The sequence below is a fragment of the Cedecea sp. FDAARGOS_727 genome, assembly GCF_012273235.1.
Taxonomy (GTDB): domain Bacteria; phylum Pseudomonadota; class Gammaproteobacteria; order Enterobacterales; family Enterobacteriaceae; genus Cedecea; species Cedecea davisae.
Genome location: NZ_CP050966.1, coordinates 1,958,229 through 2,015,534, shown reverse-complemented (window position 1 = coordinate 2,015,534; position 57,306 = coordinate 1,958,229). Strand labels below are relative to the sequence as shown.

Annotated in this window: 51 protein-coding genes (2 of these 51 running past the window's edge); 24 read left to right on the top strand and 27 right to left on the bottom strand. The window is 55.9% G+C overall.

The genetic code is table 11. From position 1 onward, the window contains the following. On the top strand, window positions 1-72 hold the 3' portion of the coding sequence (locus tag FOC35_RS09605) for a hypothetical protein (RefSeq protein ID WP_254065382.1). The gene continues 207 nt to the left of window position 1, outside the view; 72 of the gene's 279 nt are visible here — the last part of the coding sequence; the start codon falls outside the window, past its left edge; it ends in the stop codon at window positions 70-72. Here FOC35_RS09605 and FOC35_RS09600 read toward each other — a convergent pair. Then, window positions 69-848, bottom strand: a complete 780-nt coding sequence (locus FOC35_RS09600) for an SDR family oxidoreductase (protein WP_172568782.1) — start codon at window positions 846-848, stop codon at window positions 69-71. The genes FOC35_RS09605 and FOC35_RS09600 overlap by 4 nt on opposite strands. A gap of 108 nt (window positions 849-956) precedes the next feature. On the opposite strand from FOC35_RS09600, the gene FOC35_RS09595 reads away from it, so the two are divergent. Continuing rightward, window positions 957-1,889, top strand: a complete 933-nt coding sequence (locus FOC35_RS09595; RefSeq protein WP_172568781.1) for a LysR family transcriptional regulator — start codon at window positions 957-959, stop codon at window positions 1,887-1,889. Here the strand turns inward: FOC35_RS09595 and fhuE are convergent. Then, window positions 1,886-4,069 (bottom strand): ferric-rhodotorulic acid/ferric-coprogen receptor FhuE, encoded by a 2,184-nt coding sequence (gene fhuE / locus FOC35_RS09590; RefSeq protein ID WP_172568780.1) that lies wholly within the window; start codon window positions 4,067-4,069, stop codon window positions 1,886-1,888. The genes FOC35_RS09595 and fhuE overlap by 4 nt on opposite strands. A gap of 370 nt (window positions 4,070-4,439) precedes the next feature. On the opposite strand from fhuE, the gene emrD reads away from it, so the two are divergent. Continuing rightward, window positions 4,440-5,624: a multidrug efflux MFS transporter EmrD gene (emrD, locus tag FOC35_RS09585; RefSeq protein WP_016538671.1), complete on the top strand. Its 1,185-nt coding sequence runs from the start codon at window positions 4,440-4,442 to the stop codon at window positions 5,622-5,624. Between the two features lies 1 nt (window position 5,625). On the opposite strand, the gene dsdC is transcribed toward emrD, so the two are convergent. Continuing rightward, window positions 5,626-6,561, bottom strand: coding sequence for a DNA-binding transcriptional regulator DsdC (gene dsdC / locus FOC35_RS09580; protein WP_016538672.1), 936 nt, complete (start codon window positions 6,559-6,561; stop codon window positions 5,626-5,628). A gap of 226 nt (window positions 6,562-6,787) precedes the next feature. On the opposite strand from dsdC, the gene dsdX reads away from it, so the two are divergent. The 5 genes from dsdX (at window position 6,788) to FOC35_RS09555 (ending at window position 13,196) form a co-directional block, all read left to right on the top strand. Next, window positions 6,788-8,125, top strand: a complete 1,338-nt coding sequence (dsdX, locus tag FOC35_RS09575; RefSeq protein WP_172568779.1) for a D-serine transporter DsdX — start codon at window positions 6,788-6,790, stop codon at window positions 8,123-8,125. Between the two features lie 17 nt (window positions 8,126-8,142). Beyond that, on the top strand, window positions 8,143-9,471 hold the full coding sequence (gene dsdA / locus FOC35_RS09570; protein WP_172568778.1) for a D-serine ammonia-lyase: 1,329 nt from the start codon (window positions 8,143-8,145) through the stop codon (window positions 9,469-9,471). Between the two features lie 221 nt (window positions 9,472-9,692). After that, window positions 9,693-11,087: an MFS transporter gene (locus FOC35_RS09565; RefSeq protein WP_016538676.1), complete on the top strand. Its 1,395-nt coding sequence runs from the start codon at window positions 9,693-9,695 to the stop codon at window positions 11,085-11,087. Window positions 11,088-11,175: 88 nt separating this feature from the next. Continuing rightward, window positions 11,176-12,207: a LacI family DNA-binding transcriptional regulator gene (locus FOC35_RS09560; protein ID WP_172568777.1), complete on the top strand. Its 1,032-nt coding sequence runs from the start codon at window positions 11,176-11,178 to the stop codon at window positions 12,205-12,207. Window positions 12,208-12,212: 5 nt separating this feature from the next. Further along, on the top strand, window positions 12,213-13,196 hold the full coding sequence (locus FOC35_RS09555; RefSeq protein WP_254065381.1) for a nucleoside hydrolase: 984 nt from the start codon (window positions 12,213-12,215) through the stop codon (window positions 13,194-13,196). 29 nt (window positions 13,197-13,225) lie between these two features. On the opposite strand, the gene FOC35_RS09550 is transcribed toward FOC35_RS09555, so the two are convergent. From FOC35_RS09550 to FOC35_RS09525, 6 genes are all read right to left on the bottom strand, one after another. Beyond that, window positions 13,226-13,948, bottom strand: a complete 723-nt coding sequence (locus FOC35_RS09550; protein ID WP_172570344.1) for an amino acid ABC transporter ATP-binding protein — start codon at window positions 13,946-13,948, stop codon at window positions 13,226-13,228. Continuing rightward, a complete protein-coding gene (locus FOC35_RS09545) occupies window positions 13,935-14,699 on the bottom strand; it encodes an amino acid ABC transporter permease (RefSeq protein WP_016538681.1) in 765 nt (254 codons plus the stop codon). Before FOC35_RS09545 ends, FOC35_RS09550 begins: the two co-directional genes overlap by 14 nt. Window positions 14,700-14,738: 39 nt before the next feature. Beyond that, on the bottom strand, window positions 14,739-15,503 hold the full coding sequence (locus FOC35_RS09540; RefSeq protein ID WP_172570343.1) for a basic amino acid ABC transporter substrate-binding protein: 765 nt from the start codon (window positions 15,501-15,503) through the stop codon (window positions 14,739-14,741). A 114-nt stretch (window positions 15,504-15,617) separates the two neighbouring features. After that, window positions 15,618-16,613 (bottom strand): glycoside hydrolase family 5 protein, encoded by a 996-nt coding sequence (locus FOC35_RS09535; protein ID WP_254065380.1) that lies wholly within the window; start codon window positions 16,611-16,613, stop codon window positions 15,618-15,620. A gap of 307 nt (window positions 16,614-16,920) precedes the next feature. Beyond that, window positions 16,921-18,243, bottom strand: a complete 1,323-nt coding sequence (locus FOC35_RS09530) for a 6-phospho-alpha-glucosidase (RefSeq protein ID WP_172568775.1) — start codon at window positions 18,241-18,243, stop codon at window positions 16,921-16,923. Next, a complete protein-coding gene (locus FOC35_RS09525; RefSeq protein ID WP_016538686.1) occupies window positions 18,240-19,862 on the bottom strand; it encodes an alpha-glucoside-specific PTS transporter subunit IIBC in 1,623 nt (540 codons plus the stop codon). The genes FOC35_RS09530 and FOC35_RS09525 overlap by 4 nt, the downstream gene beginning before the upstream one ends. A gap of 225 nt (window positions 19,863-20,087) precedes the next feature. On the opposite strand from FOC35_RS09525, the gene FOC35_RS09520 reads away from it, so the two are divergent. Beyond that, window positions 20,088-20,861 carry a GntR family transcriptional regulator gene (locus FOC35_RS09520; protein ID WP_039898936.1) on the top strand — a complete coding sequence of 258 codons (774 nt, stop codon included), beginning with the start codon at window positions 20,088-20,090 and terminating at the stop codon, window positions 20,859-20,861. On the opposite strand, the gene FOC35_RS09515 is transcribed toward FOC35_RS09520, so the two are convergent. The 3 genes from FOC35_RS09515 to ibpA form a co-directional block, all read right to left on the bottom strand. Then, window positions 20,828-22,486, bottom strand: coding sequence for a putative transporter (locus FOC35_RS09515; protein WP_039898937.1), 1,659 nt, complete (start codon window positions 22,484-22,486; stop codon window positions 20,828-20,830). The genes FOC35_RS09520 and FOC35_RS09515 overlap by 34 nt on opposite strands. A gap of 123 nt (window positions 22,487-22,609) precedes the next feature. Then, complete coding sequence (gene ibpB, locus FOC35_RS09510) at window positions 22,610-23,038, bottom strand: small heat shock chaperone IbpB (RefSeq protein ID WP_016538690.1); 429 nt, start codon at window positions 23,036-23,038, stop codon at window positions 22,610-22,612. 113 nt (window positions 23,039-23,151) lie between these two features. Next, window positions 23,152-23,565 (bottom strand): small heat shock chaperone IbpA, encoded by a 414-nt coding sequence (gene ibpA, locus FOC35_RS09505; protein ID WP_016538691.1) that lies wholly within the window; start codon window positions 23,563-23,565, stop codon window positions 23,152-23,154. Between the two features lie 314 nt (window positions 23,566-23,879). Between ibpA and FOC35_RS09500 the strand changes: the two genes are divergently transcribed. Then, a complete protein-coding gene (locus FOC35_RS09500; RefSeq protein ID WP_039898939.1) occupies window positions 23,880-24,212 on the top strand; it encodes a YceK/YidQ family lipoprotein in 333 nt (110 codons plus the stop codon). Between the two features lie 4 nt (window positions 24,213-24,216). On the opposite strand, the gene FOC35_RS09495 is transcribed toward FOC35_RS09500, so the two are convergent. Together FOC35_RS09495 and FOC35_RS09490 are read right to left on the bottom strand one after the other, a co-directional pair. Then, window positions 24,217-25,485, bottom strand: coding sequence for a DUF3748 domain-containing protein (locus FOC35_RS09495; RefSeq protein ID WP_172568774.1), 1,269 nt, complete (start codon window positions 25,483-25,485; stop codon window positions 24,217-24,219). Window positions 25,486-25,527: 42 nt separating this feature from the next. After that, a complete protein-coding gene (locus tag FOC35_RS09490) occupies window positions 25,528-26,403 on the bottom strand; it encodes a LysR substrate-binding domain-containing protein (protein ID WP_172568773.1) in 876 nt (291 codons plus the stop codon). A gap of 131 nt (window positions 26,404-26,534) precedes the next feature. Between FOC35_RS09490 and FOC35_RS09485 the strand changes: the two genes are divergently transcribed. Beyond that, window positions 26,535-27,659, top strand: a complete 1,125-nt coding sequence (locus tag FOC35_RS09485) for an agmatine/peptidylarginine deiminase (protein ID WP_172568772.1) — start codon at window positions 26,535-26,537, stop codon at window positions 27,657-27,659. Window positions 27,660-27,729: 70 nt separating this feature from the next. Here the strand turns inward: FOC35_RS09485 and yidA are convergent, their stop codons facing one another. The 6 genes from yidA to dnaA form a co-directional block, all read right to left on the bottom strand. Continuing rightward, window positions 27,730-28,542, bottom strand: coding sequence for a sugar-phosphatase (yidA, locus tag FOC35_RS09480; protein WP_016538697.1), 813 nt, complete (start codon window positions 28,540-28,542; stop codon window positions 27,730-27,732). A 169-nt stretch (window positions 28,543-28,711) separates the two neighbouring features. Then, window positions 28,712-29,110, bottom strand: coding sequence for a YidB family protein (locus tag FOC35_RS09475; RefSeq protein WP_016538699.1), 399 nt, complete (start codon window positions 29,108-29,110; stop codon window positions 28,712-28,714). 264 nt (window positions 29,111-29,374) lie between these two features. Next, complete coding sequence (gene gyrB / locus FOC35_RS09470) at window positions 29,375-31,789, bottom strand: DNA topoisomerase (ATP-hydrolyzing) subunit B (RefSeq protein WP_172568771.1); 2,415 nt, start codon at window positions 31,787-31,789, stop codon at window positions 29,375-29,377. A 28-nt stretch (window positions 31,790-31,817) separates the two neighbouring features. After that, a complete protein-coding gene (gene recF / locus FOC35_RS09465; RefSeq protein ID WP_172568770.1) occupies window positions 31,818-32,891 on the bottom strand; it encodes a DNA replication/repair protein RecF in 1,074 nt (357 codons plus the stop codon). Continuing rightward, entirely contained in the window at window positions 32,892-33,992 is a 1,101-nt protein-coding gene (gene dnaN / locus FOC35_RS09460; RefSeq protein ID WP_172568769.1) for a DNA polymerase III subunit beta, read from the bottom strand. 4 nt (window positions 33,993-33,996) lie between these two features. Next, window positions 33,997-35,379, bottom strand: coding sequence for a chromosomal replication initiator protein DnaA (dnaA, locus tag FOC35_RS09455; RefSeq protein WP_039898944.1), 1,383 nt, complete (start codon window positions 35,377-35,379; stop codon window positions 33,997-33,999). A 594-nt stretch (window positions 35,380-35,973) separates the two neighbouring features. Between dnaA and rpmH the strand changes: the two genes are divergently transcribed. The 7 genes from rpmH (at window position 35,974) to FOC35_RS09420 (ending at window position 41,462) form a co-directional block, all read left to right on the top strand. Then, a complete protein-coding gene (gene rpmH / locus FOC35_RS09450; protein ID WP_003849659.1) occupies window positions 35,974-36,114 on the top strand; it encodes a 50S ribosomal protein L34 in 141 nt (46 codons plus the stop codon). A gap of 17 nt (window positions 36,115-36,131) precedes the next feature. Further along, entirely contained in the window at window positions 36,132-36,491 is a 360-nt protein-coding gene (gene rnpA / locus FOC35_RS09445; RefSeq protein WP_039898946.1) for a ribonuclease P protein component, read from the top strand. Continuing rightward, window positions 36,455-36,712, top strand: coding sequence for a membrane protein insertion efficiency factor YidD (yidD, locus tag FOC35_RS09440; protein ID WP_071704120.1), 258 nt, complete (start codon window positions 36,455-36,457; stop codon window positions 36,710-36,712). Before rnpA ends, yidD begins: the two co-directional genes overlap by 37 nt. Before the next feature lie 2 nt (window positions 36,713-36,714). Next, a complete protein-coding gene (gene yidC / locus FOC35_RS09435; RefSeq protein WP_016538706.1) occupies window positions 36,715-38,355 on the top strand; it encodes a membrane protein insertase YidC in 1,641 nt (546 codons plus the stop codon). Window positions 38,356-38,433: 78 nt separating this feature from the next. Continuing rightward, entirely contained in the window at window positions 38,434-39,798 is a 1,365-nt protein-coding gene (gene mnmE / locus FOC35_RS09430; RefSeq protein ID WP_172568768.1) for a tRNA uridine-5-carboxymethylaminomethyl(34) synthesis GTPase MnmE, read from the top strand. Window positions 39,799-40,119: 321 nt separating this feature from the next. Then, window positions 40,120-40,878 carry a 4'-phosphopantetheinyl transferase superfamily protein gene (locus FOC35_RS09425; protein WP_172568767.1) on the top strand — a complete coding sequence of 253 codons (759 nt, stop codon included), beginning with the start codon at window positions 40,120-40,122 and terminating at the stop codon, window positions 40,876-40,878. Between the two features lie 17 nt (window positions 40,879-40,895). Next, complete coding sequence (locus FOC35_RS09420; protein WP_016538710.1) at window positions 40,896-41,462, top strand: NADPH-dependent FMN reductase; 567 nt, start codon at window positions 40,896-40,898, stop codon at window positions 41,460-41,462. Between the two features lie 60 nt (window positions 41,463-41,522). Here FOC35_RS09420 and FOC35_RS09415 read toward each other — a convergent pair whose 3' ends face one another. Then, the gene (locus tag FOC35_RS09415) at window positions 41,523-42,854 is read right to left on the bottom strand and encodes an NCS2 family permease (RefSeq protein ID WP_172568766.1); all 1,332 of its coding nucleotides are present in this window, start codon (window positions 42,852-42,854) and stop codon (window positions 41,523-41,525) included. A gap of 168 nt (window positions 42,855-43,022) precedes the next feature. Here FOC35_RS09415 and yieH point away from each other — a divergent pair, with 168 nt between their 5' ends. After that, window positions 43,023-43,688 (top strand): 6-phosphogluconate phosphatase, encoded by a 666-nt coding sequence (yieH, locus tag FOC35_RS09410; protein WP_172568765.1) that lies wholly within the window; start codon window positions 43,023-43,025, stop codon window positions 43,686-43,688. Window positions 43,689-43,786: 98 nt separating this feature from the next. On the opposite strand, the gene FOC35_RS09405 is transcribed toward yieH, so the two are convergent. Next, complete coding sequence (locus FOC35_RS09405; protein ID WP_172568764.1) at window positions 43,787-44,545, bottom strand: SDR family NAD(P)-dependent oxidoreductase; 759 nt, start codon at window positions 44,543-44,545, stop codon at window positions 43,787-43,789. A gap of 119 nt (window positions 44,546-44,664) precedes the next feature. Between FOC35_RS09405 and FOC35_RS09400 the strand changes: the two genes are divergently transcribed. From FOC35_RS09400 to FOC35_RS09385, 4 genes are all read left to right on the top strand, one after another. Further along, complete coding sequence (locus FOC35_RS09400) at window positions 44,665-45,564, top strand: LysR family transcriptional regulator (RefSeq protein ID WP_172568763.1); 900 nt, start codon at window positions 44,665-44,667, stop codon at window positions 45,562-45,564. A 55-nt stretch (window positions 45,565-45,619) separates the two neighbouring features. Further along, window positions 45,620-46,681, top strand: coding sequence for an inner membrane protein YhjD (gene yhjD, locus FOC35_RS09395; RefSeq protein WP_039898948.1), 1,062 nt, complete (start codon window positions 45,620-45,622; stop codon window positions 46,679-46,681). Between the two features lie 91 nt (window positions 46,682-46,772). After that, a complete protein-coding gene (locus tag FOC35_RS09390; protein ID WP_172568762.1) occupies window positions 46,773-47,429 on the top strand; it encodes a DapH/DapD/GlmU-related protein in 657 nt (218 codons plus the stop codon). A gap of 196 nt (window positions 47,430-47,625) precedes the next feature. Further along, window positions 47,626-48,951 (top strand): MFS transporter, encoded by a 1,326-nt coding sequence (locus FOC35_RS09385; protein ID WP_016538717.1) that lies wholly within the window; start codon window positions 47,626-47,628, stop codon window positions 48,949-48,951. Window positions 48,952-49,032: 81 nt separating this feature from the next. Here the strand turns inward: FOC35_RS09385 and FOC35_RS09380 are convergent, their stop codons facing one another. Further along, window positions 49,033-51,099, bottom strand: a complete 2,067-nt coding sequence (locus FOC35_RS09380) for an AsmA family protein (RefSeq protein ID WP_172568761.1) — start codon at window positions 51,097-51,099, stop codon at window positions 49,033-49,035. 65 nt (window positions 51,100-51,164) lie between these two features. Then, on the bottom strand, window positions 51,165-51,938 hold the full coding sequence (gene pdeH / locus FOC35_RS09375) for a cyclic-guanylate-specific phosphodiesterase (RefSeq protein ID WP_172568760.1): 774 nt from the start codon (window positions 51,936-51,938) through the stop codon (window positions 51,165-51,167). Window positions 51,939-52,180: 242 nt separating this feature from the next. On the opposite strand from pdeH, the gene FOC35_RS09370 reads away from it, so the two are divergent. Continuing rightward, window positions 52,181-53,113, top strand: coding sequence for a sugar kinase (locus FOC35_RS09370; RefSeq protein ID WP_172568759.1), 933 nt, complete (start codon window positions 52,181-52,183; stop codon window positions 53,111-53,113). A 51-nt stretch (window positions 53,114-53,164) separates the two neighbouring features. Here the strand turns inward: FOC35_RS09370 and FOC35_RS09365 are convergent, their stop codons facing one another. The 3 genes from FOC35_RS09365 to hmsP form a co-directional block, all read right to left on the bottom strand. Further along, window positions 53,165-54,652 (bottom strand): pitrilysin family protein, encoded by a 1,488-nt coding sequence (locus tag FOC35_RS09365; RefSeq protein WP_172568758.1) that lies wholly within the window; start codon window positions 54,650-54,652, stop codon window positions 53,165-53,167. 332 nt (window positions 54,653-54,984) lie between these two features. Then, entirely contained in the window at window positions 54,985-56,271 is a 1,287-nt protein-coding gene (locus tag FOC35_RS09360) for a dicarboxylate/amino acid:cation symporter (RefSeq protein ID WP_172568757.1), read from the bottom strand. Between the two features lie 182 nt (window positions 56,272-56,453). Next, window positions 56,454-57,306 carry the 3' end of a biofilm formation regulator HmsP gene (gene hmsP, locus FOC35_RS09355; protein ID WP_216845783.1) on the bottom strand. The gene runs 1,133 nt beyond the window's last position, so the window shows 853 of its 1,986 coding nt (coding positions 1,134-1,986); its start codon lies off the right edge, out of view; it ends in the stop codon at window positions 56,454-56,456.

The following is a 57,306-nucleotide window of genomic DNA, read 5'->3' as shown; positions in this document are numbered from 1 at the left end:
CTTGAAGCCCGGGGCCGCAGGGATAACAGCACCGACAGCGGCGACGGATTCGGCCAGCCGGTACATTTCTAAACGGTCGGCACCGTTCCACCGTCAATAATGTACTCAGTGCCGGTGATGGCCGCCGCGCGGTCTGAGGCCAGAAACGCGATTAGGTTCGCAACTTCCTCTGGCTTAGCCGGCCGCCCCAGCGGGATGCCGCCCAGCGAATCCATAATCATTTTTTTGCCGCCTTCATAATCGGTTCCCGCCTGCAAGGCCAGGCGCTCGGCCAGGTGAACAGAAGCTTCGGTTTCAATCCAGCCTGGCGCCACACGCAGAACCCGCACGCCCCGGGGCGAAACCTCTTTCGATAAGCTTTTGCTGTAGGCAGAAAGCGCCGCTTTGGCCGAAGCGTAGGCCGTGGTGGCCTCCGGCAGCGGCAAAATACGCTGGATTGAAGAAACGTGAATAATCACGCCGGAGCCACGCGCCGTCATGCCCGGCAGCAAGGCTCTGTCCAGCCGTACCGCCGGGAACAGGTTCAATGCCAGCTCACGCTGCCAGTGCTCTTCCTCCAGCGCGGCGTAACCCCCAGCTGGAGAAGATGAACCGCCCAGCATATGCACGATAATATCCACGTCGCCCAGCCGCTCCTGCACCGCCTTAACCAGCTGCCCGCAGCCTTGCGGGGTGGAAAGATCCGCCGCCACAAAGTCTTCTTCCGCCGTCGCTTCTGGCCGGTTGCGGGCAACGGTGATTACCCGCGCTCCAAGCTCGCGGAACAGCGCCACGGTGGCCGCGCCAGCGCCTTTGGTGCCGGATGTCACCAGCGCCCGCTTGCCCTTCAGCGTTAAAAACTCACTCATCTTTCATTCTCCAGTAATCGGCAAACGTGCCGTATCCACACTGTAAGAAAGCGGTATAATTTAAACAATCAGGACAAACCGGGATGAAATGATGAGGAAATCGGGACAATGTCGCGCATAACGCTCGCCGATATCGAAGCCGTACAGGCCATTGCCCGCCGGGGTTCGTTCCGCGCGGCGGCTATCGATCTCGGTATCTCCACCACGGCGCTCAGCCACGCGCTGGCGAAGTTCGAGGCCGAACTCGGGGTTCGCCTGTTCAACCGCACCACGCGCAGCGTTGCGCTGACGGAAGCGGGAAGACTGTTTATTGAAAGAGTCAGCCCCGCTTTGCAAGGCGTAAACGATGCGCTGGAAAGCGTGCGCTCGCACCGGGATACGCCCTCCGGCGTACTGCGCATCAACGCCCCGCCGTTTGCCGCCCGCCAGTTGCTCTCTTCTCTGGCGTTTGAATTTTTGCGGCGCTACCCCGAGATGCACATCGACCTGGTTACCGAAGGGAAACTTATCGACATTGTTGCCGAAGGTTTTGATCTGGGCGTACGTGTCGCAAACCTGGTGCCTGCCGATATGATTGCCCTGCCGCTGGGCCAGCCGCAGCGTTATGCGGTTGTTGCCTCTCCGGCCTATCTGGCTAAAAACGGAACGCCATTAACTCCGGGCGAGCTGATGGCTCACGCCTGTATTCGTGTGCGCCTGCCGGACGGCTCGCTTTATCGCTGGCACCTTGAAAAACAGGGAGAAGTCGCGCAAATCGACGTGCAGGGGCCGCTGACGCTGGATGAAGCCTCGCTGGCTCGCGATGCGGTGCTGGAGGGGCTTGGGGTTGGCTTCTTTATGGAGCAAAACGTGATGGCAGAAATACGCTCCGGCGCGCTGGTTCGCCTGCTGGAAGAGTGGACCCCGGCGTTTCCCGGCCTTTGCCTGTATTACCCCGGCAGGCGTCATCCTTCCGCCGGGCTGGCGGCCTTCCTGGCGCTGGCGAGAGAAATAGCAGAGGAAAGGAAAAGGGAGAGCAGTAGCCTCCCTCATCCGGGCTAGAAGTTGTAGCTTGCCGTCAGCGAGAAGCTGCGAGGCGCGCCGTAAACCACGTAGTCAGAAAGCCAGGTTTCATACTCTTTGTCGAACAGGTTGTTGATATTGCCCTGCACGGCAAAGTTTTTGCTCACCTGGTAGCGGGTGAAGAGATCCACCAGCGCGTAGCTGCCTTGCTCAATGCGGGTATTGCCGTTCGGGCCGTTCGCATCCTGCCAGGTCTTATTCTGCCAGTTCACGCCGCCGCCCACGGTCACTTCCGGCAGCATAGGTAGCTGGTAACGGGTAAACAGTTTCATCGTGGTGCGCGGCTGGTCCGGGTTCACCGCATCGCCGTTCTGGTCTTCCGCCACAAAGCGCGATGCGCCGAAGGTGAGCTGCCAGTTGTCCGTCAACGCGCCGTTCACCTCAAACTCGATACCCCGGCTTACCGTTCCGTCCACCGACTTGTAGGCGGTTTCGCCCGGATTACCGTTTACCGGCGTGCCGAGCGCCTGCGCCACTTTATCCTGCTCGATACGGAATATCGCCAGAGAAGTGGTCAGGCGGGTGTTAAACCAGTCTGCTTTCACGCCTGCTTCGTAGCTTTTACCCGTCGTCGGGTCGAGATAGTCGCCGTTAACGTCTCGCTTGTCGGTCGGCTGGAAGATGGAGGTATAGCTGGTGTAAGCCGACCACGTATCGTTGATGTCGTACACCAGGCCTGCGTAAGGCGTAACGTCGTGCTTTTTGCTGTTAAGGCTGGTTTGCGGCGCGGTAGACGGGTTGTAGTCTGCGTTCCATTCGGTGTAGCGAGCGCCAACGATTAAGTGCAGCGGGTCTGCCAGCGAGAAACGAGCGGCGGTATACGCGGACTGCTGGCGCACTACATCTTTGCTGTACAGCGAGAAGGCGGACCAGGCTGGATCGGCTACGTTTTCATAGAAGCTCGGCATTGCAATGCCGCCGTAGTCCAGGCCGGTATTCGGCATGGCGTTGTCATAGTGGTTGCGCTGGCGACTGTAGCTGCCGCCAAACATCAGTTCGTGCTGGCGGCCAAACAGGTCGAAGCCCCCGCGCACAAACGCATCCACCGAATCCTGCTTACGCTCGCCACGGTTCCAGCCACCATAAGCGCTTGTGCCAGCTCCGGTGGTCTTGTCCGGGAATCCGGTCACGTACATCAGCTTAGAGTCGAAGTTGGTTTCGGCGTGCAGCGTGTTAACGCGGGCTTCCCAGCCGTTATCAAAGCGCTGCACCAGGCTTGCAAACACTTTGGTGGCGTCTTTATTGGAATAAGCCCAGTCCGGCGCGGTGGTGGCGCTGCGGCTGAAGTGCGTGCGGCTGCCGTCGGCATACCAGGTTGGCAGGCCGCCCCAGGTCGGGCTGTCGTCGTTGCTTTCCTGGTAGTCATAGCCCACGGAGAGCGTGGTTGAGTCGGTCAGGTCTGCGTCCACCACGCCGTAGATAAATTTCTTGCGGTAATGGCTCTTATCCATCCAGGTGTCGTTGTCCTGGTAGCCTGTCACCACGCGCCCCCGCACGTTGCCGGACTCGCTCAGCGGCGCGGAGAGATCCGCGACATAGCGCTGCTTGTCCCAACTGCCGTAAGTCGCCGAGACGTTGCCTTTAAACTCGCGGCTGTCTGCATGCTTGCGCACCATGTTGATGTACGCCGAAGGATTGCCGCTGCCGCTCATCAGCCCCGCCGCGCCGCGAACCACTTCCACATTTTCATAAATCGCGGAATCAGAGCCGGTGTCGCCGAAGTCCCAGACGTCGCTGACCTGGGTCGGCAGGTCGTCATAGGCGTAGTTGCTGATGAAAAAACCACGTGAGAAGTAGGTGGCGCGGCTGCTGTCTACCAGACGAGAGGTAATGCCGGTCGTGTTGTCCAGCACTTCGCCGATGGTTTGCAGATCCTGGTCTTCCATGCGCTGCTTGCTGATTACGCTGACGGACTGCGGGATATCACGCGGTACCAGCAGCAGTTTAGTGCCGGTAGTGGTGGTTTTAACGCTGTAGTCCTGCGCCTGCCCGGCCAGCGGATTGTCGGCGCTGGTGTTCACCGTGATAGTGTCTTCCGCCGATTTTTTTTCTTCGGACTGCGCCGAAGGAATAAGCGCCAGGGCAATACATGCCGCCAGCCATGACGGGCCATTTGCCCGCAAAGTGAACCGTTCCCTGGAGAAGTTAACGAAAGACATGTTTAACCCTCATTTTTAGTGGATATCGTGCTGCGGCGCACTCCGGCGCTGGACACGTTTTTTTGATTTTTTATCAAGACGCGCATGATTAATGCGGATGAGAAATATACGCATTAGCATTCACTATGTAAATAAATGTGATCTGCCAGAAGTTGACCGCAGCTGCACCTTTTCAGGGCAAATTGATGCATTCGCTGGCAATAAAAATTGCCGCTTTCGCTTTACATTCGGACACGTAAATCTGTGCTTAAAACAGCCTCATCATCTGGCTTATTGGTGGGGTTATGATAGATTCCTCTCGCTTTTAAAACATACACAGCGAAATACGCTGCGAGCAATCTATCTCTTTTCGGGTAAACGGTCGGAAGCCATGAGAAAGTTAGCCAATATCCACCTGCTGATGATGTTAATTCTGCTGGTTGCCGTCGGGCAGATGACACAAACCATTTATATTCCTTCGATTCCCGATATGGCTCACGAGATGGGCGTGCGCAACGGCGCTATCCAGCGCGTGATGGCAGCGTATTTATTTACCTACGGTATTTCTCAGCTGTTTTACGGCCCACTCTCTGACCGCATTGGCCGCCGCCCGGTGATACTGGCCGGTATGGTTATCTTTATGCTGGCTACGCTCGGAGCTTTGTTTACCACTAATTTGCATGTTCTGGTGCTGGCTAGCGCGCTCCAGGGTATGGGCACCGGCGTGGCTGGCGTAATGGCAAGAACCATGCCGCGCGACCTGTATGAAGGCGGCGATTTACGCCTCGCCAACAGCCTGCTGAATATGGGTATTTTGGTTAGCCCGCTGCTGGCCCCGGTGATTGGCGGCCTGCTGGACAGCGTCTGGGGCTGGCGTGCCTGCTACGGCTTCCTGCTACTGCTGTGTGCGGTAGTCGCTTTTTCAATGTGGCGCTGGCTGCCGGAAACCCGCCCGGCAAACGCAACGCCTCCGCGGCTGCTGCGCAGCTATAAACTGCTGCTCGGCAACATCTCTTTTAATTGCTACCTGCTGATGCTGGTTGGCGGCCTGGCGGGCGTGGCGGTGTTTGAAGCCTGCTCGGGCGTGCTGATGGGCGGCGTGCTTGGTCTGAACGGCGTGGTGGTCAGTATCCTGTTTATTTTACCCATTCCGGCGGCATTTTTTGGCTCCTGGTACGCGAGCCGCCAGAACGCACGTTTCTCCAGCCTGATGTGGCAGGCGGTGCTGAGCTGCCTGCTGGCCGGTATTCTCATGTGGATACCGGGCTGGTTTGGCATCATGAATATCTGGACGCTGCTGGTGCCCGCCGCGCTGTTCTTCTTCGGAGCAGGCATGCTGTTCCCGCTGGCGACCAGCGGCGCGATGGAGCCGTTCCCGTTCCTCGCAGGCACCGCAGGCGCGCTGGTGGGCGGCCTGCAAAATATCGGCTCCGGCGTGATGGCCTGGCTCTCCGCGCTAATGCCGCAAACCGGGCAGTTCAGCATTGGCCTGCTGATGACCGCGATGGGCGTGCTGATCCTTTGCTGCTGGCTGCCGCTGGCTCAGCGATTCCAGCATCACGGGGAAACGATTTAATTTATTTAACCTCTTCGGCCAGCGCTTTAAGCCAGTGGATAAAAGCGTCAATCTTCGGCCATTGTCGGCCATCAAGGGTCGAAATGTAATAATGCTGATGGCAATTCAACGCCATCTCACCGAAAGGGGCGACAAGCTCGCCCCGCTCCAGCCGCTTTTGCACCAGCCTTTTTCGCCCCATCGCCACGCCAACGTGGTTCATCGCGGCTATCACCGCCAAATCTGAACGATCGAACCCGATGCCCGTAGAAGCAGGCAGCGCTATGCCAAAGTGCTGCGCCCAGCTGTACCACTCGTCCGTACCCGAGTCATTGCTCCACGCCTGCCGGTCGTGCAGTAAAGTGCAGTGGAGGAGATGCGAAGGCCTGCTTTGCAGCTCAAAACGCTGCGCGTATTGCGGACTACACACCGGCAGGATGGCCTCATCCATCAAAAAGTGATGGCTCAGTTGGGACGAAGGCGCATCGTCAAACGAGATAGCCAGGTCGATACCCGCCCGCTGTAAATTCAGGTTGTCGTTGCCGGTAAGAATGGTCAGGGAAATGGCGGGATAACGCTGCGAAAAGTCACCCAGAGAGGGCACCAGCCAGCACTGGGCAATCGACGGCCTGCAATAAACGGTTAAAGAGCCGGACAGCTCCTGGTTTTTGATATCCAGAATTTCCTGGTTAAGCGTATCCAGCGACGACTTCAGCGCCCAGAACACCCGCTTTCCCTCATGCGTCAGCTCCACCTTGCGATGGGAGCGAACAAAAAGCTGTATCCCCAGCTCTTCTTCAAGCTGGTTAATGCGGTGGCTGACGGCGCTGGGGCTGAGTGAAAGCTCGTTCGCCGCCAGGGCGAAAGATTGATGCCGCGCCGCAACCTCAAAGGTATACAGCTTCGACAACTGCAAGCCGTTTAATAAACGATTTCTAACTTCACGTCCCGCGTCCATAGCGCCTCTTGTCTGTTTACTTTCCGGCTAAGTGTAAAAAATCCACGCCAAATACGCAGCGTTAAGTTGAGGAAAAGTGAACCATTACGCATTTACACCGCTTATTTCGACTTAAATCACTCACTTGATCCAATCTGGCTCATGTGAACGGCCAATTTTATCGTTTGTCAGCCAGGGCCATTTTTTATCCAATTACCCTAAATTATTCACAGGGTCGGGGTGAGAGATGGGATCGCAAATCTGGGTGGTGGGTTCGTTACTCAGCAGCATCGTTTTAATTGTATTCACAATCGTCAAACTGAAGTTTCATCCTTTCCTCGCGCTGCTGTTAGCGAGCTTTTTTGTCGGCACCATGATGGGAATGGGGCCGCTCGACATGGTGAATGCCGTCGAAAGCGGCATTGGCGGCACGCTGGGCTTTCTGGCCGCGGTAATCGGCCTCGGCACTATCCTCGGTAAAATGATGGAGGTATCCGGCGCGGCCGAACGCATTGGCCTGGCGCTGGAGCGCTGCCGCTGGCTCTCTGTCGACGTGATTATGGTGCTGGTGGGGCTGATTTGCGGCATTACGCTGTTTGTTGAGGTCGGCGTCGTGCTGCTGATCCCGCTGGCCTTCTCGATTGCCAAAAAGACTCAAACCTCTTTGCTCAAGCTGGCCATTCCACTTTGTACCGCGCTGATGGCGGTTCACTGCGTGGTGCCTCCTCACCCGGCGGCGCTGTTTGTGACCAATAAACTCGGTGCCGACGTGGGGACAGTGATTGTGTATGGCCTGGCCGTGGGCCTGCTGGCATCGCTGGTTGGCGGGCCGCTCTTCTTAAAATGCATCGGCAGCCGCCTGCCGTTTAAACCGGTTCCCCCCGAGTTTTCAGACCTGCAAACGCGCGATGCCGCTTCTCTGCCGTCATTAGGCGCTACGCTGTTCACCGTCCTGCTTCCCATTTTTCTGATGCTGGTTAAGACCGTTGCCGAGCTGAATATGACGCCCGGCAGCACGCTCTACACGCTGCTGGAATTTATCGGCAACCCGATCACCGCGATGTTTATTGCCGTCTTCGTGGCTTATTACCTGCTCGGGCTACGCCAGCATATGAGCATGGGCACCTTGCTCAGCCATACTGAAAACGGCTTCGGCTCGATAGCCAATATCCTGATGATTATCGGTGCGGGAGGCGCGTTTAACGCCATTCTTAAGGCCAGCGGCATGGCGGATACCCTCGCCATTAGCCTGTCTAACCTGCATCTGCATCCAATACTGCTGGCCTGGCTGGTCGCGCTTATCCTGCACGCCGCCGTAGGGTCGGCAACCGTAGCCATGATGGGCGCAACGGCCATCGTTGCCCCAATGCTGCCGCTGTATCCTGACGTTAGCCCGGAGATCGTGACACTTGCGATAGGTTCGGGCGCAATTGGCTGCACGATTGTCACAGATTCTCTTTTCTGGCTGGTCAAGCAGTACTGCGGCGCTACGCTGCATGAAACCTTTAAGTACTACACCACGGCGACATTTATCGCTTCCTTGCTTGCACTAGCTGGCACCTTCCTGCTTTCTTTTATCATCTGAGCGCCACGGGACTTGTTATGAACAACGCTGAAATGACTACTTTGATTGAAAAATTTCCTCTGATTAACGACTTGATTGCGCTGAAAGAAGTGGCCTGGTTCAACCCGGCAACCACTTCCTTAGCCGAAGGCTTGCCCTACGTCGGTTTGACCGAAGAGGATGTCAAAGAGGCGCATGCTCGCCTCGCCCGATTTGCGCCTTATCTGGCAAAAGCCTTCCCGGAAACCGCGGCAACAAACGGGATTATCGAGTCTGAACTGGCGGCCATCCCGGCGATGCAAAAGCGGCTGCACGCGGCATTGGGCCAGGAGATCTACGGTAAATTGTGGCTAAAAAAAGACAGCCATCTTCCGATTTCTGGCTCAATAAAGGCGCGAGGCGGCATTTATGAAGTGCTGACCCACGCGGAAAAACTGGCTACCGAAGCCGGACTGCTTAGCCCGGAGGACGACTACAGCAAGCTTCTCTCCCCGGAGTTTCGCGAATTTTTCGGCCGCTACAGTATCGCCGTTGGCTCTACCGGCAATTTAGGCCTGTCGATTGGGATTATGAGCGCACGGATTGGCTTCCGGGTTACGGTGCACATGTCCGCCGACGCACGCGAATGGAAAAAGGCCAAACTGCGCAGCCACGGCGTTGAAGTGATTGAGTATGCAGAAGATTACGGCGTTGCCGTAGAACAAGGTCGCAAAGCCGCAGAATCTGACGCCAACTGCTTCTTTATCGACGATGAAAACTCCCGCACGCTGTTTCTTGGCTACGCCGTCGCCGGGCAAAGATTGAAGGATCAGTTCACTCAGCGCTCGATTACCGTTGATGAGCAGCACCCGCTATTTGTCTACCTTCCGTGCGGCGTGGGCGGCGGCCCCGGCGGAGTGGCATTTGGCCTGAAAATCGCTTTTGGCGACCACGTCCACTGCATTTTTGCCGAGCCAACCCACTCTCCCTGCATGCTGCTCGGGGTGCATACCGGGCTTCACGATGCCATTTCGGTACAGGAGATCGGTATTGATAACCTGACCGCAGCCGACGGCCTGGCCGTGGGGCGCGCTTCCGGCTTTGTCGGGCGGGCGATGCAGCGGCTGCTGGACGGCTTTTATACCGCAGAAGACCAAACGCTTTACAACATGCTGGGCTGGCTGGCCGCAGAAGAAGGTATTCGTCTCGAGCCTTCGGCCCTGGCCGGAATGCCCGGCCCGCAGCACGTTTGTGTCAACGAAGCTTACCAGAGCATGCATGGCCTGAGCGCCGAACAGTTGAATAATGCAACGCACCTGGTCTGGGCGACCGGCGGCGGCATGGTTCCGGAACCTGAGATGGAACAGTACTTAGCAAAGGCACTCTGATATTTCCCCTCTCCCCAAAGGGGCGAGGGAGAAAATCCCTCATATTTCACCCTCGCCCTTCCAGGGAGAGGGTAATTCCTTCCGTCATTTTTCTGTCATTTAGTTACCTTACTCTCATTTCCGGTTTAATAATTTGATCAATCTACGCGCGTAGATACACTGAGCGAATGATTAAAAAACGCCCCCTGGGCCGATAACGTCCGACTTTTGTGAGCACCTCAATGACAACAAAATCTGTTTCTCATCCTCCGGCAGGCTCGGAGCACGCCGCTGAAGAGCGCCTGGCGACCCCCGAAGGCAAACGCGACTTTATTCGCGCCACCTTTTCCTGCTGGCTCGGCACTACGATGGAATACGCCGACTTTGCGCTCTATGGCCTGGCGGCCGGGATTATTTTTGGCGACGTGTTCTTCCCGGATGCCACCCCGGTTATGGCGTTGCTCTCAAGCTTCGCCGCCTATTCGGTAGGCTTTATCGCCCGCCCAATTGGCGCATTGTTGTTTGGCCGGCTGGGCGATCGCTACGGCAGAAAAATGGTAATGGTGATTACCATCGCGCTGATGGGCTGCTCTACAACGCTGATTGGCCTAATCCCTGGCTATGCCCAGATCGGCGTCTGGGCGCCGGTTTGCCTGGTTATTTTGCGCTTCTCTCAGGGGCTTGGCGCGGGCGCAGAGCTTTCCGGCGGCACCGTTATGCTGGGCGAATATGCGCCGGTAAAACGGCGTGGGCTGGTGTCATCAATTATCGGCCTCGGCTCCAACAGCGGCACGCTGCTGGCCTCCCTGACCTGGCTGCTGGTGCTGCAAATGGATAAACAGGCGCTGCTCTCCTGGGGCTGGCGCATTCCGTTCCTGTGCAGCATGCTGATTGCCGTTGTCGCACTGATTATCCGGCATCAGCTGCGCGAGACGCCGGTATTCGAGCGCCAGAAAGCGTTGCTTGAAGAACAGCGTAAGCAGAGCCTGGAACAGGGCATCACGCTACAGCAGCAGGACACCCGCAGTTTCTGGAAACGCACCCGCGCCTTCTGGACGATGGTCGGCCTGCGTATCGGCGAAAACGGCCCATCCTACCTCGCGCAAGGCTTTATCATCGGCTACGTCGCTAAAGTGCTGGCGGTCGATAAATCCGTTCCCACGCTGGCGGTGCTGATTGCCTCCGTGCTCGGCTTCGCGATTATTCCTTTCGCTGGCTGGCTGTCTGACCGCTTTGGCCGCCGCATCGTTTATCGCTGGTTTTGCCTGCTGCTGATTATCTATGCTTTCCCGGCCTTTATGTTGCTGGACTCCCGCGAACCGATCATCGTTATTCCGACTATTGTCGTCGGGATGGGGCTGGCCTCGCTGGGTATTTTTGGCGTGCAGGCAGCGTGGGGCGTGGAGCTGTTTGGCGTAGCTAACCGCTATACGAAAATGGCGTTTGCCAAAGAGCTTGGCTCCATTCTTTCCGGCGGCACGGCACCGCTGGTTGCCGCCGCGCTGCTGTCGTGGACCGGGCACTGGTGGCCTATTGCTCTCTACTTCGCCGTGATGGCGGGGATAGGGTTGGTGACTACGTTCTTCGCGCCGGAAACCAGAGGCCGGGATCTTAACCTGCCGGAAGATGCCATTTGATCCGGCGCACGGTTCCCGGCGATTTTTACCAGGCAAAGCTTTATGCTGTTGCTCTGTTTAGCGCCAGCCCAAATAAAGCAGGTATTCAGTGACTAAGCCTCATGTGCAACGCGTCACCCGCGCTGAAGTCGCCAAAGAAGCAGGGACTTCGGTCGCGGTGGTTAGCTATGTGATTAATAACGGCCCGCGCCCTGTGGCGCAGGCAACGCGCGAGCGGGTGCTGGCCGCCATCAAAAAAACCGGCTATCGTCCGAACGGTATCGCCAGGGCTTTAGCCAGCGGAACCACACGAACCTACGGCCTGATCGTGCCCAATATTGCCAACCCGTTTATCTCTTCCATGGCACACGCCCTACAGCAGGAAGCCTTCGCCGACGGCAGAGTGCTGCTGCTTGGGGATTCCGGCGACGACCGGACGCGTGAGCTTGAGCTGGTGAATAACCTGCTTCATCGCCAGGTGGATGGCCTGATTTATACCAGCGTAGACCGACACCCGTACATCGAACTTATTCAGGCCAGCGGCACGCCGTGCGTCATGCTGGACAGAGTTGCGCCGGAGCTGAACGTCTGCGCCATTCAGGTTAATGAGCAACATGCCGCTTACCGGGCGACCCGGCACCTTATCGAGCACGGCTACCGCGAGATAGCCATTATTTGCGGGCCGCTGGAGATGCTGAACACCCAGGACCGCATCAGCGGCTGGAAGCAGGCGCTGGAAGAAGCCGGTTTGCCTCTGCGCCCTGAGTGGATTTTTTCTACCGACTATACCCGCGAGGGCGGCTACAGCGCGGCACAGCGCATGTTGAGCGGCGACTTGCCCCGCGCCCTGTTTGCCACCAATGAGCAGCAGGCCTTTGGCTGCCTGAGAGCGCTGGCCGAACGGGGGCTTTCGGCACCCGCCGACCTGGCGCTGGTCTGCTTTAACGGCACCCTTGAATCTTCTTTTAACGTCCCCTCTTTAACCACCGTGCGCCAGCCGGTCACTAAAATGGCAAAAAAGGCCATTGAGATGCTGAAGAGATGGGACGGGGAGCCGCACAACTGCGAATTCGCTTTCGAGCTGGAAATCGGCGAGTCCTGCGGCTGCCATCCTTCACCGCAGGCCAGAATGAGTAAATGATTAACATGAAGCGTTTAATTATTGATTGCGATCCGGGCAACGGCGTTGCCGGAGCCAACGTTGACGACGGCCTTGCGCTGGCTCTGGCCCTGGCAGCCCCGGAAATCTCCCTCGAGCTAATAACCACCGTTTCGGGAAATACGCCCAGCGAAGTCGGCTACGCCGTTGCCTCTGATTTAGTCGCACGCCTTGGCATGTCCGTTGAGGTCGCTCGCGGCGCATCCCGCGCCCTGATTGAGCCGTCGGCTCCATGGCGGGAACATCTTGACCACAAGGTTGATAAAGTCGGCCTGCGCCATTTATGGAACGGCGTCAGCGCACCACAGATAAACGCCGCCACAGCGCCGCTGGCGGTGCATAAAATGGGCGAACTTATCTGCAATAATCCCGGCGAAATCACCCTGATTGCCATCGGCCCGCTGACCAACGTCGCGCTGGCTTTACAGCTTTATCCGCAAATGGCGGCGGCGGTGAAAGAGATTGTGATTATGGGAGGCGTGTTCAACGTTGAGGGCTACCTGAAGGACACCAATTTTGGCATCGACCCGGAGGCGGCCCACGCGGTGCTGACCAGCGGAGCGAACATCATCCTGGTACCGATGGATGTCACCACCCAAACGATGATGACACACCAGAACCTGGATAAGCTGGCGACCTGCAATAACCGATTAAGCGATTTTCTTGTAGAAACAATCCGTCCGTGGATGGATTTTTCAATGCAGACCCGTAATCTGCCGGGCTGCTGGATACACGACGTGCTGACTGTCGCCCTGCTGCTGGAACCCGCGCTGGTCAGCGGCGTAGAGGATTACGTGGACGTGTCGCTGAGCGGTCTGAGCCGGGGCAGAACACTGCGCTACGGGCCAGAAAACCTGAGGCTGACGGTAAACGTAGAACCGCCGCGGGGCAAACCGGTGATGATTCTGCAAACCGTGGATAACGAGGCGCTGCTGGCGCTTATCGACAAAAATATTCGCCAGTTTTCCTGAAAGACAAAGGGCGCTTTCGCGCCCTTTTTTTAGAGAACCTTGCTTAAAAACGCCTCGGTTCTTGGGTTTTGCGGGGCGCTGAACAGTTGGGCTGGCACGCCCTGCTCCTGAATCACGCCCTGGTCGATAAAGATCACGCGGTCGGCCACTTCACGAGCGAAGCCCATTTCGTGGGTCACGATAATCATCGTCATACCTTCCTGCGCCAGCTGCTTCATCACCGCCAGCACTTCGCCCACCAGCTCAGGATCGAGCGCCGAGGTTGGCTCATCAAACAGAATAATCGACGGCTCCATTGCCAGCGCACGGGCAATCGCCACACGCTGCTGCTGGCCGCCGGAGAGGCTGGAAGGCCAGGCGTCGATTTTGTCTATCAGGCCAACTTTTTGCAGCAGCTTCTCCGCGCGGTTTACCGCTTCTGCTTTTGACAGCCCTTTCAGCGACATCGGCGCCATAATCAGGTTTTCCAGCACCGTCATATGCGGGAACAGGTTGAAACGCTGAAACACCATGCCAACACCTTCACGCAGGCCGTTGAGGTTGGTTTTTGGGTCATGCACCGCAAAACCGTTCACCATCACTTCACCGCCGTCCGGCTTTTCCAGCGCGTTCAGGCAGCGCAGAAAGGTACTTTTGCCGGAGCCGGATGGCCCTATCACGCAAACCACTTCCTGGGGAGCAATATCGCAGGAGATGCCGCGCAGGACGTGAGTTTTGCCAAATTGTTTCTGTAAGTCCTTAACGTGAATCACTTTTGCCAAACCTCTTTTCCATATGTTGCACCAGCAGCGAAAGCAGGAACGTCAGAACCCAGTAGACCAGTGAAATGGTCAGGTACGGCTCCCAATAGGTCGCATAAGCGCCGGAAACGGTACGCGCCGCGTAGGCCAGGTCGGCAAGGCCGATAGCCGAAGCCAGCGACGAGTCTTTAACAATAGCAATCGCGTTGTTGCCGAGCGGCGGCAGAATGCGGCGAAACGCCTGCGGCAAAATAACTTTGCGCATCGTTTTACCCCAGCCCATCCCCAGCGCGCGGGAAGCTTCCATCTGCCCTTTATCAATAGACTGAATACCGGCGCGGAAAATCTCGGACACATAGGCCCCGGCGTTTAGCGTAATCGCCACCACGCAGGAGAGGAATGCGCCGTATTCAGAGCGCAGCTCGCGGGCAAAGTCCACGGACATCAGCCCGCTGGTTATCATTATCCCGTCGCGCGGGTTGATGAACAGCGGCACCAGGGCGAAGTGAACCACCATAATCTGCACAAACAGAGGCGTGCCGCGAAACGCGCTGACGTAAATACGCACCGGCCACTGCACCGCATAACGCAGTACGTGTTTCCACGGGCCGTCGTCGGCATGAGCCATACGCCCAAGGCCAAGCAGCAGGCCCCATGAGGTGCCTAAAATCACGCAGATGATGGTGCACTTGATGGTCATCAGCGCGCCCTGCATAAATAGCGGCGCGTATTCTGAGATTATCTCCCAGCGAAATCCGGTCATACCTGTCCTTGTTGGGGCCGGAACGGCCCCGATTGAAAATTACTCTGCCGGGAGGGTTGGAACGTTGGCGTCGAACCAGTTGGCGTAAATTTTAGCGTAGGTACCGTCTGCGATGATTTTCTTCAGGCCGGCGTCGATTTTACCCTTCAGCTCGGTGTTGCCTTTCGCGACCGCAATGCCGAAATACTGGCGTTCAAACTTGCTGTCCGGCACCAACTTCAGCGGTTTTTCAGGGTGAGATTTAATGTAATATTTCACCACGCCCACGTCGCCAACCGCCGCGTCAATACCGTCTTCGGTCAGCTCTTGCAGCATCAGAGGAGTGTTATCGAAACGCTTAATATCGGTGCTGTTTTTGCCCAGAATATCGGAAACAACGATGTCGCCGGTACTGGAGTTAACCACGCCAACTTTCTTACCTTTCAGGGCGTTAACGGAGTCGACTTTTGAATCCGTAGGCACCACGATGGACTGCTCTGCCGGGAAGTAAGGCGCGGAGAAGTCGACCATCGCTTTACGCTTGTCGGTAATGGTGATGCCGGAAATGATGATGTCGCGATCGCCGGAGTTCAGCGTCGCAAAGATGCCTTCCCACGGGGTGTTAACCAGCTTGATATCAAAACCTTCGGCTTTAGCGACGGCTTTGATGATATCGATATCGAAACCTTCCAGCTGCTTCTGGCTGTTTTCAAACTCAAATGGACGATAGGTGCCGCCCGAGCCGACCACGTAAGTCTGCGCCAGAGCCTGAGCAGAACTGAACAAAGCCGCGAGCAAACACCCGCCAACTACCACTGATTTCATCGCTTTAGTTAACATAGAAGCCCCTGGATATATGATGTTTTTATGCAGTTAATATGCATAAAAATACATAATTACCCGAAAGGCAGCAACAGAAAATTCACGCCGGGGCGATAATTACTGGCACTGAGGCTTGAGGATGGCGTCCAGAACCGGTGCCATATCCGGCCGCCACGCGCCCTCTTCGCCATCGTAGAATTTTTCATCGCCGCTTACCGCATAAGGGATCTGCGCCTTTTGCAGCTCGCAGGCAACAAAAGTCGCCATCGCAACCTGCTGATCCACCGGCAGCTTACTGCCCACCGACCAGTTGCCCACCCAGGACAGGTGGCCGGTTTTTTGCTGCCAGCGTGAAGCGACTTCTATACGCGCATGGATTGCGGCTTTTTCCGCATCCATGCCGGTGGTCCACTGGCTTTTACCGTTTAAGGCATGCGGGCCGGACGGCATTAAATGCCAATCCGCCATGACCAGCCCGTGATGGGATTCGGGAATTTTTAATGCCGCCAAAGCTTCCGGCGAGCCGTGATAGCGAGGCGCGACAAAGATATGCCGCTGCGGGCTGATTTTATGAATCGCCTTAACGGTTTTCTCATACACCTGGTTGAGCAGCTGCGGGTTGGCGCTGAGCTTTTCCTCCGGCTGCCCGATGATGTCGAAGACCAGAGAATCATCGTTTTTGCCAAAGAACCGGGCGACGGTTGTCCACCATTCTACGATGTCGGTGGCGTTTTCAGCATTGGGCTTTGCCTTCAGCTCGGCCGCGCGGTAACTGATAACCGGAACGATATTGTATTGCTCGCAGGCATCCACGATTCGCCGCAGGTGAACCAGTTTTTGATGGGTCATCGGCCCGGCAACGCGGATGCGTACGTGACCAAACCCGCGCTGCTGAAAGTCCCGCACCGCAAGCGGGTCAAATTCGCGTATACCGCGTTCTGTAATGGCCCAGTCAACGTTCATGCCCACCCCAAGCTGGCTGGTCCAACTGGGCGGCAAAGCTTCTGTTTGTGCGGCAAACGAACCGGCACAGAAAGAGAGAGCAACCAGGGCAAGGATTGGCTTTAACATCGGCGGCACGCTACTTAGCGAAGGAAACCTAATATTTAGCATACCTTTACCGTTTGCGGGGAGTGCGGATTGCAATAAAAGATTAATAATGATTCATAGTGTGTAGGTTTGCTTTTGCCGGTTACTCATCGCTAAGCACCACCCCAAGCCTGGCTGCCATTCTCATCACCTCATTAACTACCGCAGGCTCGGTAAAAATACTCCGTGTTTTCCCCTGCAGTGTGAGATCCGCAGTATTCAGTCTGTTGCCGAACAATATGAAAGCGCTGCTATCGTCATGCTGCCTCGACTTCCACACCATGAAAAAAGCGCGACGTTAACGCCACGCTTTGTTAATGGCTGGAAAAACTTATTTCAGTTCAGGCCAGTAGGCTTTGTTGGCTTCGATCAAGTCGTCGAGGATGGCTTTGGCGACGGAGGCGCTTGGGACGGTTTTCGACAGCGTGATGGCCTGCCACAGTTTCTGGTAAGAGCGGTGCTCCCAGGCATCTACCACCAGTTTTTCTACCGCAACCTGCTGGCTCATCAACCCTTTCTGGAACTGAGGAATATTGCCCACCACCAGCGGCTCTGGCCCGTCTTTCCCTACGAGGCATGGGATCTCTACCATCGCTTCCGGGTCGAAGTTATTAATCGCGCCATTATTCGGCACGATTAACAGCATTCTTTCCTGAGTGTTAAAGGCGATAGCGGTCGCCAGATCGACGATGTACGACGCATGTTCATCGATTTCAAGCTCCCCTGCCGATGATTTCCCGGCATTAATGATGGCGTTGCAGGAGCCAAATACGTGTTTCTCGCGGTGCTCCATAACCTCATTGGCACGGGTATGTTCCGGGTTGGAGTGCTGCACCACGTAATCCGGGAACAAGTAATATTTGAGATAGGTATTTGGCAGCGTGTCAGGATCCAGCGCCCAGACGTCTTTCGCTTTACCGAAGGTATCATTCCAGCTCGCTTCCGTACCGTGCTCGTCCGTTGGTGGAACATAGCCAAATTTAGCCACATGTTCGCGGATTTTCGGCATTAAATCATTGCCGTGTTTATCCTCAACATGGGTCCACCAGCCGAAGTGGTTCAGGCCGTAGTAGCGGACTTTCATCTCTTTGCGATCTTTCAGGCCGACTATCTGCGCCATACGGCTTTCAATGCCGATTGGCATATCGCAGATATTCAGGATCTTTGCATTCGGGCGCAGGCGACGGGTCGCTTCCGCCACAATAGCCGCCGGGTTGGAGTAGTTCAGCATCCAGGCGTTTGGCGAGTACTTCTCCATATAATCGACCAGCTCCAGCACGCCGCCAATCGAGCGCATGCCGTAGGCTATTCCACCCGGGCCACAGGTTTCCTGACCAACCACGCCGTGGCGCAGAGGGATTTTTTCGTCTTTTTCGCGCATCGGGTATTTGCCAACACGGATATGAGCCATGACGAAATCTACATCGCTAAAAGCTTCTTTCGGGTCAGTTGTGTAGCTGAATTCGACCTCCGGGGCCTGCTCCTTGAGGATAACTTTGCAGGCCTCGGCGATAGTTTCCTGACGTGCGCCGTCGTTGTCATAGAACTTCAGCGCCCGCAGCGGAAAACGGTGCTGGTTGGCCAGCAGCATCAGTACGATGCCGGGAGTGAATGTGCTGCCGCCGCCTGCTACAACTACCGAGAATTTTTTCATGATACTGCCTCCGTCATGGATGGATGTTCGTCTGAGACTTGCTCTTTGATGAGGATTTCAATCTGGTCGCGGATTTGCGGGACATGCAGCCCAACGATGACCTGAATGCCGTTCCCGCTCCGTACTACGCCGTGTGCGCCGAGGGCTTTGAATACTTCGTCACCCTGGGTCCGCGCCATATCGGCAAGCGTGATGCGCAGCCGGGTTGCGCAGTTATTGAGGCTGGCGATATTCGCCGCACCGCCCAGCGCCTGTAAGAAGCCATGAGCCTGCCCGTGTTTTGCGTCCTGGCTCACCGCCGCGCTGGTCTGCTGGCGAGCGGCCTGGTAGTCCGCCTTGCTGTAGAGCTTAATTTCGCTGTCTTCACGGCCCGGTGTTTTCAGGTTGAAGCGCAGGATAAGGGCGCGGAACACCACAAAGTAGACGCCGGTGAAAGCGATGCCGATGCCTATCTGGGTAAACATCATCGAGGCATGGTTATGGAACATTGGGATCCAGTTTTGCGGCAGGAACTGGTCGAGAAGCCCCCCGCCCATATTGCCGACCACGCCCGCCATATACATCACCGTAGCCATCGTGGCGGCGAGGAAAGCGTGGACCGCAAACAGCAGCGGAGAGATAAACAAGAAGGTGAATTCCAGCGGTTCGGTAATGCCGACCAGCATCGCGGTCAGCGTAGCGGGGATAAGCAGCCCGGCGACCTTAACCCGATTCTGCGGTGAGGCGGTATAGTAGAGCGCCAGCGCAATCCCAACGGAGCCGAACACTTTAGAGTTACCGTGCAGGGCAAAGCCGCCTTCCGGGAACAGAGATTTCAGGGAAGCGGTGCTCTGGCTAAATTCCTGCAAATGCTGCGCCCAGTAAACCTGAATGCCGCCTTCTACCGCCGCTGGCCCGAAGATAAATGGCCCATAGACAAAGTGATGCAGCCCGGTCGGGATCAGGATGCGTTCAAGGAAGGTGTAAACCCAGACGCCAAGCGCCCCGGCACCGCGCAGAAACGCCTGTAAGGACTCAATGCCAAGCTGGACTTTTGGCCAGCCGAGCAGCGTCAGCCAGGCGCAGGGGATCATCACCAGGAAGGCGACAATCACTACGAAGGAACTGCCCTGGAAGATGCCGAGAAATACCGGCAATTGCCTGTCGAAATAGCGGTTATGAATGGCGGTGACGATGCCGGAAATCACAATCGCCCCGATGATGCTGGTATCGAGCGTTTTGATCCCGGCTATCATCGTTAGCCCGCTGCCCGTGGTGGGGTCGAGGTTAAAATCGACGCCAAAATAGTGCCCCCAGGTCATCCCCATGGCATTGATGAAGTAGTTCCAGGTTAAGAAGCTGACCAGCACGGCCAGGCAGGCGCGCCCCGGAGCTTGTTTCGCCAGCCCGATAGGCAGGCCGACGGCGAAAATCAGCGGCATATTGCGGAATACCGTCCAGCCGCCCTCTTCGATGATATGAACAATCTGCGCAAATAAGTTGTCGGGAGCGGTTAGCGCCTCCCCAACAAACATTGGGTTACGCAGCATAATGGCTATCCCAACCACAATTCCCGCAAACGGAAATAGCAGGACCGGGGTAAACATTGCACCACCAAAGCGTTGTATTTGACTGAGCATTTTTTAATCCTCATGTAACAACTTCGTAGAGTAAGAGGTGGCCTTATTTTTGTAGTCTGGCCTGAAGCTGAGAATAAGGAGCCAGCCCGATAACCGCCGTGTTGGTCGGCGTGATTCGTGATCGCTTTCATGGTTTTTATTTAGCCAAAGTTGTCTACTTTTCAAAATAAAGTTAGACAAATGGTTGAAGTGAAAAGGCGATATAGCGCCTGGAGAGGTCTACTGGTGATCTATAAATCAATTGCAGACAGGTTACGCGTACGCCTGAATTCGGCTGACTACACCATCGGTAGCCCGCTGCCGGGCGAAAAAAAACTCGCCGAGGAGTTTGGCGTATCGCGCATGACAATTCGCAAAGCGGTGGATTTACTGGTGGGCTGGGGGCTGGTACAGCGCCGCCAGGGCAGCGGAACCTGGGTGACCAAAAAAGATGTTCACCATGAAACCACCAACCTGACCGGATTCGTAGAAGTGATGCGTAGCCAGGGAAAAGAGGTGATGAGCGAGGTGCTGGAGTTCAGCATCATGCCCGCCCCGCCCGCTATTGCCAGCCTGTTGCGGATTAAAATCGACGAGAAAATTTATTATTCCCGCCGGGTGCGTGCGGTGGGTGGAAAACCGCTGATGGTGGAAGACAGCTATATGCCGGTGAAGCTGTTTCGCAACTTATCCATGGCCCACCTCGAAGGATCCAAGTTCAGCTATATCGAAGAAGAGTGCCGGATAATCATCAGCGGTAACTATGAAACGCTGACGCCGGTGCTGGCGGACGCCAAAACGGCAAAGCTGCTGAATATCGCCGAGGCGACGCCAATTTTGCGCATCACCTCGCTTTCCTACAGCGACAGCGGCGAGTTCCTGAACTATTCAGTGATGTTCAGAAACGCCAGCGAATACCAGGTGGATTACCACCTGCGGCGTGATCACGCTAAAACGCTACCCGTGTCACCGGACAGCGCCGCCACTCAAAGCCCCCAGAACAGCACGGCCAGCAATTGAGGCGTGATAATGCGCAGGAACATCACCAGCGGGTAGACAGTGGCGTAAGAAAGCGCCGCCGCACCGCTGGTTGCGTGCAGCCCGTTGGCAAAGGCCAGCGCCGGCGGGTCGGTCATCGAGCCTGCCAGCATGCCGCACAGCGTCAGATAGTTCATCTTCACCAGCAGGCGCGCGAGAATACCCACGCTAATCAACGGCACGGCGGTAATCACAATCCCGTAGCCAATCCAGCTCACGCCATCGCCGCGCAGCAGGGTGTCGATAAAGTCCCCGCCGGATTTTAGCCCGACCACCGCAAGGAACAGCACAATCCCAAGCTCGCGCAGCGCGAGATTGGCGCTCGGCGGCATAAACCAGTACAGCTTGCCGATGCTGCCGATACGCCCGAGGATCAGCGCCATAATCAGCGGCCCGCCCGCCAGACCGAGACGCAGCGCGGCCGGGAAGCCGGGGATAAACAGCGGAACAGACCCAAGCAGCACCCCAAGCCCGATACCAATAAACACCGGCAGCATCTGTACCTGCTGGAGCTTATGTTGGGCATTACCCACCTCCGCCGCCACCGCATCAATAGACTGCGGGCGGCCAACGAGGTTGAGGATATCGCCAAATTGCAGGCTGGCATTGCTGCTCGCCACCAGCTCAACCCCGGCGCGATTGAGCCGGGAGATAACCACGTCGTACTTCTGCTTCAGGTGCAGATCGCGGATTTTCTTTCCCAGCACCTTTTCATTAGTCACCACCACGCGCTCCACGCGTAAGTCCGTGCCGCGCGTAGAAAGCGAAGTCTCGACCTGGTTGCCGATAACCAGCAGGGCTTTATGCAAATCTTTCTCCGCCCCGACCAGATGCAGCAGATCGCCGGTTTCAATCACCGTACCGGGCGAAGGCACCATAAGCAGCTCTCCGCGCTTGAGGCGGGAACAGATTATCTCGTCGCTGTTGAGGATGGGCACGTCCTGAATCATCAGGCCGTTAAGGTTGGGGTTGGCCACGCAAATATTGATGGTTTGCAGCTGAGCGTGACTTTGCCCGCTGCTGGCGTCGAACTGCTGCGCTTCTTTTTCAACATTGACGCGAAAAGCCATTCTCATCAGCCACATAGTGAGAAGAATGCCGCAGATACCGAACGGATAAGCCATCGCGTAGCTCATGCCCATTTGGTCAACCAATTGTGGCGTGGTGCCGAGATCGGAGAGGATCTGCTGTCCCGCGCCCAAAGCCGGGGTATTAGTGACCGCGCCGGAGAAGATCCCAAGCACCACAGGCAGCGGCACGTCGAACAATTTGTAGACGACGGCGGTCATGAACGCGCCCAGGATAACAATCAGAATAGCGAATAGGTTGAGCCGTAGCCCGGACACGCGCAGAGAGGAGAAAAAGCCCGGCCCCACCTGGATGCCGATGGTGTAGACAAACAGGATCAGCCCAAATTCCTGAATGAAGTGCAGCATATCGCTGTTCAGGCCAATCCCGGCCTGATTAACAAAGTGGCCGACGATAATTCCGCCGAACAGCACGCCTCCAATGCCGAAACCCACACCGCGGATTTTGATATTGCCTATCCACAAGCCAATAACGGCGACCAGCGCCAGCACGCTTACGGTTAACGCTATTCCACTCATCATATAATCCCTGTGAATAACATTATTGTTATTGAGGATTCTCGCAGAGTGGCCGACGGCTTAATGCGCTGGAGAGCACAAAAAAGGCCCCATTTCTGGGGCCTTAGAAGAGACTCGGGGGACTTAGCTGTTCAGCGCAGGGCGTTCGCTAATAGCGATACGCTGCGGAGCCATCGCTTCCGGGATGTTGCGCACCAGGTCGATGTGCAGCAGACCGTTGGTAAAGGTCGCACCCGAAACCTGCATATGCTCGGCCAGGGTGAAACTCAGGCTAAACGGCTGGGTGACCAGCCCCTGATGCAGCCAGTTGATCTCTTTTTCCGGTTTTACCGGCGTCCCTTTCACGCTCAGGCGGGTACCTTCAAGCTCGATATCCAGGTCCTCCTGGCGGAACCCGGCCAGCGCAAGGGTGATGCGGTAATGGTTATCGTCGCTTTTTTCAATATTGTACGGCGGGAAGCTCTGGCTTTCTCCGCTGGACTGAAGCGCGTTCGCTAATTTGTCAAAACCGATCCATTGACGCAGCAGTGGGGATAAATCGTAGTTACGCATAGTGTTTTCTCCTTCTTTGAAGCAAGAAACGACCTGCCTGCATATAAACAGGCATGATGGGCTCCCTGACGGCAAGCCAGCTGATGACGGGCCGCGCTGTGCGACCCAATAAATTAATTAATTTCGATGCGGCGCGGCTTCATCGATTCCGGAATTTCACGTTCCAGCTCGATGTACAGCAGGCCGTTCACCAGGCTTGCACCACGCACATGGATGTTTTCTGCAAGCTGGAATTTACGTTCGAAGTTACGCTCGGCGATGCCCTGATAGAGATAGGTTCGCTCTTGCTGCTCGCCTTCGTGCGCGCCTTTAACAATCAGCAGATTGTCCTGGGCGGTGATATCAAGTTCGCTTTCAGCGAAACCGGCAACGGCAATAGCGATGCGGTAGTGGTTTTCGTCCACTAATTCTACGTTGTACGGAGGGTAGCCGCCGTTACTTTGGCTTTGGTTGTTTTCCAGCAGGTTGAACAGGCGATCAAAACCAATGGCGGAACGGTACAGCGGAGATAAATCGAAGTTACGCATAATAAAAAGCTCCTGAAATCAGCGAGTAAAGTGTAAAAGCCTTCCATCAGGACAGGCCACAAATCGGAGTACCCATTCGGCGTACTCGTTTTGGTCACACTAGTAAAATGTGGCTGGCTTAGAATTTTTCAAGGCGTCATAGCGCAAATTTTTTGCGAGAGAGGGATTCCTTACTTAGACTAGCATTGAGCATGAAATGGTAAAAATATGCGATAACCGCCACAGAGCGGAGCGACAAAGGTTTTTAAACCACGGGCGGATGTTATAACTCCGCAGGTGCTGGTACTCAGCCAGCCATTGACGACGGCAGCAAAATGATAACGAAAAATTTGTTTTCTACTCTGGTGTTAAGCACAGGCCTGCTCTGCCTGACAGGCTGTTCCAGTATGATGTCGCACAGCGGTGGCAAAGAGGGCTTGTACCCGGGCACGCGCGCAAGTGCAGAAACGCTTGGTGACGACGAAACAAGCTGGGCGCTCAAGCCGCTGGTCGCGCTGGATCTGCCTTTTACTGCCGTGCTTGATACGGTGCTGCTGCCGTGGGATGTGTTCCGTAAGGACAATTCGGTGAAATCGCGAGTGGAAGCCAGCGAAAAACAGAATCTGGCGACCAATTCCGTTATCCCACCGGCCGACATGCCGCACTAATCTGCTATAGCCCGGTTTCCGCGCACCAGAGCTGGCGGAAACCGTCGACATCCTGCATCCAGGCGATGTGTTTTCCGTCCGGCGAAAAGACAACTGCATCGCCGGAAGGTGCTTGTTCCCCGGCCACGGTTAGCGCCGTAATCGCCCCGCTTTGCGCATCGCACAACACAATTCTGCCCTGAAGCACAAACCCCAACGCTTTACCTGAAGGATGCCAGTTAAACGCCGATTGCACGCCGTGCTCGCCGGAGGTTACCTGCCGTGGTTCGCCGTCGTTCGGGGAAACCGTCCATAGCTGTACAACGCCGTCGTCGTCACGCATCAGAAATGCCAGTTGGCTGCCGTCCGGGTTGCTGCGTACCCAGTGCCGAGGCTGACTCACCAGGCCGGGGTGCAGGCGATTGTGGGTAAAGGTTAATCTGCGCTGCACAACGCCTTTTGGCGGCGCGGGTAACGTGGTGGATGTGCCGCACAGTGGCTCATCACCGGCTTGCCGATACGCTTTCTCTTCATCAGGCAAATCAACGATAAACAGCTCCGGCACCTTCTCGCCGCTGACAGAGCGCGTATCTCCGATAAATGCCAGCGCCCAGCGCTGCACGCTGCCGTCAGGTTTGCGGTAACCCCGCTCGCCTATCCAACCTTCTTCGTAGGCGCGGTTTATTTCGTCGCTGCCCGGCAAGGGATCTGGCGTAGTGCGGCTCACCAGCACGCAAAAGTGGCTTCCGTCATATTCTCGCGGGTGATGTTTCGGCGGTTTAACCGGGCCAAAAGGCAGCGCGATACCAACGTTACGAAGATCGAACTGTTCACCCAACTCATGCATTACGTGGTCGTTATAGGTAAAGCTAAGACGACTGCCGTCATGGCTCCAGACGTGTACGTGGCTGCCGCCCCGCAGCGCTCCCGGGGTATAAGGCGAGGTGATATCCATCGCGTCAAGATTGCTGGCTTTACACTGCTCAACCACCACGCCGCGGCGATGATGGAAGTCGTAGTGCCAGCTGGCGTCCGGGGCTTCCGGGCCGTGGATAAAAACATAGCGATCGGGCAGCTGCGGGCTTACGGTCACCACCCCGACATATGCCCCTTCAGGCGCGCGGTACAATACCTCGACCTCTCCGCTGAAGACATTTACCCGCTCGATAGTCTCGCCGGTAAACGAAGCCCCGGAAGGGCGTACATCGAAAGCCAGCCACCGGCCGTCCGGCGTCCAGGTGTTGATATTAGTAAGCTGATGATGACGTGGTGCGAAGGTGAGTTGTCTGGTCACGGATTTGCCCTGAAGCGCTGAATACGCCTCAGGGTAAAAGATTTAGTTATCCCTTTCCACTGCACCTGGCAAACTGCCCGCCAGCCATTCACAAAACTGGCGCGTCAGCGGATCATTTTCACTATCGCGATGGACAAGCCACGCCCAGTCAGCACCGCGCACGGTTTGCTCTACCAGCGGAGCAAGCAGACCAGCCGCCGTTTTCTGTTCAGCCAGCAATTGGCTGACGAGCGCTATCCCTAGTCCCTCTGAGGCGGCATCCAGCAGCAGTCCAGGGTCGGAGAAGTTCATCCCCTGGCTACGTTGGCCGACATCCACACCTCCGGCTACGATCCAATGCTCCCAGCTCATCTCACGCTCGCCGTGAAGAGTCATGCGTTGCTGGACCGGAGCCTCCAGAATACGAGGATGGCAGGCGGGATAAAGTCTATCCTTGTACAAAACCTCAAAAACGCATTCCGCCTGAACGCTTAAATCATCGCGTATTGCCACGTCGATGGTTTCCGTCGCCATATCGGGCGGTTCAAAGCTGGTAAACAGCCATAAATCAGTCTCCGGGTGCTGCCGATTGAAGTCTCCCAACCTAGGCAGCAGCCAGTGCCGTGCAAACGCGGGCGTAGTATTCACAATAAGCTGGTTGGGCTTGCGGTATTGCTCAAGGCGGCGAATGCCAACCGCCAGTTGCTGGAGCATAACCTGCGCGGTGCTGTAAAGATCCTGGCCCGCGTCGGTCAGGCTGACGCTGCGCCCGCTGCGAAAGAAAAGCGGCTGCTCAAGATAAGCTTCCAGGCTGCGGATCTGCTGGCTAATAGCTGACTGGGTCAGATGCAGTTCCGCCGCTGCCTGGTGAAAACTCCCCAGGCGGGCAGCCGCTTCAAACCCGCGCAGGGCATTTAAAGGAGGCCAGTGCTTCAGCATGATTGATAAGCCTGTCTAATCAGGTGGTCACTAAATATATCGTTAGATACCTGAAGCAGCCAGTGTTGAAATATCAGCCTCTTTCTCTGAGCAGAAATACTTAACTTAAAGCACGCAAACGGGAGCCGGATATGTCTACGCGTCGTCAATTTATTAAATGTGCATCAGTGCTTGCAGGTGTAAGCCTGGCTGGCTCTCTGGGGCTCCCTTTTAAGGCCCTTGCCGCCGCGAATGGCGGCTGGCGCATGCCGGAAGAAGGCGAAGAACAACAGCGGGCATTTATCGCGTTTGGCGCGCAGAAGGCAATCTGGAAAGATTTCACCCCTGACGTCCAGGACGCTCTTGGCCGCATCGCACGCGCCATTACCGACTATCAGCCGCTGACGGTATTTTGCCGCGAGCATGAGCGTGATCTGGCCGAAGAAAAATGCGGCAGCCACAACGTGACCTATGTTGTCACCGAGCTGGACGACATCTGGATGCGTGATACCGGAGCCTGCTTCGTCACCTCTTCGGCGGGTGAACCCGTCGCCGTGGGCTTTAACTTCAACGGCTGGGGCAATAAACAGCGGCATAGCAAAGATGCTCGGCTGGCGGCCCTGATGGCCGAAAAATACGGCGTAACGAACTTCCACCGCAGCGCGTTAGTTGGAGAAGGCGGCGGTATCGAAGTGGACGGCCACGGCACCGGCATCATGACCGAGAGCAGTTGGGTGAACGCTAACCGCAACCCCGGCTGGAGCCGTGACCGCGTGGAGCAGGAGCTTAAAGCGATGCTTGGCCTGAGAAAAATCATCTGGCTACCCGGTATCAAAGGAAAAGACATTACCGACGCACACGTCGATTTTTATGCCCGCTTCGTGGAGCCGGGCGTGGTTATCGCCAACCTGGATCCTGACCCGGACTCTTATGACCATCAGGTCACTAAGGCGCATCTGGCCATTCTGGAACAGGCAACCGATGCCGATGGCCGCAGACTACAGGTTCACCTTGTCTCACCACCGCAGGAGCCGCGGGCCAGTCGTTTTAGCGAAGATAACCCTGATTTTGCGGCCGGTTACATCAACTATTTCGTCATAAACGGCGCGATAATCGCCCCTGAATTTGGCGATGAAGAAGCCGACGGGGCGGCTTTCAGCCTGCTTTCTAAGCTCTATCCCGATCGCAAAGTGGTGCAGTTAAATATAGATGTCATTGCCGCAGGCGGCGGAGGGATCCACTGCGTAACCAATCAGTTACCGGCAATGAAGGATTAAAAGGAGAGCTAGAGCGGGAAGTTCATGGCAGAGGGATAAAACGCCCCGGTATAACCGGGGCTCAGGAGAATTAGTTAAGAACGAATTTCTCAATGGCGTAAGCCACGCCGTCTTCCAGGTTGGATTTGGTGACAAAGTTGCTGACCGCTTTCACCTTGTCGATGGCGTTATCCATTGCCACGCCCATTCCGGCATACTCCAGCATCGCGATGTCGTTTTCCTGGTCGCCGATTGTCATCACTTCTTCCGGCTTAATGCCCAGCTTCTCGGCCAGAGACTTCACGCCGGTACCTTTGTTCACGCGCTTATCGAGGATCTCGAGGAAGTAAGGCGAACTTTTCATCAGGGTATAGCGCTCAAAGACTTCGGCAGGAATTTTGGCGATGGCCTTGTCGAGCACCACCGGCTCATCAATCATCATGACCTTCAGGAACTCGCCGTTTTTATCCATGTTTTCCGCTTCGCAGAACACCAGTGGAATGCTGGCGATAAAGGATTCGTGGACCGTGTAATAGCTGATGTCGCGGTTTGCGGTGTACAGCGTGTGGCGGTCAAGAGCGTGGAAGTGAGAACCCACTTCGCGGGACAGATTTTCCAGGTAGCGGTAGTCGTCATAGCTCAGCGCCGTCTGGGCAACCGTGCTGCCGTCGCTCGCCTTCTGCACCAGCGCCCCGTTGTAGGTGATGCAGTAGTCGCCGGGCTTATCCATGTGCAGCTCACGCAGGTAGCTCTCAACGCCGGCAAAAGGACGCCCGGTGCAGATAACCACATTCACGCCGCGCTCGCGCGCCGCCGCAACAGCCTGCTTTACCGCCGGAGAAATGGTGTGGTCTGGCAGCAGCAGCGTGCCATCCATATCGATTGCTATGAGTTTTATGGCCATGGGATCTTCTGAGGTAATGGATTTACCCCATGCTAACGCGATTCCGCTCAAAAAACAGCAGCAAACTCAGGGGAAAAGGAGGATGAAAGGCGCTGAGGAAACTCCTCTTTTTCCCGGGGAAAAAGATCGAAAAATTGCCCCGACGCCGCGGCCGGGGCAGGATGAATAATCAGCTAAATAGCTTTCCTTTCAGCAGGTTAACGCCAGCGCTCATCAGGTCGTTGTGCGCCTCCGGGCTAACCTCTCCGTTTGGCGACAGGGCGTCGATAACCTTCGGCAGATATTCCGCTAGCAGCGCCGAGGCCGCTCCGCTATCTACGCCAAGTTTCTCGCCCAGCGCCGCAACGGACGGGGAGCCAAGCGCCTGGGTAATCTGGTCGCCGCTGAGCGACTGATTGGCGCTGTTGCTGCTCAGCCAGGACGACACTATCTCGCCAAGGCCACCCTGGCGCAGTTTATCCAGCAGCGCCTGAACGCCGCCCTGCTGCTGCACCCAGCTTAAAATTGCCTGATATTTACCGGCATCGCCGTTTAACAACGAACCTGCAATCTGATCAAAAAAGCCCATGATTCTTCCTCTGCGATGTATGAATCTGACAACGCAAAGTATAGCGCCCATAAAAAAAGCCGCGCTAAAAGCGCGGCTCCATCACGATGGTAAGTCAAAGGTATAGAAGAAATACCCGAGAGCACCAAAAAATAAACAAGGAAAATCAATTCATTGATTTTCGCCTGCTAACCACAAAGAAGGAAAAACCACGTTTTTTCCTTCTTTGTCAGAAAAATAAAGCCGCGCTAAAAGCGCGGCCTTCTTAACGGCGGACTCTCAATATTAAATATCGATGTTCGCTGCTTTCAGGGCGTTCTCTTCGATAAACGCACGACGTGGCTCAACCGCGTCGCCCATCAGCGTGGTGAACAGCTGGTCGGCAGCAATCGCGTCTTTTACGGTAACGCGCAGCATGCGGCGGCTGTCCGGATCCATCGTGGTTTCCCACAGCTGATCCGGGTTCATCTCGCCCAGGCCTTTATAGCGCTGAACGGACAGGCCACGGCGAGACTCTTTCACCAGCCATTCCAGCGCCTGCTCGAAGCTGGTCACCGGCTGACGGCGCTCGCCGCGTTCGATGAAGGCATCTTCTTCAATCAGGCCACGCAGCTTCTCGCCCAGCGTGCACAGGCGAGCATATTCTCCACCTTCAACAAACTCTTTTTCCAGCGGGTAATCGGTATCCACGCCGTGGGTACGCACGCGCACCACAGGTTCGAATACGTTCAGCTCCGCATTGTGGCGAACGTCATATTTCCAGGTGCTGCCGTGCTGCTCTTTTTCATTCAGCGTTACGGTAAGCGCGGAAATCCACTGCGTCACTTTTGCTTCATCAGTCAGGTCAGCAGCCGACAGAGTCGGATGATAAACCAGATTGTTCAGCAGGTTACGAGGGTAACGGCGTTCCATGCGGCCAATCATTTTCTGCGCGGCATTGTACTCGGCCACCAGCTTCTCAAGTGCTTCCCCCGCCAGAGCTGGCGCGTGGGCATTGGCATGCAGCGTCGCGCCGTCAAGAGCGATAGAGATCTGATATTGATCCATCGCTTCGTCGTCTTTGATGTACTGCTCTTGCTTGCCTTTCTTCACTTTGTACAGCGGCGGCTGCGCGATGTAGACGTGGCCACGCTCGACGATTTCCGGCATCTGACGGTAGAAGAAGGTCAGCAGCAGAGTACGGATGTGCGAACCATCGACGTCGGCATCGGTCATGATGATGATGTGGTGGTAACGCAGTTTGTCCGGGTTGTACTCGTCGCGGCCGATACCGCAGCCGAGCGCGGTAATCAGCGTCGCCACTTCCTGAGAAGAGAGCATCTTGTCGAAGCGAGCCTTCTCAACGTTAAGGATTTTACCTTTCAGCGGCAGGATCGCCTGGTTCTTACGGTTACGCCCCTGTTTTGCAGAGCCGCCCGCAGAGTCCCCTTCCACAAGGTAGAGTTCAGACAGCGCCGGGTCGCGTTCCTGGCAGTCCGCCAGTTTGCCCGGCAGGCCTGCCAGGTCGAGCGCGCCTTTACGGCGAGTCATTTCACGGGCACGACGAGCGGCTTCACGAGCGCGCGCCGCGTCAATAATTTTACCGACAACGATTTTCGCGTCCGACGGGTTTTCCAGCAGGTATTCAGCCAGCAGTTCGTTCATCTGCTGCTCAACCGCGGATTTCACTTCCGAAGAAACCAGTTTGTCTTTGGTCTGGGAAGAGAATTTCGGGTCCGGCACTTTCACGGAAACAACGGCAATCAGGCCTTCACGCGCATCGTCGCCGGTGGCGCTGACTTTCGCTTTTTTGCTGTAGCCTTCTTTATCCATGTAGGCGTTCAGGGTACGGGTCATCGCCGCGCGGAAGCCCGCAAGGTGAGTACCGCCGTCGCGCTGCGGGATGTTGTTGGTGAAGCAGTAGATGTTTTCCTGGAAACCATCGTTCCACTGCAATGCCACTTCTACGCCAATGCCGTCTTTTTCGGTGCTGAAGTAGAAAACATTCGGGTGGATCGGGGTTTTATTTTTGTTGAGGTACTCAACAAATGCCTTGATCCCACCTTCGTAGTGGAAGTGATCCTGCTTGCCGTCGCGTTTGTCGAGCAGGCGGATAGACACGCCGGAGTTCAGGAACGACAGCTCGCGCAGGCGCTTAGCCAGGATGTCATATTCAAATTCAACAACGTTGGTAAAGGTTTCGTGGCTCGGCCAGAAACGCACCTGGGTCCCGGTCAATTCGGTTTCACCGGTTACCGCCAGCGGAGCCTGCGGCACACCGTGCACGTAGGTTTGCTGATGGGTTTTGCCTTCGCGGCGAATCAGCAGTTCCAGCTTCTGGGACAGGGCGTTAACTACGGAAACACCCACGCCGTGCAGGCCGCCGGAGACTTTATAGGAGTTATCGTCGAACTTACCGCCTGCGTGCAGCACCGTCATGATAACTTCCGCAGCAGACACGCCCTCTTCAGGGTGGATACCTGTCGGAATGCCACGGCCGTCATCGGTTACCGAGACGGAGTTATCCGCGTGGATAGTGACCACGATGTCTTTACAGTGGCCCGCGAGCGCTTCGTCGATAGCGTTATCCACGACCTCAAATACCATGTGGTGCAGACCGGTGCCGTCGTCTGTATCGCCGATATACATGCCCGGGCGTTTACGTACCGCATCCAGCCCCTTAAGGACTTTGATACTGGAGGAGTCATAAGAATTCGACATCAACGTTTCTCGCTCATTTAATCTTGGGTTAATCCGCTATTTTACCCTGATCCACAGCGAACATCTTTGAATTTTTGTCCGCCATATCTATCACATGTTCTGCGCTTATCGCGCTGACAAAAACCTGTGACTCCGTGGCCTTTAACCGGCTGGCCAATAGACCGCGCCGGGCATCATCCAGTTCAGAGGCAAAATCATCTATCAGATACAGGCAACGCCGCCCGTTCTGCCGGGTGAGAAACTCACCCTGCGCCAGTCTTAAGGCGCACATCAGTAATTTAAGCTGTCCGCGCGACAGGGTATCTTCCACCGGAGCGCCGTCGGCACGAATGCGAAAATCCGCTTTGTGGGGGCCGTGCGCGGTATAGGTCAGCATCCGGTCGCGTTCAAAATTACGCTCCAGCAGCTCGCTATAGTCGCTCTCCTTCTCCCAGCCGCGCTGGAAAGAGAAGCTAAGGGCAAATTCCGGTAGAAATTGAGCGCAGGTATCAGCCATGTCTTCCGCAATGGCGGCGCTATAATCGGCGCGCCAGCGGCTAATTTGTTCGGCCAGCGGAATCAACTCCTGATCCCACGGGCGCAGCTGCGCGTAGCGTGTCACCTGGCGCAACGCGGCGTTACGTTGCTTCAGCAGGCGCTTGAGGTTGCTCCAGGCGACAAAAAAGCCCGGTTCGTTGTGAAAACAGCCCCAGTCGAGGAAGGCTCTACGGTATTTGGGGCCGCCGTTGAGCAAAGTAAACCCCTCGGGGGTAATCAACTGCATCGGCATCATCATCGCCAGTTCGGCCACTTTATGCCCGTCGCTGCCGTCAATGCGCACTTTGCTGTCGCCCGCGCGGTCTTTTGTCAGGCCGATGGAGGTTTCCCTTTCACCGGTCTTTAACCGCCCGTGCAACACAAAAGAATCTTGTTCATGGCGGATCACACGCTCAATTTTCAGGCTGCGAAAAGCGCGCCCGTGCCCGAGGGTATAAATCGCCTCAAGCACGCTGGTTTTGCCGCTGCCGTTAGCACCGACCAGAAAATTAAAGCCCGGAGAGAGAGCAAGATCCGCGTTTTCGATGTTGCGAAAGTCTTTAATCAGCAAACGCGAAAGTGACATCTACAGTCTCATCGGCATAACAACATAGGCAGCCGACTGGCTTGCCGCATCTTCAATCTGCACGCTGGAAACGGAGTCTGTCAGCAAAATGCGTACATTCTCGCACTTCAGGGCGTTCAGCACGTCAAGCACGTAGCTGACGTTGAAGCCGATTTCCATCTCGGTACCGTCGTAGGAAACGTCCAGAATTTCTTCTGCTTCTTCCTGCTCCGGGTTGTTGGCCGTGATTTTCAGCTGATTTTCGCTAACGAACAGGCGCACGCCGCGGAATTTCTCGTTCGACAGGATTGCCGCACGGGCAAACGCCTGCTTCAGCAGGTCGCAGCCCGCATCGAGATGTTTGTCCGGGTTTTTCGGCAGCACGCGACGGTAGTCCGGGAAGCGGCCATCCACCAGCTTAGAGGTGAAAATGAAATCGCCGACGTGGGCACGAATGTTATTGCTGCCGATCTGCACACGCAGCGGAGTGTCGCCGCCGTCGAGCATGCGCATCAGCTCAATCACGCCCTTACGCGGAACAATAACCGAATGGTTCGGCAGAGCCTGGCCAACCGGCATCGAGCAAACCGCCAGGCGGTGCCCGTCGGTGGCAACGGTACGCAGTTCTTCACCTTCGGTTTCGAACAGCATGCCGTTTAAGTAATAGCGAACGTCCTGATGCGCCATAGAGAACTGCGTGGCTTCGATCAGGCGTTTCATGGTCGCCTGCGGCAGGGTAAATTCTACCTCGCTCTGCCAGTCGTCCAGGTTAGGGAAGTCCGCCGCAGGCAGCGTAGAAAGCGAGAAACGGCTGCGCCCGGAGCGAACCAGCATACGGTCCCCTTCCAGCTGAACAGCTATCTCCGCGCCTTCCGGCAGGCCACGACAGATATCGAAGAATTTACGCGCCGGTACGGTGGTCGCCCCAAGTTCATGAGGTTGTACCAGCGCCACGCGCGCCACCATCTCCATTTCCAGATCGGTACCGGTTAAAGAGAGTGCACCTTCAGCCACCTGCAGCAGCAGATTGCCCAGGATAGGCAGAGTCGGGCGGCCTCCGAGAGGGCCACTCACCTGCTGCAGCGGTTTTAATAAATGTTCACGTTCAACGGTAAATTTCATAGCGTCACGAAGATAATGTTCTGATTAAATTGGAGAAATCTTCTTTGATATCGTGGCTTTCTTCACGCAGCTGCTCAATCTTACGGCAGGCATGTAAAACCGTAGTATGGTCGCGGCCACCAAAAGCATCACCGATTTCCGGCAGGCTGTGGTTGGTCAGCTCTTTCGCCAACGCCATCGCCATCTGGCGCGGACGGGCTACCGAGCGGGAGCGACGTTTAGACAGCAGATCCGCGACCTTAATTTTATAATACTCGGCTACGGTTTTCTGAATATTATCGATGGTAACCAGCTTTTCCTGAAGGGCAAGCAGGTCACGCAGCGCTTCACGCACGAAGTCGATGGTTATCGCACGGCCGGTAAAGTTGGCGTTGGCGATGACGCGGTTCAGCGCCCCTTCAAGCTCACGCACGTTAGAGCGCAGTCGCTTGGCAATAAAGAAGGCCACTTCGCCCGGCAGACGGATATCGTTCTCGTCGGCCTTTTTCATCAGGATAGCCACGCGGGTTTCCAGCTCTGGCGGTTCGATAGCCACGGTCAGCCCCCAGCCGAAGCGGGACTTCAAACGATCCTCAACGCCGTTTATCTCTTTTGGATAACGATCCGAAGTGAGGATTATCTGCTGATTGCCTTCCAGCAGGGCGTTGAAGGTGTGGAAAAACTCTTCCTGTGAGCGCTCTTTATTGGCAAAGAACTGAATATCATCGATCAACAGCGCATCCACCGAACGGTAGTAACGCTTAAATTCTTCAATGGCGTTGTTTTGCAGCGCTTTTACCATGTCCTGAACGAAGCGCTCAGAGTGCATGTAAACCACTTTGGCATTCGGCTTGCGCGCCATAATGCCGTTACCCACGGCGTGCAACAGGTGAGTTTTACCTAAGCCGGTGCCGCCATAAAGGAAGAGTGGGTTATAAGCGCCGCCCGGGTTGTCCGCTACCTGACGAGCCGCCGCACGGGCCAGCTGGTTCGACTTACCTTCCACGAAATTATCAAAGGTGTGTTTCAGGTTAACGTTAGAACGGTATGAAGGTTCGGCCGGGGCAGGCATGTTATCCCAGCTTGGGCGCATCGGGGCCGCCGCGCGCGCAACATGAGTCGGCGCTGCGGCCGTTGCCATAGCTGCAACGGGCTGAGTAACGGGTTTGCTGCCAACTTCGAAGCGTAATAAAGGTGCGTCGCTGCCGCAAAAGTCGTTGAGAAGCCCGTTGATGTTATTAAGGTACTTATCGCGCACCCAGTCGAGCACAAAACGGTTAGGCGCGTACAAAGCCAGCGTGTTATCGCTCAGTTCCGCCTGTAGGGGGCGTATCCACATACTAAATTCTGTGGCTGGTAACTCATCCTGCAATCGGGCAAGACATTGCTGCCAAAGCGAAAGTGACACGGCGGACTCCACTCGATCAAAGTCGATAAAAAAGACGAAGACTGAAAGTTATACATTCATGATTGTTGACACACGCTCTCAGGCTGTGGGAGGCGCGCGAACCGCTATTTGCGGTTTCCCCGGTGAAAGCTGGATCACGATCGGGACCGCGGATCATAGCCTAAAGCGCGGCAGAGATCTTCTGTTTCTCACAGATTCTTCACGAATTATCCACAGGGAAGTTTTGAGCCGGTTAAGTGTAATCGATCCTGGCAAGCGTGCAGCGGGTAACCGTCTCATATTGGAAAATTTAATGACCAGCGCACATTTTTGACTAAAGAGATCTGAGGAAGATCCCTGCGGATCCTTGCGCTTTATCGACAACGCCGTATAATTCTCCACCCGTCGCGTAATGCCGCTGTACTTCAGCGGAGATCCGGGCCTCTTTACGGGGGTCAAAAGGGCGCAGCAGTAAGGGAATTGAATTGACTCCGGAGTGTACAATTATTACAATCCGGCCTCTTTAATCAGCCACACTGAAGCGTAGGTCGTTCGCAGACCCTGTAGGGCATTACGCAAATCCAGTGAAATTTAATAGTTTAGGTAGAAATCGCCATGAAACGCACTTTTCAACCGTCTGTACTGAAGCGCAACCGTTCTCACGGCTTCCGTGCTCGTATGGCAACTAAAAATGGTCGTCAGGTACTGGCACGTCGTCGTGCTAAAGGCCGTTCTCGTCTGACCGTTTCTAAGTAATAAAAGCTAACCCCTGAGTGGTTAAGCTAGCTTTTCCCAGGGAGTTACGTTTGTTAACTCCCAATCATTTCACATTCGTCTTCCAGCAGCCGCAAAGAGCTGGCACGCCGCAAATCACCATCCTCGGCCGCCTGAATTCGCTGGGGCATCCCCGCATCGGTCTTACCGTCGCCAAGAAAAACGTCAAACGCGCACATGAACGCAATCGGATTAAACGTCTGACGCGTGAAAGCTTCCGTCTGCGTCAACACGAACTGCCGCCAATGGATTTCGTGGTAGTAGCGAAAAAAGGGGTTGCCGACCTGGATAACCGGGCTTTATCGGAAGCATTGGAAAAGTTATGGCGTCGCCATTGTCGCCAGTCTCGCGGGTCCTGATAGCCCTTATCAGGGTCTATCAACGCCTGATTAGTCCGCTTCTCGGGCCGCATTGCCGTTTCACCCCAACCTGTTCTCACTACGGAATTGAGGCCTTACGCAGGTTTGGAGTGTTAAAAGGCAGTTGGTTAACGATGAAACGCGTACTAAAATGCCACCCTTTGAACCCCGGTGGAGACGATCCCGTCCCGCCCGGACCTTTTGATACCAGAGAACACTAACGATGGATTCGCAACGCAATCTTTTTCTCATCGCTTTGTTGTTCGTGTCTTTCATGATCTGGCAAGCCTGGGAGCAGGATCACGCTCCTCAGGTACAGCAGACCACGCAGACTACGACCACCGCAACGGGTAATGCCGCTAATCAGGCTGTACCGGCCAGCGGCCAGGGGAAACTCATTACGGTTAAAACTGACGTTCTTGAACTGACCATCAACACCCGCGGTGGTGATGTAGAACAAGCGCTGTTGCCAACCTACCCGAAAGAGCTGAAATCTTCCGAGCCGTTCCAACTGCTGGAAACGACCCCGGAGTTTATCTACCAGGCGCAAAGCGGCCTGACCGGTCGTGACGGCCCGGACAACCCGGCAAACGGCGAACGTCCTCTGTATAACGTCACGGCAGACACCTTTGTGCTGGCTGACGGCCAGAACGAACTGGCGGTTCCGCTGACCTATACCGATGCCGCAGGCAACACCTTCACCAAGACCTTCACCCTGAAACGCGGTGAGTTCTCCGTGGGTGTGGATTACGATGTGAAGAACGTGGGAGAGAAACCGCTGGAGCTGGCGACCTTCGGTCAGTTGAAGCAGTCCATCAATCTGCCGACGCATCGCGATACCGGCAGCAGCAACTTTGCGCTGCACACCTTCCGCGGTGCGGCTTACTCCACCCCGGACGCGAAATACGAGAAAGTTAAGTTCGACAACATCGCCGACGGCGAGAACCTGAACCTGAGCGCGAACAGCGGCTGGGTTGCGATGCTGCAGCAATACTTTGCTACCGCATGGGTTCCGCACACAACCGGCACGAACAACTTCTACACCACCAAACTGAGCAACAATGTGGCAGCGATTGGTTATAAATCCGCTTCACAGCTGGTTCAGCCTGGCCAAACCGCTCAACTGGGCAGCACCCTGTGGGTCGGCCCGGAAATCCAGGACAAGATGGCAGCCGTTGCGCCACACCTTGACCTGACCGTAGATTACGGCTGGCTGTGGTTCATTTCTCAGCCGCTGTTTAAGCTGCTGAAATTTATCCACAGCTTCATCGGTAACTGGGGCTTCTCCATTATCGTCATCACCTTTATCGTGCGCGGCATCATGTACCCGCTGACCAAAGCGCAGTACACCTCGATGGCGAAAATGCGTATGCTGCAGCCGAAGCTGGCGGCGATGCGTGAGCGTATCGGTGACGATAAGCAGCGCATGAGTCAGGAGATGATGGCGCTGTATAAAGCTGAGAAGGTTAACCCGCTGGGTGGCTGCTTCCCGCTTATCATCCAGATGCCAATCTTCCTGGCGCTGTACTACATGCTGATGGGTTCCGTTGAGCTGCGCCACGCGCCGTTCGCCCTGTGGATCCATGACCTGTCCGCACAGGACCCGTACTACATCCTGCCGATTCTGATGGGCGCGACAATGTTCTTCATCCAGAAGATGTCGCCGACCACGGTAACCGACCCGATGCAGCAGAAGATCATGACCTTTATGCCGGTCATCTTCACCGTGTTCTTCCTGTGGTTCCCGTCAGGTCTGGTGCTGTACTATATCGTCAGCAACCTGGTGACCATCCTTCAGCAGCAGCTGATTTATCGCGGTCTGGAAAAACGTGGCCTGCATAGCCGCGACAAGAAAAAGACCTGATAACATCTGGCGTTAAGCTTACGAAAGGCGGTCGATTGACCGCCTTTTTCTTTTGTTATTCAAGGGCTGAGAGAGACTATGAGCCACAATGACACAATTATCGCCCAGGCCACCCCGCCGGGGCGCGGCGGCGTAGGCATTCTGCGTATTTCCGGCCGTCAGGCGCGCGAGGTGGCTGAAGCCGTCCTCGGCAAACTGCCTAAGCCGCGCTATGCGGACTACTTACCGTTTCGCGATGCGGACGGAAGCGCGCTGGACCAGGGCATTGCCCTGTGGTTCCCCGGCCCAAATTCGTTTACCGGTGAAGATGTTCTTGAACTTCAGGGGCACGGCGGCCCGGTCATCCTCGACCTGCTGTTAAAGCGCATTCTGACGCTGCCCGGCCTGCGCATCGCTAACCCCGGTGAGTTCTCCGAGCGGGCGTTCCTCAACGACAAGCTCGACCTGGCTCAGGCCGAAGCGATTGCCGACTTGATTGACGCCACCTCCGAACAGGCCGCACGTTCAGCGCTCAACTCGCTGCAGGGCGCTTTCTCAGCGCGCGTTAATCACCTGGTTGAAGCGCTGACGCACCTGCGTATTTATGTAGAAGCGGCTATCGACTTCCCAGATGAAGAGATCGACTTCCTTTCGGACGGCAAGATTGAAGCCCAGCTGAATCAGGTCATTGGCGATCTTGATGCGGTACGCGCCGAAGCACGTCAGGGCAGCCTGCTGCGTGAAGGTATGAAAGTGGTCATTGCCGGGCGGCCTAACGCCGGTAAATCCAGCCTGCTAAACGCCCTGGCCGGTCGTGAAGCCGCCATTGTTACCGACATCGCCGGCACCACCCGCGACGTGCTGCGCGAGCATATCCACATCGACGGTATGCCGCTGCACATTATCGATACGGCAGGCCTGCGCGAAGCCAGCGACGAAGTTGAGCGCATCGGTATCGAACGAGCCTGGCAGGAAATTGAACAGGCCGATCGCGTGCTGTTTATGGTCGATGGCACCACCACCGACGCATTAGATCCGGCCGCTATCTGGCCGGACTTTATCGCCCGCCTGCCGGAACGTTTACCGATAACCGTCGTGCGCAATAAAGCGGACGTTACCGGCGAGACGCTGGGGCTGAGCGAAGTGAATGGTCACTCACTGGTTCGCCTGTCGGCCCGAACCGGCGAAGGCGTAGAGGTGCTGCGTGCCCACCTGAAGCAGAGCATGGGCTTCGAAACCAATATGGAAGGCGGCTTCCTCGCCCGCCGCCGCCACCTGCAAGCGCTGGAACAGGCGGCAAACCATTTGCAGCAGGGTAAAGCGCAGCTGCTCGGTGCCTGGGCCGGAGAACTGCTGGCGGAAGAGCTGCGCCTGGCGCAGCAGAACTTAAGTGAAATCACCGGCGAATTCAGCTCCGACGATCTGCTGGGCCGCATCTTCTCCAGCTTCTGTATCGGTAAATAACACCCCCGCTTTAGCCCCGCGTCACAGTTCAGGATGCGGGGCATTTCTCCCGGCTAAAAAATACATCATTATTTCAAAGTGATGTCTTCAGGCTGACACCTTCAGTACGCAACATATACAAAGCACTCAGAATTTTCCCGGGCTTGGATGTATAATATATCGTGCAAAAAATAGATAATTTCCCTGAATAGCATCAATGACAACGCATTGACCAGGGGATTACTATTCTCTTCCTGACGGCGTTCAGGAAGCGAAGCGGAGCGCTGTTTTTGTTCAGCGAAAACAGCATTACATCTACTGACCATTATCATGGAGCGACAAATGGCGACGCATTTTGCAAGATGGGCTCTGAACCCTCCCAATCCCACATCTCCACGCCTGAATGACGAAACCCTTAACAGTGCCAGCCTGATGCCCGAGCATCGCCGTACCCGCTATCTGGCCTCCAGAACGCTGCTGGCCGAGATGATGTTTATGCTGTATGGCACTCAGCGCCTGCCGCGTATTATCACCTCTACTGCGGGGCGGCCGCACTTTGCGGACGACGAGCTGCCGGACTTCAGCATCGCCTATGCCGGAAATATGGTTGGCGTTTTACTCGCCACCGAGGGCCGCTGTGGCCTGGATATGGAACTTCGCCGCAGCTTCCTTGCGCCTTCTCCAGTTCTGCAATACCCGCAAAGCAGCAGCAGCGAAACCACCTGGATAGACAACCAAAACGATCCAAACGAAGCACGCACCCAGCTGCACACCCTGCGCCAAAGTGTGCTAAAACTGACGGATAACCCGCAAACCAGCCCCAGCGCACTACAATTATTGCCGGGCTCTGGTCGCCTGCGCGTCACAAACGAACCGCATATTGAAGCCGTAAGCGACGCTGAAGACATCCTCATCTGGGGTTGTACCGTTGCGCCCGGCGTGGAACGCCTGAAGCTGTGGGAGTTTGACGGCCAACAAGGGTGGCAGGCATTGCCGGATGCGGAAGCCCGCAGCCGTAGCACTCAGGGCAGCCTGATTCGCCTGACCGGCATCCCGTCTGAATCCGCCGCGCCGCACAACACATTTTCCCGAACGTCCTGACAAAGAAAGGAGTACCAATGTCTGATTCGTTGAAGATAGTGACTTTACTGGGGAGCCTGCGTAAGGGTTCATTTAATGCGATGGTAGCCCGTACGCTGCCGAACATTGCCCCGGCGGGCATGCAGATAGACGCCCTGCCTTCCATCGGCGACATTCCGCTTTACGACGCGGATGTTCAGCAGGAAGAGGGTTTCCCGCAGAGCGTTGAGGCGATTGCCGAGCAGATCCGCCAGGCTGATGGCGTGGTGATTGTCACTCCGGAATACAACTACTCGGTGCCGGGCGGCCTGAAAAACGCCATTGACTGGCTTTCTCGTCTCCCTGAGCAACCGCTGGCGGGCAAGCCGGTGCTAATCCAGACCAGCTCTATGGGCGCAATCGGCGGCGCACGTTGCCAGTATCACCTGCGTCAGATCCTCGTCTTCCTCGACGCAATGGTGATGAACAAGCCGGAATTTATGGGTGGCGTCATTCAGAACAAAGTCGATACCCAGAGTGGCGAAGTGGTGGACCAAAGCACCCTCGACCATCTTACCGGCCAGCTTACCGCCTTTGGCGACTACATTCGTCGCGTTAAGGCCTGATAATCAGCCCAAAAAAAACGCCAGTCATCATGACTGGCGTTGTTGTTTTTAGCGTCCGGCTTAATCGACAAAAACGATTTTCAGCACAAACAGCAGCGCAACGATAATGACGCACGGGCTAAGCTCGCGCCAGCGGCCGGTGCCCAGTTTCATCACGCAGTAAGAGATAAAGCCCAGCGCGATACCTTCGGTAATCGAGAAGCTGAACGGCATCATCACCGCGGTAATAAACGCAGGAACCGCTTCTGTCAGGTCGTCCCACTTCACGCGTGCCAGGCTTGAGGTCATCAGCACGCCGACGTAAATCAGCGCGCCTGCGGCCGCATAAGCCGGAACCATACCCGCCAACGGAGACAAGAAGATAACCAGCAGGAACAGTAAGCCGACGATAACGGCGGTCAGGCCGGTACGCCCGCCGACGGAAACGCCGGAAGAGCTTTCGATATAGGCGGTAACCGAAGAGGTGCCGAAGAAGGAACCGGTCACGGAGGAGATACTGTCAACAAACAGCGCCTGCTTCATGCGCGGGAACTTGCCCTTCTCGTCGGTCAGCCCGGCTTTATCGGTCACGCCAATCAGGGTGCCGGAGGAGTCAAACAGGTTTACCAGCATAAAGGAGAAGATAACGCCCGCAAGACCCAGATTGAGGGAGCCAGCAAGGTCAACCTGGCCCACAACGCTGCTTACGCTCGGCGGCGCAGACACGATGCCGTGATATTGCACGTCACCCAGCAGCCAGCCCAGCAGAGTGGTCACCACAATGGACACCAGCACCGCGGCGTGAATATTGCGGGAGGCGAGTACGGCGATGATAAAGAAGCCCAGCGCGCCCAGCAGAACGCTATGGGAAGTCAGGTTGCCGATGCTGACCAGCGTCTCTTTGTTGGCAACGATGATACCGGCATTTTTCAGCCCCATCATGCCGATAAACAGGCCAATACCGCTGGTGATGCCGACGCGCAGGCCAAGCGGGATATTGGCTATCATCCAGTAGCGAACGCGGAAAATAGTTAGCAGCAGCAGGCCGACGGCGCCCCAGAAAATTGCGCCCATGCCAACTTGCCAGGAAAGACCCATAGCGCCAACGACGACAAAAGCGAAGAAGGCGTTAAGCCCCATCGCCGGAGCCAGCGCTACCGGCAGGTTAGCAAACAGGCCCATCAGGATGCTGCCAAAAGCGGCAATCAGGCAGGTTGTCACGAATACCGCCTGGGTATCCATGCCTGCGGCACCGAGAATTTGTGGGTTAACAAAAACGATGTAGACCATCGTCAGGAACGTGGTAAACCCGGCTATCACCTCGGTACGTGCGGTGGTGCCATGTTCACGTAATTTGAACGCGCGTTCGAGCAGCCCCGGGCTTGCTTCCGGAGTGGACTGTGGTTGGCTCATTATCGGTTTCCGAACTAAAAGAGGAAAAAATACGCCGCTATCCTATACCAAAAATGGCAGGGGATAACGCAAATCATCCACTTTTTTCGCGGAAATTATCGCAACGGGATCGATTGCGTTGCGCAAAAAGCATAGAGTAAACGTTAAATCTGAAACCAAGGAAACGGCATGTCCGGTATAGAAGCGGTATTTTTTGACTGCGATGGCACGCTGGTAGACAGCGAAGTAATCTGCTCCAAAGCCTACGTGCATATGTTTGCGCAATACGGCATTCAGCTTGCGCTTGAAGACGTCTTTAAGACCTTCAAGGGCGTTAAACTTTACGAAATTATCGACACAATTAATGCCCGGCATGGCACCAGCCTGCCGAAGCCCGAGCTGGAAGCAATTTACCGCGCCGAAGTCGCGCGGCTGTTCGATAGCGAATTACAGGAGATCGCCGGGGCAAATACGCTGCTGGCGCAAATACGCAAGCCGATGTGCGTGGTGTCTAACGGCCCGGTTAGCAAGATGCAGCATTCGCTCGGTAAAACCGGCATGCTCGACTACTTCCACGACACGCTGTACAGCGGCTACGATATTCAGCGCTGGAAGCCGGACCCGGCGCTGATGTTTCACGCCGCCGAGCAGATGAAGGTCAGCGTGGAGCGCAGCATTCTGGTTGATGATTCGATGGCAGGGGCACAGTCCGGCGTTGCGGCGGGGATGGAGGTCTTCTACTTCTGTGCCGATCCGCACAACAGGCCAATCGATCATCCTAAAGTGACGACTTTTACCGACCTGGCGGAATTACCGGCGCTGTGGAAAGCACGCGGCTGGGAAATTACGGCGTAGGAGTTGCCCCTCGCCCCGAAAACTGGATTCAGTCTGTCCCCTCTCCCTTTTAGGGAGAGGGTTAGGGTGAGGATCACCTGTCGGGAACGGTCAAAAAATTAAAGGAACATCCCGCCGGAAACTTCGATGCGCTGGGCATTCATCCAGCCGGTTTCATCGCTAAGAATAGCGGCAATAGCATCGCCAATATCATCCGGCTGGCCCACGCGGCCAAGCGCGGTTTGCGCAGCGATAGCTTTAGCCACATGCTCGTTATCCCGCACAATACCGCCGCTAAAATCTGTGGCAATCGCCCCCGGCGCGATGATGTTCACCGCAATCCCGCGTGAACCCAGCTCTTTGGCCTGGTATTTGGTCAGCACCTCCATCGCTCCTTTCATCGTGGCGTAGGCGGCTTTGCCCGGCAGCGAGAAACGCGTCAGCCCGGTGGAAACATTCAGGATACGCCCGCCGTCTTTGATCAGCGGCAGCAGGCGCTGGGTCAGGAAGAATGGCCCCTTCAGATGGATGTTCATAATTTCATCAAACTGGGCTTCGGTGGTTTCTGCAAATGAAGCTTCGAGGCCAATTCCCGCATTGTTCAATAAATAATCAAATCTGTCGCGCTGCCAGACCTTTTGCAGCGTCTCTTTAACCTGCTCAGCAAAATTAGCGAACGCTGAAGAATCGCCGACGTTGAGCTGAATTGCCGCCGCCTTCACGCCAAATCGCTCAATTTCACTCACGACCTTCTCCGCTTCCTGCTTCTGGCTGTTAAAGGTGAGGATAATCCCCATTCCCTTTGCCGCCAGCTTCAGGGCTGCGTTTTTACCTAATCCACGGCTGCCGCCGGTCACTAAAGCGATGCGCTGACTCATGATAAACCTCTTAATTGGCCGTCTGGTAATTGAGATACAGCTTATTAGCTGATACAAAATCAATAAATATGCCGTAATGCGCTTCACTGTTTCACTGGCGACAACAATGCGGGGATAAGATGGATAAAATACACGCAATGCAGCTTTTCGTCAGAGTGGCGGAGCTGGAGAGTTTTACCCGCGCCGCAGACACGCTTGGGCTACCTAAGGGCAGCGTTTCGCGCCAGATTCAGGCGCTGGAAAGCACCCTCGGCACGCGCCTGCTGCACAGAACCACCCGGCGGGTTCAGCTCACCCAGGACGGGATGGTCTATTACGAACGCTGCCGGGATCTGCTGGCCAACCTCGAAGAGCTGGACGGTCTGTTCCAGAGCGACCCCGCCAGCATCAGCGGGCGGCTGCGGGTGGATATGCCGGTTACGCTGGCACGCGGCCTGATTATTCCCAAACTCCCCGGCTTTCTTCAGCAATATCCCGGTATCGAATTAGAACTCAGCAGCAGCGACAGAATGGTTGATGTGGTGCGGGAAGGGTTTGACTGCGTAGTGCGCGTGGGGCAACTCAAAGACTCCGGCCTGGTGGCAAGGCCGATTGGCAAATTCACCATGATTAACTGCGCCAGCCCGGACTACCTGAGCCGCTTTGGCTACCCTGAAAACCTCGACGACCTCGCTTCCCACGCGCTGGTACATTACGCGCAAAACCTTGGATCAAGGCCTCAGGGATTTGAAGTCTGGCTGGATAAAATCACGCAATGGGTGAAAACCGGCGGGCTGATTACGGTCAACAGCACCGAAACTTATCAGGCCGCCTGCGTTGCCGGGCTGGGCATTATTCAGGTGCCGCGCGTAGGGGTAAAAGCCCAGTTGAAGAACGGCAGCCTGGTGGAAATCCTGCCGCAATACCGCGCCGAACCGATGCCCATCTCGCTGCTTTACCCGCACCGCCGCAACCTTTCCCGGCGGGTACATCTGTTTATGGAGTGGCTAACTGAGATACTGAAATCTTATGTAGATTAGCGTTATGGCTATAATTTCCTTAAGATCCTGCCTTAACAAAAGGAAAATTGACCCGATGACGACGCCGGATAATAGCGAAAAACGCCCAACCAACGAGCTGGAATACCAGCCTGTAGTGAGCATTACGCCTCCACAGGACGAAGAGAAAAGCGAGCAAACGGACAATAGCGAACCGCTGGTCAAGCTCAAAACCGGCAACGCCGCCGTAAACAGCACCATCGCCACCGTGAATAAAACGGTCAGGCTGCCTATGGTGGCGCACCTGCTGCGCGCAACGGAGCGCTTTAATGACCGCCTTGGCAACCAGTTCGGAGCGGCCATTACCTACTTCTCGTTCCTGTCGCTTATCCCAATAATGATGGTGGCGTTTGCAGCGGGCGGCTATGTTCTCGCCTCGCACCCAACCCTGCTTGAAGATATTTTTGCCAAGATCCTCGATAACGTCAGCGATCCCACCCTTGCCGCTACGCTGAAAAATACCATCAACACCGCCGTTCAGCAGCGAACCACCGTCGGCCTGGTCGGGCTGCTGATTGCGCTCTACTCCGGCATAAACTGGATGGGTAACCTGCGCGAAGCGGTGCGCGCCCAGTCGCGCGATAAGTGGGAGCGTAGCCCGCAGGATCAGGAAAAATTCTGGATAAAATATCTGCGCGACTTTATCTCGCTGATTGGCCTGCTGATTGCGCTGATTGTTACGCTCTCGATAACGTCTATCTCAGGCTCGGCCCAGACGTTGCTGATTGGCCTGCTGCATCTCGGCGACATCGAATGGCTGAAACCGGCCTGGCATCTGGTCGGCCTGGCGATTTCTATTTTCGCTAACTACCTGCTGTTTTTCTGGATTTTCTGGCGTCTGCCGCGCCACCGCCCGCGCCGTAAAGCGCTGATCCGCGGCACTCTGATTGCGGCGATTGGCTTCGAGGTTATCAAAATCATCATGACCTACAGCCTGCCAAAGCTTGTCAGCTCGCCGTCCGGGGCCGCATTTGGCTCGGTGCTTGGGCTGATGGCCTTCTTCTACTTCTTCGCCCGCCTGACGCTGTTTTGTGCCGCCTGGATTGCCACCGCGGAATATAAAGACGACCCAAGAATGCCGGGCAAGACGCATAAATAATCTTGTCATGATCTCCGGTCAGGATAGGTAGGCCGCCAGCATCCGTGCTGGCGGGTTTACTTGTCTAAACCTCCGACCAGAGAACAGTGCCATGACAACCGCCTCCGTACCCAAGCTCAAGAAAACCTTTATCGACCCCAGCGTTCGCCTGCGGGAAGCTCAAATCGGCGAGCAGTGCGAAATCCTTGCCAACACCGTGGTGGAATACAGCTCGCTGGGCGACTTCTCCTACCTGGGCGAGCACTGCTGCATTGCCGATAGCGTTATCGGTAAATTCACCGCCATTGCCAACCATGTTCGCCTCGGCGCGCCCAACCACCCGATGGACCGCCCTTCACAACATCGCTTTACCTATTGCCCGGAGTATTACGCCGCGGACGTTAGCCGGGATACCTCATTCTTTGAACACCGCCGGGAAGACAGAGTGGTGATTGGTAATGACGTGTGGATTGGGCACGGAGTTATCGTACTGCCCGGCGTAACGGTCGGCGACGGAGCGGTACTTGCCGCCGGAGCGGTAGTGAGCAAAGACGTCGCGCCCTACACCATCGTTGGCGGCGTTCCCGCTAAGCTTATCCGCAGCCGCTTCCCGCAGGATATTGCCGCCAGCCTGCAACGCATTGCCTGGTGGGACTGGCCGCTGGATAAACTCATGTCGCATCTGGATGAGTTTCAGTCCGGCGATATCGCCGCTTTTTGCTCCCGCCGTGAGGCAGAGGCTAACTTAGCAGATAAATCTAACTGGTAACTTTTATTTAACCTAAAACCAGTTTTATCATCTATTTTGTAAATTTTGTGAAGCATTTCATAGATGCTTACGCGCCAGTCTGAAAATTATCCACTTAATGACCATTTTTTGACCGGCCACAGGCCGCGCGGCGCGTTGAAATGCTCCTTTTGCTATGCGTAAATGGTCCTTCGTTCGCTATAAATAAGAAAAATCTATGCAAGCATCCGTTGCCACAACTCTCGATACCGGGGCTGACGCCACGCCAGTAAACTCACGCGGAAAAGTCGTTGTTGCCTCGCTGGTCGGCACGGCCATCGAGTTCTTCGACTTTTACATTTACGCCACCGCGGCGGTCATTGTTTTCCCGCACATTTTCTTCCCGCAGGGTGACCCGACGGCGGCCACGCTACAGTCGCTGGCTACCTTTGCTATCGCCTTTATTGCGCGCCCGATTGGCTCGGCGCTATTTGGTCACTTTGGCGACCGGGTGGGCCGCAAGGTCACGCTGGTTGCATCTCTGCTAACCATGGGTGTTTCTACCGTGGTGATTGGCCTGCTGCCGGGCTATGCCTCCATTGGCATTTTCGCCCCGCTGCTGCTGGCTCTGGCTCGCTTTGGCCAGGGTCTTGGCCTTGGCGGTGAATGGGGCGGTGCTGCCCTGCTGGCAACCGAGAATGCGCCGCCGCGTAAACGCGCGCTGTACGGCTCCTTCCCACAGCTTGGTGCGCCTATTGGCTTCTTCTTTGCCAACGGCACCTTCCTGCTGCTCTCCTGGCTGCTGACCGACGAGCAGTTTATGTCCTGGGGCTGGCGCGTACCGTTTATTCTATCTGCCGTATTGGTCATTATCGGGCTTTATGTGCGCGTATCGCTGCATGAAACCCCGGTATTCGCGAAGATTGCCAAAGCCGGAAAGCAGGTAAAAGTGCCGATGGGTACGCTGCTGAGCAAACATTTGAAGGCCACCATCCTCGGCACCTTCATCATGCTGGCAACCTATACGCTGTTCTATATCATGACGGTCTACTCGATGACCTTCAGTACCGCGCCCGCACCGGCCGGCCTTGGCTTCTCGCGTAACGACGTGCTGTGGATGCTGATGATGGCGGTGATTGGCTTTGGCGTGATGGTGCCGATTGCCGGCTACCTTGCGGACGCGTTTGGCCGCCGCAAAAGCATGATTATTATCACCAGCCTGATGATCGTATTTGCCCTGTTCGTCTTCCCGCCGCTGCTGGGTTCAGGAAACCAGGCGCTGGTGATGGCCTATCTGTTAATCGGCCTGAGCCTGATGGGGCTGACCTTCGGCCCGATGGGCGCCCTGCTGCCGGAGCTGTTCCCGACCGAGGTTCGCTATACCGGGGCTTCATTCTCCTACAACGTCGCCTCCATTCTTGGGGCGTCCGTTGCGCCCTACATTGCCACCTGGCTGCAGGCTAATTACGGCCTGTTCTATGTTGGCGTGTATCTGGCGTGCATGTCGGCGCTGACGCTGATTGCGCTGCTGCTGAGCAAAGAAACCCGCCATCAGTCGCTGTAATTTTTACCCTCACCCTCTCCCCTGGTTTTTCTTTTCCCCCTCGCCCCTCCGGGGAGAGGGCCGGGGTGAGGGGCAATACACTCACTTCTTCATCTGCCCCAGAATAGTCCGGCACTGATTATCACTCCCTTCTGAAGGCGATATCAGCGCGGCCAGCGCCGCAGCAGGCGTCACTAAAGTCGCCAGAGCGGCGGCAACCGCACCGCGCACAATCAGCGGCCCCGGCTTCACGCCCGCATCCGGGTTCTTAAACGTACCGCGCACGTACAGCGGTGAACGCAGGGTGATAATTCGAATACCTTTGCTTTCAGGGTCGATGGTTAAGTCCAGCCGCTCGCTGGCGAAATTGGCGCTGCCGGTGACGTTAATCAGCGCATTTTCCGTATCGAAGGCAAAAATCTTAGGCGTCGCCGTCCCGTTACGCAGATCCAGATTCGCAGCGGCGCAGTTGATGCGCACTTCGTCATCACCAAAAATCTTGCCGACGATATAGTTCCCAACGTTTAAACCAACGATTTCCATCAGGTTGCGGCTAATAAGGCCGTCGTTCATCAGCAGCTTGAGGTTGCCGTTGCTGGTGCCCAGCAGTCCGGCAATGGAGTTACCTCGCCCGCTAAGATTGGCGTCACCATTCAGTTCCCCAAGGGTCTTCTGCATCGACTCGACCTTGGGCATCAGCTGTTTAAGCTGAAGACGCCGCGCCTGAATCTCCGCTTTGCCCTGCATCGGCTTTTTATCGCCTTCGAGGTGAATATTGGCGTTGATGCTGCCCCCCGCCATGCCAAACTTCAGCGGATCCAGGCGCAGGTCGGCATTTTTTAAGATAACGTGGGTGGAGAGATCGCTAAGCGGTAGCGTTCCGCTGTGCTCGATGCGCTGCCCTTTAAAGCGCACGTCGGCATCCATCACGTTCCACTTATCCGTTTCAAATCGGTCGTAAGGCAGCACCTTGTCGGCCGGTTGCGCCGTTTTTTCCCCACGTTGCTGTTTTGCCTTTTCGGTTTTCTCAACTCCCTTCCCCGAGTCCACGCCGATCAGCGGCCCCAAATCGGCAAGGCGCAGCTGTTTAGAAACCAGATCCCCCTCCAGCTTAGGCCGGGGTTTGCCCTGGCTGTAAGTTAGCGAGCCGTGAATATCGCTGTCGCCAATTCGCCCGTTAAAATCCTGATAGCGGAATATCGAACCTTTTTCAGAGTCGATTTTTGCCAACAGATGGCCATCAGTTTCAAACGGCGGGGTTTCAGGCAGTAAAACGCCGGTCAGCGCATAGAGATTGCCGAGGGAGTCGCCCGAGAATTTCAGGCGCAGGTCAACGCCGCCCATTTTCATCGGGTCATTGATGGTGCCAACAAAAGCAACGCGCGAAGTGCCCGAGCGCACGTCTGCCTGTACCGGGAAGGCGCTGTCGTTCTCACTGCGAAGCGCCAGCATGCCGCCAATTTTTCCGCTCCCTTCCACCGGCTGTCCGCCGTAGCGGCCATTCACTTTCAGGCCAAAAACGTAGTCGGCGGCCTTCGCCGCATCTTTGCCCTGGCGTTTCTGCCCGGAGACTTCACTGAACGGCAGCGGTTTCCCGAGCGGGTCAACCAGGAGGGTCAAATCGGCCTTCGTCACTTTGTCATCGACGGTGATTCGGCCTTTATCAAACAGAATATTGTCGAGGCGGAACGACCACCCGGAAGGCTTCTGATTTGGGTCTTCAGAGGTTGAATTGGCGAGGTTAAAAGTCCAGTTATTGTTTTTTTCCGACAGCCGGATAATCCGTGCGTCCGGCTCAACCAGCTTGATCCACGGGATATAAACAGTTTTGGTGAGCAGCGCCAGCGGGGCCAGGGTTGCATCCACTCGGGGCAGATGCACCATCGTCACTTCGGGAATATCCGGCGGGTTGCCGAGGAGAATATCTTCGGCGTGAACGTGCGGCCACGGAATCCAGCTGCGCCAGCCCGTTTCCTCTTTATTACGTTCCCAGACAACGCCCAAATCACCGCGAATAGCAAAAGGGCGGTTCAGCTCTGTCGAGACTTTTTGGTTGATGGTTGGTTTCAGTCGATTCCAGTCGAAAGTCGCAATCACGACGATCGCCACTACAACCAACAACAAGAAAATCCCGGCGATTCCACTGCTTATTTTACCTGTTCTCGTCATCCTGTTTTCCTCTCCTAATGCCGGTCTGCCTGACTAAAAGATAGTCCAGCGAGACCAAAACGGCATCAGGGGAAACGGGTCAGAACATTTTCCAGGTTTTCGAAAGGCACCGGGCGGGACAGAAAATACCCCTGGGCAGCATAGGCAGGAGAGGACTGCACATCGCGCCATTCTTCAATAGTTTCAATACCTTCTACGATAACACCCTTGCAATAGCGGTTCATCAACTGCAACAGCATGGTAAAAAGATTACGCCCTTCATCGCTCTTTCTCAGCATGATAAAAAGCTCACGCGCGACTTTGATATAGTCGTAACGCACTTCGCTCAGCGCGGAAAAGTTTGCCAGTCCGGTACCAAAATCATCCAGCCAGAGCGGGCCGAATTCGTGCATGCCTGCAAGTGTTGCCGCCTGCGGTAAATTAATATGCTCGACCAACTCAAAGCGCACCCACGGCAGCTTAGCGATCAGCTCAAGGATCGGCTGATGCTGCTTCATGGCGATAAGCGTAGGGCCGTCCACGTTTACCGACGCCAGAATACCGTGCCGGATAAAGGTCTGTTCCCACGCCTCGAGCAGGCGCAGCTGCTCTTCAATGACATCAAGACGCTGGTGTCCGGAAATCGAAGAGAAATAGCGGTCGGGCGGGATACGGGCATCAGCTTCGCCCGGATGCGTAACCACCGTCAGCAGCTCAACTGCCATTAATTTCCCGTCGATTTTATAAATTGGCTGAAAGGTGTAGCGCCGCTGGCATTGCAGCCAAAATCGTCGTTCCTGCAAACTTTCCACGCTCGCTTCAAGCGTATGCAGCCGGTGAGTAATCTGCTTCAACTTCATCTGTACATCCTGTTTGACCTGATGACTCTACGTGGCTCGTCGAAAGGTTATCGGCGTGGCAATAGAGAACTTTATGTTCGCTTTCGCAGCAAAACGTTTGGCCGCGATTTTTGTCACAATCACAACAACCTGGCGCGCTTCAAATTTTTTCAAAACGTCGTTTTAAATTGTTTGACTCACTTTTCAACGCGGCGGAGAATGCAAAAAACTCTCTTTTTGTTCGTTTAATCATCAGGTCTCCTATGCCAACCAGCAAAATTGCCGTTATCGGCGAATGCATGATAGAGCTGTCACAAAACGGTGCGGAACTACAGCGCGGTTTCGGCGGCGACACGCTAAATACCTCGGTTTATCTTGCTCGCCAGGTTGATAAAAACTCGCTTGCCGTTCATTACGTTACCGCTCTTGGTGAAGATAGTTTCAGCCGGCAAATGCTTGAGGCGTGGTCCCGGGAAGGGCTGCATACCGGGCTTATCCAGCGCCTGGAGCACCGGCTGCCGGGGCTTTATTACATCGAAACCGACGCCAGCGGAGAGCGCACCTTTTACTACTGGCGTAACGAGGCCGCCGCCCGTTTCTGGCTGGAGAGCGAACGCTCAGCAGAGGTTTGCGCCGAGCTGGCGCGGTTCGACTATCTCTACCTGAGCGGCATCAGCCTCGCCATTCTCAACGAAGCCAGCCGAAACAGGCTGATGGCGTTGCTGAAACAGGCGCGGGCCAGCGGCTGTAAGGTGATTTTTGATAACAACTATCGCCCGCGTTTATGGGCCAGCCGGGAAGAGACGCAGAGCGTCTATCGGCAAATGCTGGCCTGCACCGACATCGCGTTCCTGACGCTGGACGATGAAGACGCGCTTTGGGGCACCAGCCCGGCCAGCGACGTTATCCAGCGAACCCAGGCGGCAGGGGTGAGCGAAGTGGTTATTAAGCGCGGGGCAGACTCTTGCCTGGTTGCGGTTAAGGGCGAAGCGGTGCTGGAGATCCCGGCGGTAAAGCTGGCGAAAGAGAAAGTCATTGATACTACGGCGGCGGGAGATTCCTTTAGCGCAGGCTATCTGGCGGTGCGCCTGAGCGGTGGCAGCGCGGAAGAGGCCGCAAGGCGCGGCCATCTGACGGCAAGTACGGTGATTCAGTATCGCGGGGCGATTATCCCGCAGGAAGCCATGCCTGCCTGAGTTGACCCTCTCCTTTTGGGGAGAGGGGCGGAGTGAAGGGCCGTTCCCGCGTTAAGAAGCCGGAGGAATATCCGAAACATCCTGCTTAGGATCGTCGGTCACGGGCGGCGCGGCTGCCGGAACCATCACCTTCTCCCACGTTTCCTGCAAATCCTTCATGTTGTACTCGGGCTCACCCTTGGGCTGTAGCAGAACCAGAGCCATCTCCTGGGAAAGCTGCTGGCGCAGATCCTGATTAATCATCGGCACGGTCAGGCTGTCCAGGAAGTCCTGGCGCAACTTCTGATACTGCTCCGGCGCGATGTCCACAACCTGATTCTGCAATGAGCGCATACGCTGGCTGATAAGCACATCGGTATCGGTGCGGGCGTAGGTCGCAAACAGCTTGGTCAGCTCATTTTTCTTCTGGGCAATCAGCGCATCAAACTCTTCCTGCGACAGACCTTTATCCCGTACTCTCAGCAGCTCACGCCCCACGGAGGTCAGGCTGCTGTTCAGCTTGTTGTTTGGTGACTCAATGTTAATCCCGCACTGGGCGCGCTGGTAAAGCACGCGGCAGTCGAAGCTCAGATTAATATCTTTGCCGCCGTTTTTGCTGCTGAGGTTCTGCTGAACGTTCCAGAACAGCGCCTCACGAGCCAGGTCGGCACGCCAGTAGCGCAGCAGCGCGGCAGAGTCACGAATCGGCTGCCACTGGTTGTCCCACATCAGAGAAAGCCTGTCCTGACGCACGCTGCCGGTCATCATGCTGACCGGCTCAGGCTTCAGCGGAGAAAGCGTTGCCACCGGAGCAGGCGTTTCACGCTTCCCCTTCAGCTCGCCGAAGGTTTTATTGATTTGCTCCGCAACGTTGCGGCTGTCCACATTGCCCACCACGATAAGCGTCATCGCATCCGGGGTGTACCACTTGTCGTAAAACGCTTTCAGCTGCGCGGCATCAACCGGGCGCTTGAGGTCTTCCGCAGGGTCGTGGCCCAGCAGCGTGGAGCCTTTAAGACGGTAGCGCCACCAGCTGTCTTTGGTGTTCATCGGCCAGGTTGCAACCATATCCGGGGCGCGCAGCGCGGCGGCGACTGTATCGGAGTCGACGTTTAACGTGCCGGTATTGGTTGCCAGAAACGCCAACGCTTCTTTCAGAAGGTCATTGCGGTTGTTAGGCAGGCTGAGATTAAACAGCGTGAAGTCATAAGAGACAATTGCCGGGGGCAGCGGACGCTCAGGGTCGCTGCTCTGCTGCCATAGCGAACGCGCCTGGCTTGTTGGCAGACCGCCGGTCTGCGTCAACACCATACGTGGTAAAAAGTGGCTGTAGCCGCTTTGCTGAGCGGTTTCGGTAAGCGAACCGGTATTCACCATCAGGCGAATTTCTACTCGATCGCTCGGGCGCTGGGGAGTGGCTAATACCTGCCACTGGAAGCCGTTTGCCAGCGTTCCTTGTTGCCAGGCCGGATCTGGCTGGAGCGCTTCTGCCTGCACGTTACCGGCGGCCGCAACTAACAGCAAGCCTCCGGCTAAAAGTCGAATCTTGGTGCCCTGCATGTGAACCCCTAAAAACAATCCTGGTTAAAAGTAGCACATCGGCGCGGCATTCGACGTCCGCAGACCGACATCAGTGACATTTCACCAATCCGTTTGACCGCACTTCTGCGGAAACGTCACTTTTGAAAGTGAAAAATAGACAATTAAAACCCTAAATAATTCGAGTTGCAGGTAGGCGACAAAGGAGTGGGTCCTCAGAAGCTTACTTGAGTAAGTGACTGAGATGAGGGAGTGCGGCCAACATCCCTGCAACTTGAAGTATGACGGGTATTAGGGGTAATTATGCAGAGTTGCCCGCAGCGAGGGCAAGTCGCTGCGGGCAATTGGTCGGATTAGTGGGTGACTTCGGTCACTTTTTTGTCGGATTGTGGGTTATCCAGCTGCTCTTTAAGCTGTTTCTCATCAAGCTGCTTCACCCATTTGGCTACCACTACGGTTGCCACGCCGTTGCCGACCAGGTTGGTCAGGGCGCGTGCTTCGGACATAAAACGGTCAATACCGAGGATCAGCGCCAGCCCCGCGACAGGCAAATGCCCTACCGCAGAAATGGTTGCCGCCAGCACGATAAAACCGCTTCCGGTCACCCCTGCCGCCCCTTTAGAGGAGAGCAGCAGCACCACGAGGAGCGTTATCTGATGGAAGATATCCATATGGCTGTTGGTCGCCTGGGCAATAAATACCGCGGCCATGGTCAGGTAAATCGAGGTGCCGTCGAGGTTAAAAGAGTAACCGGTCGGAATAACCAGCCCCACAACCGATTTACGACAGCCGAGTTTTTCCATTTTGTCGAGCATGCGCGGCAGTACGGACTCGGAGGAAGAAGTCCCGAGCACGATCAGCAGTTCTTCTTTGATATAGCGAATAAATTTGAAGATGCTAAAGCCGGTGGCACGGGCAATCGAACCCAGAACCAGAACCACAAACAGAATACAGGTGATATAGAAGCAGACAATCAGCTGGCCCAGCTGCACCAGGGAGCCAACGCCGTATTTGCCGATGGTGAATGCCATCGCGCCAAATGCACCGATAGGGGCCAGGCGCATAATCATGTTGATGATACCGAAAATGACCTGAGAGAAGCTTTCGATAACGTTGAAGATAATCTGCCCTTTGTGGCCCAGGCGATGCAAAGCGAAGCCAAACAGCACCGCGAACAGCAGGACTTGCAGGATATTCCCGCTGGCGAAAGCGCCGATAACGCTGCCGGGGATAACGTCTAACAGGAAGGCAATCACGCCCTGCTGCTGAGCCTGCTCGGCGTAAACCGCCACGGCTTTAGCATCCAGCGTTGCGGGATCTACGTTCATACCCGCGCCAGGCTGCAGCACGTTAACCACCACCAGGCCGATAATCAGAGCGATAGTGCTGACAATTTCAAAGTAGAGCAGCGCAACCGCGCCGGTGCGGCCAACGGCCTTCATGCTTTCCATGCCAGCAATCCCGGTCACCACGGTACAGAAGATGACGGGCGCAATAATCATTTTGATCAGTTTGACGAACGCATCGCCAAACGGTTTCATTTGGGCACCCAATTCCGGGTAAAAGTGACCGAGCAGAATGCCGATAGCAATCGCGGTCAGAACCTGAAAATAAAGGCTTTTGAAGAGTGAGGTTTTCATTAGAGTATCCTTGAACGGAGAGTAACCGCAGCGCCGTATTCGGAACCGGTCGTACTGCGGCACTCAACATATCACCCCAAAAAAAACGCAGAAGTGGCCTCGATCTAATTTGTTAACAGAGTTGTTAAAAATTTGAGCTGAACCGCTACAGCTCGTAACATTTGTAACTATTGTTTTTACAATCAGGCGGCCAGGAACTCGTTTTCAAACTGTTCAAGCGTGCGGGCTTTAGCAAACAGGTAACCCTGGGCAAGGGTCACGCCGTGCTCCAGCAGCCAGTCGCGCTGGGCGGCTTGCTCCACGCCTTCGGCAACCACTTTCAGCTCCAGCGCTTTAGCCATGGCGATAATCACGCCGACCATCGCATTGTCCTCAGGCAGCCCATCAACAAAGCTTTTATCAATTTTCAGCACGTCTATCGGCAGCGCTTTCATATGGTGCAGATGGCGCAGGCTGGCGTAGCCCATGCCGAAGTCGTCCAGAGCAATACGCACCCCGGCCTGGCGCAGCGGCCGCAGGATATTCACCGCCGCCTGAGGGTCGTCTATGCGGCGGCTTTCCGTCACTTCAAGAATCAACGTACCCGGCTGAATACGGTAGCGGCTGAGCAACTCCAGCAGCGAAGGCACCATCTCTTCGTGCAGCAATTGTAGCGCCGAAAGATTGACTGACAGCGGCAGCGTGATGCCGCGGCTTTGCCAGGCCGCCAGCGTGCGGCACGACTCCTCAAGAATCCAACTGCCGACGGTAATCATCAGGCCGCAGGCCTCAATACGCTCGATAAGCCCGTCCGGCAGGCTCCAGCTTCCATCGGGCTGGCGCTGGCGGAGCAGCACTTCCGCGCTGACGACCGAGCCGTCCCGCATATCTACCTGCGGCTGGAGCCAGACGGCAAAGTTATGCTTTTCCAGCGCGTTAAGAATGTCGTGTTCTTCGGTCAGGCGGCGCTGGGCTTTTTCCATCTGCTCCGGGTCAAAGAACTGGATCTGGTTTTTACCGTGGCGGCGAGCCGACAGCGTTGCCGATGCGGCACGG

Excerpts from the sequence above, each read along its gene's own strand:
- FOC35_RS09515 (WP_039898937.1), bottom strand. The coding sequence starts at position 22,486 with ATGAGTGGAATAGCGTTAACCGTAAGCGTGCTGGCGCTGGTCGCCGTT.
- yidA (WP_016538697.1), bottom strand. The coding sequence starts at position 28,542 with ATGGCCATAAAACTCATAGCAATCGATATGGATGGCACGCTGCTGCTG.
- FOC35_RS09530 (WP_172568775.1), bottom strand. The coding sequence starts at position 18,243 with ATGAAAAAATTCTCGGTAGTTGTAGCAGGCGGCGGCAGCACATTCACT.
- FOC35_RS09390 (WP_172568762.1), top strand. The coding sequence starts at position 46,773 with ATGACAACCGCCTCCGTACCCAAGCTCAAGAAAACCTTTATCGACCCC.
- FOC35_RS09380 (WP_172568761.1), bottom strand. The coding sequence starts at position 51,099 with ATGACGAGAACAGGTAAAATAAGCAGTGGAATCGCCGGGATTTTCTTG.
- gyrB (WP_172568771.1), bottom strand. The coding sequence starts at position 31,789 with ATGTCGAATTCTTATGACTCCTCCAGTATCAAAGTCCTTAAGGGGCTG.
- FOC35_RS09565 (WP_016538676.1), top strand. The coding sequence starts at position 9,693 with ATGACAACAAAATCTGTTTCTCATCCTCCGGCAGGCTCGGAGCACGCC.
- FOC35_RS09360 (WP_172568757.1), bottom strand. The coding sequence starts at position 56,271 with ATGAAAACCTCACTCTTCAAAAGCCTTTATTTTCAGGTTCTGACCGCG.
- FOC35_RS09525 (WP_016538686.1), bottom strand. The coding sequence starts at position 19,862 with ATGCTCAGTCAAATACAACGCTTTGGTGGTGCAATGTTTACCCCGGTC.
- recF (WP_172568770.1), bottom strand. The coding sequence starts at position 32,891 with ATGTCACTTTCGCGTTTGCTGATTAAAGACTTTCGCAACATCGAAAAC.
- ibpB (WP_016538690.1), bottom strand. The coding sequence starts at position 23,038 with ATGCGTAACTACGATTTATCCCCACTGCTGCGTCAATGGATCGGTTTT.
- FOC35_RS09370 (WP_172568759.1), top strand. The coding sequence starts at position 52,181 with ATGCCAACCAGCAAAATTGCCGTTATCGGCGAATGCATGATAGAGCTG.
- FOC35_RS09425 (WP_172568767.1), top strand. The coding sequence starts at position 40,120 with ATGGCGACGCATTTTGCAAGATGGGCTCTGAACCCTCCCAATCCCACA.
- emrD (WP_016538671.1), top strand. The coding sequence starts at position 4,440 with ATGAGAAAGTTAGCCAATATCCACCTGCTGATGATGTTAATTCTGCTG.
- yidC (WP_016538706.1), top strand. The coding sequence starts at position 36,715 with ATGGATTCGCAACGCAATCTTTTTCTCATCGCTTTGTTGTTCGTGTCT.
- FOC35_RS09475 (WP_016538699.1), bottom strand. The coding sequence starts at position 29,110 with ATGGGCTTTTTTGATCAGATTGCAGGTTCGTTGTTAAACGGCGATGCC.
- FOC35_RS09535 (WP_254065380.1), bottom strand. The coding sequence starts at position 16,613 with ATGCTAAATATTAGGTTTCCTTCGCTAAGTAGCGTGCCGCCGATGTTA.
- dnaN (WP_172568769.1), bottom strand. The coding sequence starts at position 33,992 with ATGAAATTTACCGTTGAACGTGAACATTTATTAAAACCGCTGCAGCAG.
- fhuE (WP_172568780.1), bottom strand. The coding sequence starts at position 4,069 with ATGTCTTTCGTTAACTTCTCCAGGGAACGGTTCACTTTGCGGGCAAAT.
- FOC35_RS09400 (WP_172568763.1), top strand. The coding sequence starts at position 44,665 with ATGGATAAAATACACGCAATGCAGCTTTTCGTCAGAGTGGCGGAGCTG.
- dsdA (WP_172568778.1), top strand. The coding sequence starts at position 8,143 with ATGAACAACGCTGAAATGACTACTTTGATTGAAAAATTTCCTCTGATT.
- FOC35_RS09420 (WP_016538710.1), top strand. The coding sequence starts at position 40,896 with ATGTCTGATTCGTTGAAGATAGTGACTTTACTGGGGAGCCTGCGTAAG.
- FOC35_RS09365 (WP_172568758.1), bottom strand. The coding sequence starts at position 54,652 with ATGCAGGGCACCAAGATTCGACTTTTAGCCGGAGGCTTGCTGTTAGTT.
- FOC35_RS09540 (WP_172570343.1), bottom strand. The coding sequence starts at position 15,503 with ATGAAATCAGTGGTAGTTGGCGGGTGTTTGCTCGCGGCTTTGTTCAGT.
- yidD (WP_071704120.1), top strand. The coding sequence starts at position 36,455 with ATGGCGTCGCCATTGTCGCCAGTCTCGCGGGTCCTGATAGCCCTTATC.
- FOC35_RS09490 (WP_172568773.1), bottom strand. The coding sequence starts at position 26,403 with ATGCTGAAGCACTGGCCTCCTTTAAATGCCCTGCGCGGGTTTGAAGCG.
- FOC35_RS09545 (WP_016538681.1), bottom strand. The coding sequence starts at position 14,699 with ATGACCGGATTTCGCTGGGAGATAATCTCAGAATACGCGCCGCTATTT.
- FOC35_RS09500 (WP_039898939.1), top strand. The coding sequence starts at position 23,880 with ATGATAACGAAAAATTTGTTTTCTACTCTGGTGTTAAGCACAGGCCTG.
- FOC35_RS09405 (WP_172568764.1), bottom strand. The coding sequence starts at position 44,545 with ATGAGTCAGCGCATCGCTTTAGTGACCGGCGGCAGCCGTGGATTAGGT.
- FOC35_RS09415 (WP_172568766.1), bottom strand. The coding sequence starts at position 42,854 with ATGAGCCAACCACAGTCCACTCCGGAAGCAAGCCCGGGGCTGCTCGAA.
- dsdC (WP_016538672.1), bottom strand. The coding sequence starts at position 6,561 with ATGGACGCGGGACGTGAAGTTAGAAATCGTTTATTAAACGGCTTGCAG.
- FOC35_RS09485 (WP_172568772.1), top strand. The coding sequence starts at position 26,535 with ATGTCTACGCGTCGTCAATTTATTAAATGTGCATCAGTGCTTGCAGGT.
- rpmH (WP_003849659.1), top strand. The coding sequence starts at position 35,974 with ATGAAACGCACTTTTCAACCGTCTGTACTGAAGCGCAACCGTTCTCAC.
- yhjD (WP_039898948.1), top strand. The coding sequence starts at position 45,620 with ATGACGACGCCGGATAATAGCGAAAAACGCCCAACCAACGAGCTGGAA.
- dsdX (WP_172568779.1), top strand. The coding sequence starts at position 6,788 with ATGGGATCGCAAATCTGGGTGGTGGGTTCGTTACTCAGCAGCATCGTT.
- FOC35_RS09595 (WP_172568781.1), top strand. The coding sequence starts at position 957 with ATGTCGCGCATAACGCTCGCCGATATCGAAGCCGTACAGGCCATTGCC.
- FOC35_RS09555 (WP_254065381.1), top strand. The coding sequence starts at position 12,213 with ATGAAGCGTTTAATTATTGATTGCGATCCGGGCAACGGCGTTGCCGGA.
- mnmE (WP_172568768.1), top strand. The coding sequence starts at position 38,434 with ATGAGCCACAATGACACAATTATCGCCCAGGCCACCCCGCCGGGGCGC.
- FOC35_RS09385 (WP_016538717.1), top strand. The coding sequence starts at position 47,626 with ATGCAAGCATCCGTTGCCACAACTCTCGATACCGGGGCTGACGCCACG.
- pdeH (WP_172568760.1), bottom strand. The coding sequence starts at position 51,938 with ATGAAGTTGAAGCAGATTACTCACCGGCTGCATACGCTTGAAGCGAGC.
- FOC35_RS09600 (WP_172568782.1), bottom strand. The coding sequence starts at position 848 with ATGAGTGAGTTTTTAACGCTGAAGGGCAAGCGGGCGCTGGTGACATCC.
- ibpA (WP_016538691.1), bottom strand. The coding sequence starts at position 23,565 with ATGCGTAACTTCGATTTATCTCCGCTGTACCGTTCCGCCATTGGTTTT.
- yieH (WP_172568765.1), top strand. The coding sequence starts at position 43,023 with ATGTCCGGTATAGAAGCGGTATTTTTTGACTGCGATGGCACGCTGGTA.